This window comes from Salinarimonas sp., assembly GCF_046292825.1.
Classification (GTDB): domain Bacteria; phylum Pseudomonadota; class Alphaproteobacteria; order Rhizobiales; family Beijerinckiaceae; genus Salinarimonas.
This window is the reverse complement of record NZ_JBKBQG010000020.1, coordinates 1-57,671: the sequence shown is the minus strand read 5'-3', so window position 1 is coordinate 57,671 and position 57,671 is coordinate 1. Positions and strand designations below refer to the sequence as shown.

Below are 57,671 nucleotides of genomic sequence, written 5' to 3'. Positions count from 1 at the left end.
GCGGGGGCGCGAAGCGGGGCCCGTGGATCTCCGCGAGGCGCTCCGCCTTCTCGACGAAGGTCTTGGCCCCCATCATGTCGATATAGGAGAGGGCGCCGCCCGTGAACGGCGCGAAGCCGAAGCCGAGGATCGAGCCGACATCGGCCTCGCGCGGATCGGTGATCACCCCTTCCTCGACCGTGCGCGCCGCCTCGAGCGCCTGGGCGATCAGGAGGCGCTCCTGCAGCTCCTCGAAATCGATCGTCTCGCCGAGCCGCGGCGCCTTCACGAGGTCCGAGAGCCCCGGCCAGAGCCGCTTCTTGCCGCCCTCCGGATAATCGTAGAAGCCCTTGCGGTTCTTGCGGCCGAGCCGGCCTTCCGTCTCGACCATGGCGACGAGGAGCGCTTCCTGCGCCGGGTCGACCGCGCCCTCGCCGAGCTGCGCCTTCGTCGCCTTGACGATCTTGAGCGCGAGATCGAGCGCCACCTCGTCGTTGAGCGAGAGCGGCCCGACCGGCATGCCCGCCGCCTTGCCCGCGTTCTCGATCATGGCGGGCGGCACGCCCTCGGTGAGCATCTTGTGCCCTTCGAGGATGTAGGCGCCCACGCAGCGATTGGCGAAGAAGCCGCGCGCGTCGTTGACGACGATCGGCGTCTTCTTGATCGCCCGCACGAAATCGAGCGCGGTCGCGAGCGCCTCCTCGCCCGTCTTCTCGCCCATGATGATCTCGACGAGCATCATCTTCTCGACCGGCGAGAAGAAATGGATGCCGATGAAGCGCTCAGGGCGGGCGGAGGCCTTGGCGAGCCCCGAGATCGGAAGGGTCGAGGTGTTCGAGCCGAAGATCGCGCGCTCGCCCACGGCCGCCTCGACCTCGGCGATGACCTGCGCCTTGACCTTCGGATCCTCGAACACGGCCTCGATCACGAGGTCGCAGCCCGAGAGATCGGCATAGGAGGCGCTCGGGGTGATGAGGGCGAGGAGCGCGTCGCGGTCGGCGCCCTTGGCGCGGCCCTTCATCACCTGATCGGACATCAGCTTCTGCGAATAGGCCTTGCCCTTCTCCGCCGCCTCCATGTCGCGGTCGACGAGGACGACCTCGAAGCCCGCCGCCGCGGAGACGTAGGCGACGCCCGCGCCCATGAAGCCCGCGCCGACGACGCCGATCTTCTTGAGGTTCGTCTTCGGCGCGGAAGCCGGGCGGCGCGCGCCCTTGTTGAGCTCGCCCATCGAGACGAAGAGCGTGCGGATCATCGCCGCCGCCTCCGGCGAGCGCAGGATCTTCGCGAAATAGCGGGACTCGACGCGAAGCGCGAGGTCCATCGGCAGCTGCAGGCCCTCGTAGACCGATTGCAGGATGGCCTTGGCGGCGGGGTAGTTGTCGTTCGTCTCGCGGCGATAGATCGCGTTCGCGGCCGGCCAGATCTGCATGCCGGCGGCCGAATAGACCTTGTTGGAGGGCAGCTTGAAGCCCTTCTCGTCCCAGGGCGCGACCGCCTTGCCGCCCTGGCGGATGTAGTCCTTGGCGGTCTCGATGAGCTTGTCGTGGGGCACGACCTCGTGGACGAGGCCCATGTTGCGGGCCATCAATCCCTTGATCTGCTGGCCCTTGAACAGCATCTGCAGGGCGTCGCCCGTCTGCATCAGGCGCGCCACGCGCTGCGTGCCGCCGGCGCCGGGGAAGAGGCCGACCTTGATCTCGGGAAGCCCCACCTTGGTGCGGTCGTGGTCGCAGAGCACACGGCGATGGCAGGCGAGGGCGAGCTCGAAGGCGCCGCCGAGGCAGATTCCGTGCACCGCCGCGACGAAGGGCTTGCCCGCCGTCTCGATGCGCCGGTAGAGGAGCGAGAGACGCCGCGATTCCTCGAAGAAGACGCGCATCGCCTCCTCCTCGCCGCGCTCTCCCGAGAGCTTCACGAAGAGATCGCGCAGGCCCTGGAGCATCGTGAGATCGGCGCCGCCCGAAAAATCGTTCTTGGCGGAGGCGATCACGCAGCCCTTGATGCCCTCGTCGGAGACGACGCGCTGGAGGATCGCGTCGAGCTCGTCCATCACCGCGACGGTGATGACGTTCATCGAGCGGTCGGGCATGTCCCAGGTGGCGGTGGCGATGCCGTCGGCATCGATTTCGAAGCGGAAATTCGTGAGATCCATCTCGTGTCCTCCCGTCACACGCGCTCGATGATCGCGGCGGTGCCCATGCCTGCGGCGACGCAGAGCGTGACGAGCGCGACCGACTTGTCCGTGCGCTCGAGCTCGTCGAGCGCGGTGCCGAGCACCATGGCGCCGGTGGCGCCGAGCGGGTGGCCCATGGCGATCGCGCCGCCGCAGGGGTTCACACGCTCCGGATCGAGATCGAGCGCCTGCATGTAGCGCAGGACCACCGCCGAGAAGGCCTCGTTGATCTCGAACAGATCGACGTCGGAGACCTCCATGCCCGCCTTCTTGAGCACCAAGGCGGTGACGTCGATGGGGCCCGTCAGCATCAGCGCGAGGTCCGAGCCGATCGAGGCGAAGGCGCGCAGCCGCGCGCGCGGCTTGATGCCGGCCATCTCGCCCGCCGCCTTGGTGCCGATCAGCACGGCCGAGGCGCCGTCGACGATGCCGGACGAATTGCCGGCATGGTGGACGTGGGTGACGAACTCGACGTCCGGATGCGCCGCGATCGCGACCGCGTCGAAGCCCGCCATGTCGCCCATCTGCTCGAAGGCGGCCTTGAGCTGGCCGAGCGACTGCATGTCCGTCTGCGGACGCAGGTGCTCGTCGCGATCGAGGATCACGAGCCCGTTCACGTCGCGCACCGGAACCACCGATTTCGAAAAGCGCCCCTCGTCCCAGGCGCGGGCGGCGCGCTTCTGGCTTTCGACGGCGAAGGCGTCGACGTCGTCGCGCGAGAAGCCGTATTTCGTCGCGATCAGGTCGGCGGCGATGCCTTGCGGCAGGAAATAGGTGTCGATCGCGAGCTTGGGATCGACCGGCCAGGCCCCTCCCGAGGCTGCCATGCCGATGCGGCTCATGGATTCGACGCCGCCGCCGATCGTCATCTCCTTCATGCCGCTCATCACCTGGGCGGCCGCGAGGTTGACGGCGTCGAGGCCCGACGCGCAGAAGCGGTTGATCTGGACGCCCGGCACCTCCTTGCCGAAGCCGGCCTTGAGGGCGGCCGCGCGGGCGATGTCGCCGCCCGCCTCGCCGACGGGGTCGACGCAGCCGAGCACCACGTCCTCGATCATCACCGGATTGAGGTGGTTTCGATCCTGGATCGCCTTCAGCGTCGTCACCGAGAGATCGACGGCCGGCACCTCGTGCAGCGATCCGTCCGCCTTGCCGCGACCGCGCGGGGTGCGGACGTGATCGTAGATGTAGGCCTCGGGCATGAATGTCTCCCTGTCAGGGTTCTTCTGTTGCGATCCTGCCTGGTCTCTTCGGCGAGACGACGACCCGCCGACCGGCGACGCGACATCGCAGGCCGGCGGCCGTCCGGGGCGGACGGCATTCGGCGCATCTCCGACGAGCGCAGGCCGACCCGATGCGATCGGGTCGCGCGCCTTCCGCGAATATGGTCATGGATCGGCGTCACGTCCACCGAGAGAACGCACGAAAGGCCAGCATCGCGCCAGCCGTGCCGACGGCGACGGGGATCCTCGCGGCTTCCGCCGCGGCGTCGCGACGAGCCGCCTGGTCGGCGGCATCAGGAGCGTGCTTGCGCACGCGTCTTTCTGCGCTGGGTCCCCTTCCCCTGCGCACGCTTTGCGTGCTCCGGCCGGGGATGACACCTGGCGACGGCCCACCGGTGTCATCCCCGGCCGGAGCGCCGAAGGCGCGCAGGGGAAGGGGACCCAGCATGAGAATCGCTTGCGAAGCAAGCGCTTGTGGCGGCGTCAAGCCGCTTGGTCGCCGGGATCGCGAGCGCGCGAGCGCTCACTCCTGGAGCATGCGCTTGAGGAGTTCGACCTCCTCGTTCAGCGTGCCGTCCTCGCCGATCGCCTTCTCGATCTTGCGCACGGCGTGCAGCACCGTCGTGTGGTCGCGTCCGCCGAAGCGGCGGCCGATCTCGGGCAGCGAGCGCAGCGTCAGCGTCTTCGACAGATACATCGCGATCTGGCGCGGGCGCACCACGGCGGCCGTGCGGCGCTCGGAGAGGATGTCGGAGCGCGAGACGTTGTAGCGGGTCGCGACGAGCTTCTGGATGTCCTCGATCTTGACGCGCTTGGGCTCGCGGTTGCGCACGAGATCGCGGATCGCGGTCTCGGCCGTCTCGAGCGTGATCGGCGCGCCGGTCAGCGTGGCGTGGGCGAGGAGGCGGTTGACGGCGCCCTCGAGGTCGCGGCCGTTCGTCGTCACCTGACGGGCGACGTAGGCGATCACCTCGGCATCGACCGCGAAGCTCGGGTGCTGGGCGCGGACGGCGGCGACCCGGGTCGTGAGGATCGCCTGGCGCAGCCCGTCGTCGAGCGCCCCGACCTCGACCACGAGGCCGCCGGCGAGGCGCGAACGGGCGCGCTCGTCGAGGCTCTCGAGATCGGCGGGCGGACGGTCGGCGGCGATCACGACCTGACGGCCGGAATCGATCAGCGCGTTGAGCGTGTGGCCGAATTCCTGCTGGATGGTGCGGCCCTGGATGAACTGCACGTCGTCGATGATCAGGAGGTCGATGCCGCGCAGGCGCTCCTTGAAGGCGAGCGAGGTCTGCGCCTTGAGCGCCGCGACGAAGCCGTACATGAAGCGATCGGCGGTCAGGTAGATCACCCGCTTGCCCTGGGCGCGCGCCGCCTGGCCGATGGCATGCAGGAGGTGCGTCTTGCCGAGGCCGACGCCCGCATGGACGTAGAGCGGGTTGTAGAGCGCCGGGCCGTCGTTGCGGGCGACGCGATCCCCGGCGGCGTGGGCGAGCGCATTCGAGCGCCCCACAATGAAGCTGTCGAAGGTCAGGCGCGGATCGAGCGGGGCGCCGGCGATGTCGCTCTCGGGAACGGCGGGGGAGGGGGCGGGTGCCTGCGCGGCCGGGGCGACGAGGGCGGGACGGCGGGCCGTCTCGATTGCCGCGGCGCTCGCCGGCTCGACCCGGCGGGCGCCGTCGCGCACGCCGGTGCCGCGGACGCCGAGCGTCAGCCGCTCCACGCCCGGCTCCTCGTCGCGATAGATGGCGAGGACGCGGTCGAGGTAATGCGCCTCGATCCAGCTCTTCAGGAACCGCGTGGGGACGGTCAGGCGCGCGGCGCCGTCGGCGACATGGTCGAGTTCCAGGCGCGCGAACCAGCTCGTGAACAGCTCCTCGCCGAGCTCGGCCCGCAGACGTCGGCGAACCCGTGCCCAGGTCTCGGCCCCCGCCTCGCGAGCCGACGCGCCGCACGCGTCGCCGCCGGCCTCGATGCCGAAGAGCCCCGGTTTGGCTCGCTCCTCACCGCCGTGAAACATCATGCCCTCCTTCCCTGACGATGAGGGAGCCCGCCGCAGAGCCCCCATCGCCCATGCCCCGTTCGGCGCGCGAACCGCGCGCTGACGATCGCGCCGCCCCCGCGAAAGCGGAGGCACCGGACCGGATCTTCTCGTTGGTGTAATAGACGATGCAGGTCTAAGACGTGCCGTCGATACGGTCGAGGCAAGCCGTCATCGGGTCGATATTGTTTGTTCTGCCGACGAAAGACACCTGCGCGTCCCCCAATCCTCAGGCCTGCTCGACCGATTATCGCTTGGTTACTTCGGCCAGCCGGCGAAGTCCCCTGACCTTACACAGCGCCCCCACCCGGCGCAACAGCGGAGAATCCACCGTGGCTCCGAAAGCACTCGCGCGGGCTGCGAGGATTCCGTGGAGAGCGGAGTAAGTGGCTGTGGATCTTATCGTTTCATTTACGTTCAGCCCCGTCCGCGGGCGATTCGGGCCCCCGCGCGGAGCGGGGTCGGCGGTGTCCGCAGGTCGGGCGATTCCGGCGCCATAGATGCTTTGCCCCCTAAGGCCTTGGAATTTAAAGTCTTTATTTGCGCGGCTCGGAAACGGCCAAGCCGCGTTTCGGCGCCGGACGCCCCGCCTGGAGTCAAGTAGAACGAAAGTAAAACTTTCGTCGTGTTCAGTCTTTTTGCTCGCAGCGTTGCGCAAATCCCGCAGAGCGGCTCCGCGTCGTCGGCATGCTGAATGTCAGGTAAAGAGCTGCCGAAGAGCCGATCCGGCTGCACGAATAGTAGGCGCCAACGAAAAAAGCCCGGCGAGCCGGGCTTTTTGCATCGTTATTCCGATATACACGCGGGGAATACCTCGCCGCGCGATCGACCGTTCGCCTCAGGCGCGCACCTCGAGAGCGCGGACGCGGCGGCTCAGGCGCGACACCTTCCGCGAGGCGGTGTTCTTGTGGGTGACGCCCTTCTGGGCCGAGCGCATGATGATCGGCTCGGCCGCGACGAGGGCGGCGCGGGCGGCGCCCGCATCCCCGCCGGCGATCGCCAGCTCGACCTTGCGGATGAAGGTGCGCATGCGCGAGCGGCGCATGCGGTTGATCGCCGTGCGCTTGGCGATCTTGCGCGTCATCTTCTTGGCCGAGGGCGTATTGGCCATGCTGCGGAACCCCGTTCTCGAATGCGCCGACCGGCGAGACCGTTGACGGCTCGCGCTCGGGGATCGGCTGTTGCGTGCTGAACCCGTGGATGCGCCCGCGCTCGCCGCGCGGCGCATCCGTGAGAGCGGGCTTATAGTCGCGTGCGGCGCGCTCGTCAACGCCTTCCTCGCGAGAACCCGCGCGACGTCGCTCTCAGGCGCTCGGCGCCTCGCCGAGGAGCGCGCAGAAGCGGGCGAGATCGACATTGCCGCCCGACACGATCACCCCCACCCTGAGGCCCGCGATGTCGGTCGCGGCGAGGGCGGCGGCGGCGGCGAGGCAGCCCGTCGGCTCGACGACGACCTTCATGCGCTGCGCGAAGAAGCGCATCGTCTCGACGAGCGCTGCGTCGGACGCGGTGACGATGCCGGCCGCGTGCACTTCGAGAATCGCAAAGGTGAGGGCGCCGAGCGCCGTCGTCTGGGCGCCGTCGGCGATCGTCTTGGGCACCTCGATCGTGACGATGCGTCCCGCCTCGAGCGAGCGGCGCGCGTCGTCGCCCGCCTCCGGCTCGACGCCCCAGACCGCGCAATCGGGCGCGAGCGCGGACGCCGCGAGGCAGGCGCCGGAGGTGAGCCCGCCGCCGCCCAGGCACACGTAGAGCCGATCGAGCGGCCCGACCTCGTCGATCAGCTCCTTCGTCGCCGTGCCCTGGCCGGCGATGACGTCGCGATGGTCGAAGGGCGGGATGAGCGTATAGCCGTGCGCCTCGGCGAGCCGCCGCCCGATCGCCTCGCGATCCTCGCGGAAGCGGTCGTAGACCACGACCTCGGCGCCGTAACCCTTCGTCGCGGCGACCTTGATCGCCGGCGCGTCGTGCGGCATCACGATCGTCACCTTCGCTCCCAGCAGCGCCCCCGCATGCGCCATCGCCTGGGCGTGATTGCCCGAGGAGAAGGCGACGACGCCGCGCGCGCGCGCCGCCTCGTCGAGCGCCGCGATCGCGTTATAGGCGCCGCGGAACTTGAAGGAGCCGGTGCGCTGGAAGCTCTCCATCTTGAAGAAGAGCTCGGCGCCCGTCATCGCGTTCGCGGTGCGGGACGTCATCACCGGCGTCCTGCGGGCGACGCCCTCGAGCCGCCGGGCCGCTTCGAGCACGCATTCGTAGGTGGGCAGCACAGGCGTCTCCTCACTCGTGACCGAAATTCGGCGCGCGCTTCTCGACGAAGGCCTTCATGCCCTCCTTCTGATCGGCGGTCGCGAACATCGCGTGGAAGACGCGGCGCTCGAAGCGGATGCCCTCCGCGAGCGTCGTCTCGTAGGCGCGGTTGACGCTCTCCTTCGTCATCATCGCGATGGGCAGCGACATCGCGGCGATCTTCTCGGCCGCCGCCATCGCCTCCTCGACGAGCTTGTCGGCGGGCACGACGCGCGAGACGAGGCCCGCGCGCTCGGCTTCGGCCGCGTCCATCATGCGGCCCGTGAGGCACATCTCCATCGCCTTCGCCTTGCCGACATAGCGGGTGAGGCGCTGCGTGCCGCCGGCCCCCGGCATCACGCCGAGCTTGATCTCGGGCTGGCCGAACTTCGCGGTCTCGGCCGCGATGATGAAGTCGCACATCATGGCGAGCTCGCAGCCCCCGCCGAGCGCGAACCCCGCGACCGCCGCGACGATGGGCTTGCGCCGCGCGCCGACCTTGTCCCAGGCGGTGATGAAATCGTCGAGATAGGTCTGCGGGAAGGAGAGCCCCTGCATCTCCTTGATGTCCGCCCCCGCCGCGAAGGCCTTCTCCGAGCCGGTGATCACCACGCAGCCGATCCCCGGATCGCGATCGTAGCCGTCGAGCGCGTCGTTGAGCTCGGCGACCAGCGTGGAATTGAGCGCATTGAGCGCGTGGGGCCGGTTCAGCGTGACGAGCGCCACGCGCCCGCGGATCTCGGTGAGGATGGTCTCGTAGGACATCGCGCTTCCTCCTGTGGGGATTGCCTCATGGGTATCGAGAGGCGCGCGCGGCGGCAAGGGGGCGGGGCGCGCCCATCCCTCCCCGTAGGGGAGGGTGGACTTTCGTGGCGAACGCCGAGAAAGGCCGGGTGGGGCCCGTGGGTGGAGATTGTCTCAAGAACCTCGGGCCCCACCCGACCTCGTTCGCCTGCGGCTCCGAGGGATGCTCGCGCCCCTCCCTCCCCGTAGGGGAGGGTGGCCCCTGAGCGCAGCGAAGGGGTCGGGTGGGGCCTGACGTTTGGAGAACAATCTCCACCCGGGCCCCACCCGGCCTTTCTCGCTTACGCTCGCAAGTCCACCCTCCCCTACGGGGAGGGATGTCTGCGCTCCCCCTCTTCGTCCTCCTCCGGCGCGTCGTCCTCCTCCATCACCGGGAACGCATAGCCCCCCGTGAGCCAGCGCTGGAGATCCACGTCGGCGCAGCGCTTCGAGCAGAAGGGGCGGTAGCGCGTTTGCGTGGGCTTCCCGCAGATCGGGCACTTGCCGGCGACGGGCGTCTCCTCTTCCATCGCCACCCCCATCAAGCCGCGTTGATCCAGGACAGCCGCACGGGATAGCCCTCGCCCTCGAGGAGCGCCGTCGTCTCGGCGAGCGGCAGGCCGACGACGGCGGGGTAGGAGCCGACGAGGTTGATCACGAAGGCGCCGGCGAGCCCCTGGATCGCGTAGGCGCCGGCCTTCCCGCGCCATTCTCCGGAGGCGAGATAGCTGTCGATCTCGTCCTGCGAGAGCCGCTTGAAGCGCACCCGCGTCTCGACCACGCGCTCGCGGAAGGCGTCCTTGGGCGTCACCACGCACACGCTCGTATGGACGCGGTGCTGGCGCCCGGAGAGGAGGCGCATGCAGGAGGCGGCCTCGTCGACGATCTCGGCCTTGGGCAGGATGCGCCGGCCGACCGAGACCACCGTGTCGGCGGAGATCAGATAGGCGCCCTTCAACGCCTCGTCCTTGCGCGCGGCGAGCAGCGCGCGCTCGGCCTTCATGCGGGCGAGGCGGCGGGCGAGGTCGCGCGGCTTCTCGAGCTTGAGCGGGGTCTCGTCGACGTCGGCGGGCAGGAGCGCGTCGGGCTCGAGCCCGATCTGCTGCAGGAGCGCGAGGCGCCGCGGCGAGGCGGAGGCGAGGACGAGCTTCGGCCGCCATTCCGGCTCCCGCGATCCGAACAGGGACACCACGCCAGACACCTCCTCATCGCCCGCGAACCGGGCTCTCGGGCTCGGGAGATAGACCGAAAGAGCCCCGTTTGTGAACCCGCCCGGTATCGATCAGCGCGGGCTCTCGTCGGGCGGAGCGGAAGCCTGCGCCGCCGCCTCCGCGGCCTGCGCCTCGCGCACCCGCTGCGCATGCGCGATCGCGAGCTTGCGGTAGCGCGCGACGCCCACCGGAATGGTGCCGAGATAGAGGAGCGTGCCGATCGCGAGCATCGGGAAGGTGAAGGAGATGAGGAGCGCGACGAGAGCTACCGTCGCCACGAAGAGCGGCAGCACCCGCTCGCGCGGCACCTTGGCGCCCATCGACTTGCCCGAGAAGGTCGGCACCGTCGAGACCATCAGGAAGGCGATCGCGATCGCGTAGGCGAGCGCGAACGGGCTCGCGACCTCGTCGTCCATCGGCAGGCCGAGGAAGAAGAGATAGACGGGCAGGAGCGCCGCCAGAGCGCCCGCGGGTGCGGGCATGCCGACGAAGAATTCCTTCTTCCATTCCGGCCGATGCGGATCGTCCAGCGCCGCGTTGAAGCGCGCGAGCCGCAGGCACGAGGCGATGGCGAAGACGAGCGCCGCCGCCCAGCCGACGCCGCCGGCATGGTGGAGCGTGAACGAGAACAGGATCAGCGCGGGCGCCACGCCGAAATTGACGAAATCGGCGAGCGAGTCGAGCTCGGCCCCGAAGCGCGAGGTGCCCTTGAGGAGGCGCGCCACCCGCCCGTCGATGCCGTCCAGCACGGCCGCGACGAGGATCGCGTAGATCGCGAGCTCGAGCCGCCCCTCGAAGGCGAGGCGGATCGCGGTCAGCCCGAGGCAGAGCGCGAGCAGCGTGATCAGGTTCGGCACGAGCATGCGGAACGGCACGGGCTTGAAGCGGCGCCGACGCGGCTCGTTGGGATCGGGGGCGAAGGGGGCGAAGAAGTCGCTCATGGCTGGGGAACGCGCGAACCGGGCGAACGGCTCAGCCGGCCTTGAACTGGCGCGGCGGCTCCTGCGCGCGCAGATCCGCGAGCACCGTCTCGCCGGCGATGGCGTTCTGGCCCACCGCGACGAGCGGCTTCGTGCCGATCGGCACGTAGACGTCGAGCCGCGAGCCGAAGCGGATCAGCCCGAAGCGGTCGCCCACCTCGATCGATTGCCCCTCCTTGACGAAGCTGACGATGCGCCGCGCGACGAGCCCGGCGATCTGCACGACGGCGATGCGCGCCTCGCCGCCCTCGATGACGAGCGCGTTGCGCTCGTTGTCCTCGCTCGCCTTGTCGAGCTCGGCATTGAGGAAGACGCCCGGCGTGTAGGCCTGCTGCGCGATCCGGCCCGTCATCGGCGCGCGGTTCACGTGGCAATTGAACACGTTCATGAAGATGGAGATGCGCAGCATCGGCTCGCGCGGCAGATCGAGCTCGGCGGGCGGCACCGCGTTCGTGATCAGGCTCACGCGCCCGTCGGCGGGAGAGACGACGAGGCCCTCGCGCAGGGGCGTGGTGCGCGGGGGATCGCGGAAGAAATAGGTCACCCACAGGGTGATCACGAGCCCGACCCAGAACAGGGGCGTCCACAGGAAGCCGAGCGCGATCGAGACGCCGAAGGCGATCGCGATGAAGGGCCAGCCCTCCTTGTGGATGGGCACGAGGACCTTGCGGGCGGATTCGTAGACGGTCATGGGCGGGCGCTCGCGTCTTCTTTCGGCGTGTCTGTCGGCGTCGCGAGCGGCATGCGCCCCCGCGAGGCGACTGTCAACAGGGCGGCGCATCCCTCCCGCATCCCTCCCCGAAGGGCTACGAGATTCACACATCGTGATCTGCGCATAAGAACCGGACGACGAGGCGCCACCACTCTCCTTCCCCTCAGGGGAAGGTGGCCCGGCGGCGAAGCCGACGGGTCGGATGGGGTTTTTCGCAGCGACAGCGGCAAAGGGGCGTCTTCGTAGAGCGCCTTACGTTAGGAGAAGCCCAACGCCCCTTCGACCCTGCGGGTCGAAAGACCCCATCCGTCTCCGACCCCTGTTCGGGGTCGGAGCCACCTTCCCCTGAGGGGAAGGAGAGCGGCCGTACCGTTTTCGTGGAACGCATGCACACATCGCGGCCTTCGCATGCGATCGACGTCGACGAAGGCCGCTCTTGTCCTTCCCCCTTGGGGGAAGGTGGCTCCGAGCGAAGCTCGGAGACGGATGGGGGTCGTGCAGGAGGCACTCGAACGCCAGTTCCTGCACGACCCCCACCCCCGCCCCTCCCCCAAGGGGGAGGGGAGACCGTCGAGCTCCTCGGAAACGTCGAGGATCTCCAGGAAGTCCAGTCGGAAGAGATGTGTGAATCTCGTAGCCCTCCAAGGAGGCCCGCGCCTCACCCCTCCCGCAACTCCGCCAGCATGCGCTCGACGAAGACCGGCACCGCCTCGCTCGCGGGGCCGTAATCGGCGCCGTCGAAGAGATGGGCGTTGTCGGAGGGCTCGAGGTTGATCTCGTGGGTGGGGATCCCTGCGCGCCGGGCGAGGCCGACATAGCCCGCCGCCGGATAGACCGAACCCGAGGTGCCGATCGCGACGAACAGGTCCGCCTCGAGGAGCGCCGTCTCGATCTCGTCCATGAAGAGCGGGATCTCGCCGAACCACACCACGTGCGGGCGCATGCCGCCCGCGCGCCCGCAGGCGCCGCAGGCCTGCGCGGTCGACAGGTCGACGCGCGTCTCGACGACCTCCTCGCAATGAAGGCAGCGCGCCTTCAACAATTCGCCGTGCATGTGGATCACCCGCCGCGAGCCCGCGCGCTCGTGCAGGTCGTCGATGTTCTGGGTGACGAGGTGGAGGCGCCCGCCGGCCTCCTCCAGCGCCGCCTCGAGCCGCGCCAGCGCCGCATGGGCGGGGTTCGGCGCGGCCGCGAGCAGGTTCTGGCGCCGGGCGTTGTAGAAGGCGTGCACATGCGTCGGGTCGGCCGCGAAGGCTTCCGGCGTGGCGAGCTTCATCGGATCGAATTTGGACCAGATGCCGCCCTTGTCGCGGAACGTGCCGAGGCCGCTCTCGGCGGAGATGCCGGCACCGGTGAGGACGAAGAGGGTGGGGGCGTCGGTCATGGCGGGCGAGGATAGCCGCCTCCGCGCCGGCCGCAAGCGCTCAGACGGTCCCGCGGCCCAGAGGATCGGGCCCGAAGCGGTTCGGCCCCGGCGTGCCCTCGAGGAGGCCGAGATCGATCAGCGCCCAGAAGAAGCCGACGACGGGGATCAGGAGGAGCAGGCACCACCAGCCGGATTTGTCGCGGTCGTGGCAGCGCTTGATGTGCAGCATCAGGCCCGCGAGGGAGAGGAGGATGCCGAGCACCAGGCGGATCAGCCCATCCGTGCCGAACAGGATCGTCATCACGAGCCAGGCGGCGAACAGGATCGCGACGCCGATCCACCAGCGCCCGCGCTCGATGCGCCCCTCCGGCGAGGCGAACATCCAGGTCCAGTCGAGAGTGCGGTCCATGCCTGCCTCCGTAGCGTAGCCATGAGACAATGCGCGGGCGGGCCGGACGGTTCGAAAAGATCCGTCCGGCGCGCGATCGGTGCTCCGACCTGCGCCTCAGCGCAGGTCGTCGTCCTCGTCGTCCTCGGCGCGCTTGAGGCTCTTGAGCTTGGCGAAGACGTTCTCGGCCTCGATCTTCTCCTCGTCCTCGCGGCGGCGCGGCGCCTCGTAGCCGCCATAGACGTCCTCGTCGGCGGTGCCGGTGGTGACGTCGGTCGGCAGGAGCGTCTGGCCGCCGTCGCCGACCGGCACCTGCGGCCGATCCTTGGCGGCGCGGCTCACCTCGAGATCGAGGTCGATCTGCGAGCACAGGCCGAGCGTGACCGGATCGAGCGGCGAGAGCGAGGCCGAGTTCCAGTGCGTGCGGTCCTTGATCTGCTGGATCGTGGCCTTCGTCGTGCCGACGAGGCGCATGATCTGCGCGTCCTTCAGCTCCGGATGGTTGCGCAGGAGCCAGAGGATGGCGTTCGGCCGGTCCTGGCGGCGGGAGACCGGCGTGTAGCGCGGCCCGCGCGCCTTCTTGACCTCCGGCAGGCGCACCTTGGGCGGGGCGAGCTTGAGGCGGTGGCTCGAATCCTTCTGGGCCTTCTCGATCTCCTCGTGGGTGAGCTGGCCCATCGTGATCGGATTGGCGCCCTTGATGCCAGCGCCCACCTCGCCGTCGGCGATGCCCTTCACCTCGAGCGGGTGCAGCTTGCAGAATTCCGCGATCTGCTCGAACGTGAGCGAGGTGTTCTCGACGAGCCAGATGGCGGTCGCCTTCGGCATCAGGGGTCCAGCGGACACGGGGGTACCCTCCTCGAATTCCGACGCGCCGGGGCGGAAACCATCGGCGGCACGCGGCAAATCTCTCCTGTGCTCCGTCCCGGCGGCGGGCCGGAGCGACGTCTCCACGGATTGTGGGGAATGCTCCGAATATAGGCCTCTCGGAGCGAGCGTGCAATCGCGAAGTCCGCCATTCTCTCACCCGCGAAATGCGTTCTCCTCCAGGAACGCGGCCTCCTCAGGCGTGGTGTCTCGCCCCAGGATCGCGTTGCGGTGGGGGAAACGGCCGAAGCGGGCCACGATGTCGCGGTGGTGGCGCGCCCAATGCAGGCCGTCCGCGTCGCCGAGCGCCTCGTTGAGCGCCACCGACTCGTCCTGCGCGGCGAGATCCTCGGCATGGGTGAGGGGGAGCACGAAGAATCGCGTCATCGGCGGCTCGAACGCCCGCAGATGCCCCGCCGCGATCGCGGCGCGGGCGATCGCGAGCGCCTTCGCGTCGGTCGCGTAGACCTGCGGCGTGCCCCGGAACATGTTGCGCGGGAACTGGTCGAGCACGAGGAGGAGCGCGAGCGCGCCGTCGGGCGCCGCCGCCCAATCGTCGAGCGCGCCGGCGGCCGCCGCCTCCCAGGTCGCGCGGAAGCGGCGCGTGATCTGCGCGTCGAAGGCCTCGTCCTTCGCAAACCAGCGCTCGGGGCCGGCCTCCTTCCAGAAGGCGATGATGTCGTGCGGCGTCGCGATCGCGTCCATGGCGGCTCTCCTCTCGGCCCCTGTCTACCACGCGCGGGGGCGATGCGCCGCCCCCGATCACGCTTTGGTCGCACCGGCGCCGCTTTTGTGCGTCGGCGCTCTGGACAGCGCGCGTCTGGCGGGTACAAGCGAGCGCGAACGAGAACGACGTTGCGCCGCGCCCGCCCGCGCGCGCAACACTCTTACCAGCCGGGGGCCGGCGGGGAGCGGCTCTCGAGGACGAATAGCGGGGCGCGCAGGAGCGCCCGTTCGAGAAGGGACAAACGCCATGCGCGTCTATTACGATCGCGACGCCGACATCAACCTGATCAAGGGCAAGAAGATCGCCGTCGTCGGCTACGGCAGCCAGGGCCACGCCCATGCGCTGAACCTGAAGGATTCCGGCGTCGCCGAGGTGGCCGTCGCCCTGCGTCCGGGCTCGCCGTCCGCCAAGAAGGCCGAAGGCGCCGGGCTCGCCGTGATGGCGGTCGCGGACGCGGCGCGCTGGGCCGACGTGATCATGATGCTCACGCCCGACGAGCTGCAGGCGGACATCTATCGCGATCACCTCGCCGAGAACATGAAGGAAGGCGCCGCCCTCCTGTTCGCGCACGGCCTGAACGTGCATTTCAAGCTGATCGAGCCGCGCGCCGATCTCGACGTGCTGATGGTCGCGCCGAAGGGCCCCGGCCACACCGTGCGCTCCGAATATCTGCGCGGCGGCGGCGTGCCCTGCTTGGTGGCGATCGCGCAGGACGCGTCCGGCAACGCGCACGATCTCGGCCTCTCCTATGCGTCCGCCATCGGCGGCGGGCGCGCTGGCATCATCGAGACGAGCTTCAAGGAGGAGTGCGAGACCGACCTCTTCGGCGAGCAGGTCGTGCTCTGCGGCGGCCTCGTCGAGCTGATCAAGGCGGGCTTCGAGACGCTGGTCGAGGCGGGCTACGCCCCCGAGATGGCCTATTTCGAGTGCCTCCACGAGGTGAAGCTCATCGTCGACCTCATCTACGAGGGCGGCATCGCCAACATGAACTACTCGATCTCCAACACGGCCGAGTACGGCGAGTACGTCACCGGCCCGCGCATCATCACGCCCGAGACCAAGGCCGAGATGAAGCGCGTGCTCGAGGACATCCAGACCGGCAAGTTCACCCGCGACTGGATGCTCGAGAACAAGGTCGCGCAGACCTCCTTCAAGGCGATCCGCGCCCGCAACGCCGCCCACCCGATCGAGGAGGTCGGCGCGCGGCTTCGCGACTTGCGGCCCTGGATAAAGGAGACGGCGCTCGTCGACCAGTCTAACAACTGCCGCGGCGAGCCGTCGTCGCGCCGGGCTGTCCCGGCGCGCGCCCCCCGAAAGCCGCAGCGATGCGGCTTTCTTTTTGCGTCGTTCTCAAGCGTAATATATGTTGGCAAGAAAGATAATTAATAGTTATCTAAATTGCATTGAGGTAATTTAAAACTGGTGATAACAATCTCTTCACGCATGAGGCGAACGCCTCCGAACGTGTGGAGCATGACCAATGAGCCTCGAGATCCGCGACGATTCCCGGTCGGTGACGGCCGCCAAGTCACAGACGCAGAACGACTTCAACCTCGCCATGCAGCCGACCGGCGGGACGCCGGTCGCGCGGGCGACGACCGGCACCGAGACGCGCGTCGCCCAGGCGTCCCCGCCCTCGAACGCCACCGTCGTGCGCGAGCATCGCCGCATGCTGGCGGATCTCGATCGGGAGGCCCGCAACCTTCCCTTCAGCCCCACCGACGCGGTCCAGTCGACCATCAATCGGCTCGGCCGCAACACCGGCCTCTTCGAGACGCAGCTCAGCCCGCAGCAGCGCGTCGGTCTTCTGCGCCAGGCCTACGGCGAGGCGATCGAGCGCTTCGCGGCGGGCGATCCGTCGGTGTCGCGCTCGACGCTGACGCAGCTCCATTCCGGGCTGAACAACCTGATCACCGACATCCAGACCGGCAATGCGCGCCGCACGGAGCTCCTCGCGGGCTTCGGCGCCGGCACTGCGGAATTCGTGCGCTCGACCTCGGTCGGCATGACGGCGGGCATCGTGAGCATGATCGGCGGCCCCGGCGCCGGTGCGCTGGCGGGCGGCGCCCAATCGCTCGCGACGCTCGGCGCGATGGCCCTCTCGGCGCGTCGTGAGGGTGTCGCGATCGATCAGCTCGACCTGCCCGGCCGTCTCGTCGGCGACGTCGGCAACATCTTCACGACGCTCGCCGGTCCCGCGCTGCTCTCCTTCATGAACCTGCCGGGCGCGCCGACGGCGAACACGATGCGGGCGGTGGCGGCGCATATGGGCCGCCAGGGCATGATCGACGGCGGTCTCGACGGGCTCTTCACCACCGTGTCCGAGGCCACGATCAACCGCCGCCCGATCCCCGAGGCGCTGCGCGCCGGTGCGGTGCAGGGGGCGATCAGCTTCGTCTCGTCGGGGGCCATCAGCGGCCCGCTCGGGGCGCTGAACGCCCGCCAGCAGACGAACATCGCCAACACGATGCGCCAGATGACCGACGCGGAAGCCTCCGGCCTCCTGGGCAATTTCGACGCCCGCTCCGCGCGCTCCCTGCGCAACGATCAGCCGATCGTCTACCGCGCCATCAACGAGCGGACCGGCGGTGCCCTCGATCGGATCGCCGGGGGCGGCAGCCCGTCGCGTGCGAGCGTGCCCGCCGCCTCCGGCCAGTCGCCGCAGGCGCAGGCCCCGACGCGTCAGGCTCCGACGAACGCGCAGCAGCCCGCCGCCAGGGCCGCTCCCTCCGGCGGCGGGCTCGTCTCGCAGACGCCGGAGGAGGCGTTCCGCCGCGTCACCGACTTCGTCGTGGCGGTCGAGGGCTCGAACGGCCAGCGCGTCGGCGGGCGCTCGCTCGACCTGATCGAGGCCGACCTGCGCCTCGTGGAGAACCGGCTCTCGCCGCAGGACCTGCAGCGCGCGCGCAACGCCCTCGGCACCGCCCGCGGCGTCCAGGCCGCGAACGAGCGTGCGGTCTCGGAGAGCGCCGCGCGCGTGGGCACCTTCGTCACGACGGTGGAGGGCTCGGGCGGCACCCGGATCGGCGAGGTTCCGCTCGCGCGCATCGAGCAGGACTTCGCCCGCGTCCGCGACCGGCTCTCGCCGCAGGACCTCGCTCGCACGCAGAACGCGCTCGCGACCGCGCGGGAGACCCAGGCCGTCGGCGCGAGCGTGGAGCGCCTCGGCGCCTTCGTCACCGCCGTCGAAGGCTCGGGCGGGGCGCGCATCGGCGAGGTGCCGCTCGACCGCATCCAGGGCGACCTCGATCGTGCGCGCTCGCGGCTGCCGGAGGCCGACGTGCGCCGCGTCGAGCAGGCGCTCGGTACCGCCCGCGCCACCGCTTCGGCCAACGAGCGCATCGGCCGGTTGAGCACCTTCGCGGGCATCGTCGAGGGCTCGAACGGCACCCGGATCGGCGAGGTGCCGCTCGATCGCCTGCAGGGCGATCTCGACGCCGTGCGCGACCGGCTGCAGCCGGCGGCGATCGCCCGCTTCGAGCAGGCGCTCGACACCGCGCGCAATCGCGGCACTCCGAACGCGCTCCCGCCGGCCCGCGACGGCGCGCCGGGCGCGCTCGCCAACACGCCGGCGACCGACAATGCCGGCGGCGGCGCGCAGCCCCCGAACACCAATCGGACGGCCGCCGCGGGCGCGAGCCCGGACGAGCCCGGCGGCTTGCTCGGCCCCGTCGACTTCACCGCCGAGAACCGCCAGACGCTCGCGAACATCCTGCGCGCGCCCTATCGCGACGTGGCGAACTTCGTGAACGACGGGGGCACCGACGTGAGCGGCCTGCCCAACGCGATCCGCTCCGCCCTCGACATCCGCGTCAGAGAGGGCCTCGCCGACCCGAACGTCGACGGCGCGACCCGCACCTCCCTCGAGCAGGCGTTGCAGCGGCTCCGCGGCGGCGGCAACGCGGCCGCGCCGTCGCCGGGCGCGATCGCGGGCGGCCCGCCGCCGGCTCTGCCCCCGACCACGCTCGAGGAGGTTCCGAACCTCTCGACCTTCGGACGCGACCAGTCGGCGCCGGGCGGAACGGAGGGCTCGGGCCGTCCGTCGAGCACGCCCCCGAGCTCGGGCGCGACGCCGCAGGGACGCGAGGCGCCGACCGGGCCGGAGACGCTCTTCGCCGAGCCGCCGCCCCGGCTCGGCCTCGACATCCAGCCTCCGCCGCCGCCCACCGGCCCGTTCCAGACGATCCCGCCGTCTGCGCCCGATCCGAGCACGGTGTTCCCCAACCCCTTCTTCGACACGAACCCGGCGCCGCAGCCGGGGATCGGGTTCGATTTCGGCACGGGCAACGTGCCGGGTGCCGGCGCGCCGCGCCCGGCGCAGCCGACGGGCCCGGTGCCGCGCTCGCAGGATTTCGGCCTCGACCCGAACCTGCGTTACGTCGGTCAGGACCCGATCGAGAGCACGCCGATCTTCCAGCGTTCGAACGGGGAACTCGTCGGGCCGCGCAACGACTCGATCCTGATCGAGAATCCGGGCACGGTCGCCGCGCAGGGCCACGGGCTCTACAACGCGCTCACGCCGGAGATCATCGGCCGGACCCGTGCCACCTTCAACCTGGCCGGGTTGGGATCGATCACGATGTGGTACCAGGCCGGCGACACGGCGACCGATCTGATGACGGCGTCCCAGGCCGCCTTGCGCGATCGGGCCTTCCAGCAGCGCCTCGGGCCGAACCCCGATCTCCAGGATTATGCGCGGGCCGCCCGCGAGAGCCTGATCGCTTGGGCGCGCCAGGAGCGGATCGACCTGAACGATCCCTCGAATCTCGTGCGCATCTCGCAGCGTCTCGACGCGATGCTGCCCCCGAGCATCGGCTTCGTGACCGGCCCCTCGCTGCGCACGCCGGCGACCGGCATGTTCAACCGCCTGCCGGGCGCGCCGAATTTCGGCGAGTATCTCGAGCTCAAGCGTGATCAGCTCGTGAATGCGGGTGCCGTGCTCTACGATCCGAACGCCAACCGAGGCGGTCGCTACTCCCTGAATGCCGAGATCATCGAAGGCGGCAATTTCAGGCTGCGGCAGCCCATGGCGCTGACGCTCGGGAGCCGCGAGGCCGGCGGCGTGAACATCGATCCGATGGGCGTCTCGCTCGGCGCGATCGGCGTCTCTCGGGCCGACGAGCAATCGCTCACGCTGCCCGCCGGAACGGTCATCGATCGCGAGCTCGGCAACGCCATCAACGCGAGCCTGAACAATCCGCTCGACATCACCGTCTGGCGCCATGCCGGCCAGGCCCCGGCGACCGAGGCGAGCGCGAACCTCAACACGGTCGTGCAGACGAACTTCGCGCCGGCCGGCTTCCCGCGGGTCAACGAAAACGTCATCAGCTTCTACTCGAACTACGACCTGCCGCGCGGCTGGAACAACCTGCGCGACAGGCTCTCTCTCGCCGTGCCGATCGAGCTGCGCCGCGACACCACGCCGCCGCCGATCGACTCGATCCATACCACGAGCTACATCACGGCCGGCGCATCCATTCTCGGCAACGGCGTGAGCCATCAGGCGGTCATCCGGCCGCTCGATCTCGACGGCATGCTCAACCCCTCCGGCAGCGTGCGGCAAGCGTTCGACTGGAGCAATGTGGGGCCGCTCTACACCTTCAGCCGCGGCCAGGACGATGGGCTCCGGATCGCTCGCGACGCGGCCTATGACGGCTTCATGTCGCGTCCCGCCTTCACCCCGCCGTCGCCGTCGCAGAACGTCTGGGTGGAGACCCCGACCGGCCGGTTCGCCCAGCTGCCCTACGGGGTGGTGCGTGCGCTCAACGGCGAGACCCTGTCGGGAGCCGACGTGACCGCGATCAACCTCTACGTCCGCGAGCGTGCCCGAGCGACGAGCAACGATACCGGCGCCGTTTCCGCCGGCGCGGAGGTCGTGCGCCGGATCAGCGCAGCGTCGGAGGACGGCAAGGTCCTCGGCGCGGGCGGCCGCGAGGCGCTCACGGGGGTCGTCGAGCAGCACCTGCGCGATCAGGCCTGGACGCAGATCATGAGGCAGGACGGCACCCGGCCGGGCGGGTTCCCGCCCGCTCCCGGCAACTGACCCTCGCCCCGGCGCGGATCGCCCCGTGAGATCCGCGCCGGGGTTCGTCTCGACGAGCCGGTATCCATCGAGCCCCGCGATCCTCTATGATCGCCCCGTGTGGCCGGGCACGTCCCCGGCCGTGCGGAGCGCGCGATGAACATCCTCTCGATCCAGTCTCACGTGGCCTTCGGCCATGTCGGCAATTCCTCCGCCGTGTTCCCGATGCAGCGGCTCGGCTGCGAGGTCTGGCCGATCCACACGGTGCAATTCTCCAACCATACCGGCTACGGCGCCTGGAAGGGCCGCGTCTTCGACGGGCCGATGGTCGAGGAGATCCTCGACGGCATCGCCGAGCGCGGCGTGCTGCCGACCTGCGACGGCGTGCTCTCCGGCTATATGGGCTCGCCCGACATCGGGGCGGCGATCCTCTCGGCGGTGGCGCGGGTGCGCGCTGCGAACGCGGACGCGCTCTATTGCTGCGACCCGGTGATCGGCGACGTCGGCCGCGGCATCTTCGTACGCCCCGGCATCCCCGAATTGATGCGCGACAAGGTCGTGCCCGCCGCGGACATCATCACCCCCAACCAGTTCGAGCTCGAATATCTGTCGGGCCGCGCGATCCGCACCCTCGACGACGCCAAGCACGCGGTCGCCGCCGTGCAGGAGACCGGGCCCCGCGTCGTCCTCGTCACCTCGCTGCACACGAGCGACACGCCCGCCGACGCGATCGACATGCTGGCGGGGGAGGGGGGACGCTTCTTCCGCATGCGCACGCCGAAGCTCTCCGTCAACGTCAACGGGGCTGGCGACGCGGTCGCGGCCTTGTTCTTCGTCCATTACGCCCGCACGCGCTCGGCCGAGACGGCGCTCGCGGAGGCCGGGGCGGCGATCTTCGGGCTGTTGAAGCGCACCCAGGACGCGGGCTCGCGCGAGATCCTCACCGTCGCCGCCCAGGACGAATTCGTGGCGCCCACCCGCCGTTTTCCCGTCGAGCGCGTTTAAGTCATCCCTCCCCGTAGGGGTGGGTGGCCTCCGAGCCGAAGGCGACGGAGGTCGGGTGGGGCCCGTGGGATGGAGGACGATCTCCACCCGGGCCCCACCCGACCCCTTCGCTGCGCTCAGGGGCCACCCTCCCCTCCGGGGAGGGATATCTTCGGGAGAGTGTCACAATGCGTCTGCGGATCGCGACCTTCAACGTCGAGAACCTCGTCTCGCGCAACGTCTACGGCCCCAAGGAGAGGCCGCAGATCCAGGCGCCGCTCTCGCTGTTCGACTTCGCCGATCCCGAGTTTCGCGCGGCCGTGCAGGCGGCGACCGCCGTCGCGCTCGAGGACGACGAGCGCCAAGCCACCGCGCTCGCGATCGCGGAGACCCGCGCGGACATCCTCTGCCTGCAGGAGGTCGACAGCCTCGGCGTGCTCGCGCCCTTCCTCAAGCACTATGTCCACGCGGCGGGCGACCTGCGCTACGGCCATATGCGGCTCGTGCCGGGCAACGATCCGCGCGGCATCGACGTCGCCTTCTGCGCCCGCCGCGGGCTCGTCGAGAACGAGGATGCGATCACGGCGCGCTCCTGGAGCGCCGCCACCTACGAGGAGCTCGACGTGCATTCTCCGGAGATCGCCGAGCTCGGCATCGCGCCCGATCAGCGCGTGTTCAATCGCGATTGTCTCGAGGTCGACGTCGATCTCGGCGACCGGGGCTTGACCCTCTTCATCTGCCACCTGAAATCGACCGGCTACGGCCCGCGCTCCTCGTCGCCCGCTCTGCGCGCGGCGGAGGCGCGGGCGGTGCGGGCCATCGTCGAGCGGCGTTTCGGTGCGGGCTGGCGCGAGGCGCTCTGGATCGTCGCGGGCGATTTCAACGACGGCCCGTTGCGCATCCGCGCCGACGGCGGCCTCGTCGAGAACGAGGCTTGGGGCGGAGCGGCGCTCACCGAGGATTTCGCGATCGATCCCGTCCGCGGGCTCGTCGAGACGCAGCGCTGGACCTACCATTTCCGCGACGTCGGCGAGGAGGGGGTCGTCGCCGACGAGCACGTGCAGCTCGACCACGTCCTCCTCTCGCCCGCGCTCGCCGCCGCGAACCCCGCCCCGTCGGTCGAGATCATCCGCCGCGGCCTGCCCTATCGCGTGCCCCTCGACCCCGCGCACCCGGACCGCTCGATCGGCTATCTCTCCACCCGGAACGATCGCTACCCCCGCATCGGCTGGGACCGCCCCCGCGCGAGCGACCATTGCCCGCTGGTGGTGGAGATCGACGTGCCGAAGATTCCGCTATCGCCGGTGCCGAAAGAGGGTTCGTGAGGACATTCCCTTAGGCCGTCATTCCGGGGCGCGAAGCGAACCCGGAACCCAGAACCTCGACGATCGCCCGAGCAGCCTATAGGCTGCGTCCCTCGACGTATGAGTTGCCTGTATTCGCGTAGCGAGCGCGCATGCGCGCTCGATCGAACGTCGGGAGTCTGGATTCCGGGCTCGCTACGCGCCCCGGAATGACGGATTGGTGGAGATCTAGACAAGAAGAACCGACGCGGGAGGACGCGCATGCAGGAGGAATTCCCCGGCTTCGAAGGCTTTCGCCTCGAAGACATGGAGGTGCCCGATCGCGGTTTCGGCGCCGCGCGCATCCGCTACCGGATCGGCGGTGCGGGCCCGCCGCTGCTGCTGCTCCACGGCAACCCCATGTCGCACGTGAGCTGGCACAAGATCGCCGCCCGCCTCGCCGAGCGCTTCTCGGTCGTCGCGTCGGACCTGCGCGGCTACGGCGACAGCATCGGGCCGGAGGAGGGGGGCGAGCGCTCGATCAATTATTCCTTCCGCGCCATGGCGCAGGACCAGGTCGATCTGATGGAGGCGCTCGGTTTTGCCCGCTTCCAGGTCGTGGGCCACGATCGCGGCGCGCGCACGACGCATCGCATGGCGCTCGATCATCCCGCGCGGGTGGTTCGCGCCGGCCTCGTCGACATCCTGCCGAACCGCCACATCTGGCACAATGCCAGCAAGGACTGGGCGATGAAGTCCTGGCACTGGCTCTTCATGGCCCAACCCTACGACATGCCCGAGCGGATGATGGCCGGCGTGCCGGCGCGATACTACATGGAGCGCAAGCTCTCCAAGCCGGGCCTCGGCCTGTCCTTCTTCCACCCGCGCGCCTTCGACGAATACGTCCGCTGCTTCACCTGGAAGACGATCCGCGGCTCCTGCGAGGATTACCGCGCCTGCCCCACCTCGGATCTCGCCATGGACGATGCCGATTTCGAAGCCGGCCGCCGCGTCGCCTGCCCGCTCCTCGTGATCTGGGGCGCGCGCAGCCATACCGGCACGGTCCACGGCGACGTGCTCGCCTGCTGGCGGCCCTATGCCGGCGGGGAGGTGACCGGCGGGCCGATCCCGTGCGGGCATTACGTTCAGGAGGAGGCGCCGGAGGAGACCTTCGCGGCGCTGGACGGGTTCTTGGATCCGCTTGCGCCGACGTCTTGAAACTCTACGTTAACTATAAACGAGACCTTCAAGCCTATGAAAATCCTCGTCCTTCCCGGCGACGGCATCGGCCCCGAGATCACCGACGCGACCCTGCGCGTGCTCGAGGCGGCCGACGCCCGCTTCCGACTGGGGCTCGCCTTCGAGACCTGCGAGATCGGCTTCTCCACGCTGCGGACGCACGGCACGACCATGCCCGCCGACATTCTCGACCGGGCGCGCGCGTCGGACGGGGTGCTCCTCGGGCCGATCTCGCATCTCGACTACCCGCCGCCGGAGGAGGGCGGCGTCAACGTCTCGGCCGCCTTCCGCACGAAGCTCGACCTCTTCGCCAATATCCGCCCCGCCCGCACCCGGCCGGGCGTGCCCCATCGCGGCACCGACATGGACCTCGTCATCATGCGCGAGGCGACCGAGGGCATGTATCCGGACCGCAACATGGTCGCGGGGTGCGGCGAGATGATGCCGACCCCCGATCTCGCGCTCTCGATGCGCAAGATCACCCGCGGGGCGTGCGAGCGCATCGCGCGGGCCGCCTTCGACCTCGCCCGCACCCGTCGGCGCCGGGTCGCCGCGATCCACAAGGCGAACGCGTTCCGCCTCACCGACGGGTTGTTCCTGGAGGCGGTGCGCAGCGTCGCGGCCGATTATCCGGACGTCGCGCTCGAGGAGATCCTCGTCGACGCCATGGCGGCCCATCTCGTGCGCGACGCGTCGCGTTTCGACGTCGTCTGCGCGACGAATTTCTACGCCGACATCCTCTCCGACCTCGCCTCCGAGCTCTCGGGCGGGCTGGGCCTCGCGGGCTCGCTCAATGCCGGCGAGACGCTCGCCGCCGCCCAGGCCCAGCACGGCTCGGCGCCCGACATCGCGGGGCAGGACCTCGCCAATCCGACCTCGCTGATCCTGTCGGCCGCGATGCTGCTCGCGTGGTCCGCGGCGCGGACGGGGATCGCCGCGCGCAAATCGGCGGCGGACGCGATCGAGGCGGCGATCGACGCGCTCCTCGCCACCCCCGCCACCCGCACCCGCGACCTCGGCGGCGACCTCGGCACGCGCGCCTTCGCGGAGGCGGTGGCGGAGCGGGTGAGAGATGGGCGGGGAGATCCCTCCCCGGAGGGGAGGGTGGCCCCTGGAGCGTAGCGACAGGGGTCGGGTGGGGCCCGTATGGAGCCCATTCCCACCCGTCGAGCCCCACCTGCCGGGCACCACCCGACCTCCGCCGGCGTCGTCTGGGAGGCCACCCGCCCCTCCCGGGAGGGATCAATTGCTTTCCCTCCGTCGATCGCTATAGTCCGCGCCACTTTCGACGGAGCGTGCGCGCAGCGGGGGCCCTGAGCGGCCGTCGGCGTGCGCGCTCGAGCCCGAACGGAGCGTTACGTGATCATCACTCCTGCTTATGCACAGGCGGCCGGCGGCGGCGGCGGGGACATCTTCCTCCAGCTCCTGCCCTTCATCCTCATCTTCGTCATCATGTGGTTCCTGATCATCCGCCCGCAGCAGAAGCGGGTGAAGGCGCATCAGGAAATGGTCAAGGCGCTGCGCCGCGGCGACCAGATCGTCACCTCCGGCGGCCTCGTCGGCAAGATCTCGAAGGTGATCGACGATGCGGAGATCGAGGTCGAGGTCGCGGACGGCGTGCGCGTGCGGGTGATCCGCGGCATGGTCGCCGAGGTGCGCACCAAGGGCGAGCCGGCCAAGGCCTGATTCGCCGCAGGGCCGATTCGGCTCCCACACTTGCGCGGGCGGCGCGGCTTCGTATCTGTGAGCCACGCCGCGCGCGTCGCGGCTTTTGTACTCCAAGGTGTCTGCGGGAATGCTGCGCTTCTCGACCACGTCCACGGTCGCCATCGTCGCGATCGTCATCCTCGGCCTCTGGCTCGCCGTGCCGAACCTGCTGCGGCAGGATCAGCGCGACGCGATCGCGAGAGCGACGCCGGACTGGGTCCCCGGCCTTCTCGTGCCCACCCAGGCGGTCGTGCTCGGGCTCGATTTGCAGGGCGGCTCGCACATCCTGCTCGAGGTCGACACGGGCGAGCTCGTGCGCCGCGAGGCGTCGAACCTGCGCGACCGGGTGCGCGAGGCGCTGCGCGCGACCCGCACCCCGCTCGAAGGCGGCATCCAGCTCACCAATCGCGGCGTCCAGTTGCGGGTTCCCGACCCTGACGCCCGCGCGCGCCTGATGCCGCAGCTGCGCGCGCTCGAGCAGCCGGTCCAGGACGCGGTGTTCGGCCAGTCGAGCGAGGCGGTCTCCGTCTTCGAGGGGCCGGACGGGCTCATCCAGATCACCTACACGGAAGCGGCGATCGAGGAGCGCGTCACCCGCGCCGTCACGCAGACGATCGAGGTCCTGCGCCGGCGCGTCGACGCGCTCGGCACGACCGAGCCGAACATCCAGCGCCAGGGCGCCGACCGCATCCTCGTCCAGGTGCCCGGCCTGCAGGATCCCGAGCGGCTCAAGGCGCTGCTCGGCGAGACCGCGCAGCTCGAGTTCCGCTTCCTCGCCAATCCGGGCGACACCGACATCGAAATGCTGCCCTCGCGCGATGCGGGCGGCGAGCCGGTCGCGGTCGAGCGGCGCACCATCGTCGGCGGCGAGGATCTCATCGACGCCCAGCCCTCCTTCGACCAGCAGACGAACGAGCCCGTGGTCACCTTCCGCTTCAACGTCTCGGGCGCGCAGCGCTTCGGCGAGGCGACGACGCGAAACGTCGGCCGTCAGCTCGCGATCGTGCTCGACAACGAGGTGATCTCGGCCCCGCGCGTCCAGACGCCGATCACCGGCGGCTCCGGCCAGATCTCCGGGCGCTTCTCCGTCCAGGCGGCGAACGACCTCGCGGTGCTCCTGCGCGCGGGCGCGCTGCCGGCGAGCCTGACCATCGTCGAGGAGCGCACCGTCGGCCCCGGCCTCGGCGCGGACTCGATCCGCGCGGGCGCGGTCGCGGCCGTCGTCGGCGCGCTCGCCGTGGTCGTGTTCATGGTCGCGGCCTACGGCTTCTTCGGCGTGCTCGCGACGATCGCGCTCGCGGTGAATGTCGGCCTCATCTTCGGGCTCCTCTCCGCCATCGGCGCGACGCTGACGCTCCCCGGCATCGCCGGCATCGTGCTGACGCTCGGCATGGCGGTCGATTCGAACGTGCTCATCTACGAGCGCATTCGCGAGGAGGAGCGGCTCGGCCGCTCGGTCGTCTCGGCGATCGACGCGGGCTTCTCGCGCGCCCTGGGCACGATTCTCGACGCCAACATCACCACCCTGATCGCGGCGGCCGTGCTGTTCTTCCTCGGAACCGGGCCGGTGCGCGGCTTCGCCGTGACGCTCTCGCTCGGCATCATCTGCACCGTCTTCACGGCCTACACCCTCAGCCGCCTGATGGTCGCGACCTGGTTCCGCGTGAAGCGGCCCAAGAAGCTCGCGATCTGAGGGAGGAGCAAAGCCATGGCGCTCGTCCGCTACATCCCCGTCGACACCAAGTACCAGTTCATGCGCCACCGGCGCTGGAGCTTCCCGCTTTCGGCGCTCCTGTCGATCCTCGCGGTCGCGGCCTTCTTCGGGCTCGGCATGAATTTCGGCATCGATTTCCGCGGCGGCACGCTCGTCGAGATGCAGTCGCGCGCCGGCCCGGCCGACATCGCCCAGATCCGGCAGGACGCCGCCGCGCTGGGCTTCGGCCAGGTCGAGGTCCAGCAATTCGGCACCGACCGCGACGTCGCCGTGCGCGTCCAGCTCCAGGACGGCGGCGAGGAGGTGCAGCAGCTCGTCGTGCAGCAGCTGCGCGCGGCCTTCGAGGCGGATTACGAATTCCGCCGCGTCGAGGTGGTCGGCCCGCGCGTCTCGGGCGAGCTCGTCCAATCGGGCACGCTCGGCGTCGTCGCCGCGATCCTCGCGGTGCTCGTCTATCTTTGGTTCCGCTTCGAATGGCATTTCGCGGTCGGCGCCGTCATCGCGACCCTGCACGATCTCGTGCTGACGATCGGCTTCTTCGCGGTGACGCAGCTCGAGTTCAACATGACCTCGATCGCGGCCATCTTGACCATCCTCGGCTATTCGTTGAACGACACGGTGGTGGTCTACGACCGCATCCGCGAGATGCTGCGCAAGTACAAGCGCGTGGGCGTCAACGAGGTGCTCGACATCGCCATCAACGCGACGCTCTCGCGCACCTTCCTGACCAGCGTCACTACGCTGCTGGCGCTCCTCGCGCTCGCGGCTCTGGGCGGCGAGGTGATCAAGGGCTTCGCCTACGCGATGATCTTCGGCCTCGTGATCGGCACCTATTCGTCGATCTTCATCGCCGCGCCGGTGCTGATCTATCTCGGCGTGCGCCAATCGGGCGAGTTCGCGGTCACCGACGCGCAGACGCAGCCCGCGGAGTGAGCCGATGGCGGGGCGCCTCTACGACGGCTTCGTGCCGGGCCGCCACGCCATCGACGCCTACGGCAACGGCGGATTCCGCTTCGCGGACATGTCGCACAAGGGGTCGATCCTCGCGCTGCCCTCGGGCATCAAGGCGCTCGACGCGCGCGAGCCGGCGGACCTGACCCGTGAGGCGCTCGCGCCCGCGCTCGCCGAGGCGGACGCGATCGAGCTCCTCCTCGTCGGCACCGGCCGCGATCTCGCGCGTCTCGACGAGGCCGTGCTCTGGGCCCTGCGGGAGGCCGGCCTGCGCGTCGAGACGATGCAGACCGGGGCGGCCGCGCGCACCTACACGATCCTCCTCGGCGAGGGCCGTCGCGTCGCCGCCGCCCTCCTCGCCGTGCCATGAGCGCGGCCATGGAGGCCCCGAGCGCGCTCCCCGCCGACGCCTCTGCCGATGCCCGCCATTGCGAGCGCCTCGTGCGCGAGGGCGATCGCGACCGCTGGCTCGCCACCCTCTTCGCCCCCGCCGAGGCGCGCGCCGCCCTCTTCGCGCTCTACGCCTTCAGCCTCGAGATCGCCTCCGTGCGCGAGCGCGCGCGCGAGCCGCTCACCGGCGAGATCCGCCTGCAATGGTGGCGCGACGCGCTCGACGGGTCGGCGCAAGGCGAAGCCCGCGGCAACCCGGTCTTCGCGGCGCTCGAGGACGCGATCGGCACCTACCGCCTGCCCCGCGCGCCGTTTCTCGCGCTGATCGACGCGCGGGTGGGCGATCTCTACGAGGACCCGATCGAGACCGTGAACGACCTCGAAGGCTATTGCGGCGAGACCTCCTCGGTCCTGATGCGCCTCGCGAGCCTCGTTCTGGCGAAGGGCGAGGATCCCGGGCTTGCCGACGCCGCGGGCCATTGCGGCGTCGCCTACGCGCTCGCCGGATTGATGCGCGCCTTTCCCTGGCACGTCGCGCAGGGGCGGCTTCTCGTGCCCCCGATCGAGACGCTCGCGCGGCACGGGCTCACCCGCGAGCGCGTGGTCTCGGGGGAGGGGGGGCTGCCGCTGCGGGCCGCTCTCCAGGACATGCGCGCCCTCGCCCGCGACCACCTGAGACGTGGCCGCGCCGCCCTCGCCGACGCCCCCCGCGCGATCCGCCCGGCCTTCCTGCCGCTCGCCCTTGTCCCGGCTCTCCTGGCGGCGATGGAGCGCCGCGACTACGACCCCTACCGCACGATCGTCGAGGTGCCGCAATGGCGCCGACAGATCGCGCTGTGGTGGGCGGCGCGGTAAGGCGCCCAGCGGCCAGGCTCGAGAAAATCCGGATTTGATCCGCTCCTATCGCCCGCGCGCAAGAGGCGTCCGCACCCGGTGACATCCGCGCGCTCGTCGCCTACATGACCCCTGCACGAACCGGGGAGGCCGTCTTGCTCGAGCGAATCGCACGGATCTGGGAGCGGCGGCCCGATGGGGAGGCGGTGCGTCAGTCGGGCGCGATCCCCTATGCGGTCGTCGATGGCCAGGTGACCTTCCTCCTCGTCACGTCGCGGCGGACGGGCAAGTGGATCTTTCCGAAGGGCACGCCGATCCCGGGCCTCGACGCGCGCGGGGTGGCGGCGCGCGAGGCGTTCGAGGAGGCCGGCGTCGAGGGAGAGCTCGCGTCCGAACCGATCGGCTCCTATGCCGGCGTGAAGGTCAAGGGCATGCGCCGCACGCCGATCCTCGTCGACATGTACCCGCTGCGCGTCACGATCCAGCACGAGGACTGGCCCGAGAAGGGCCAGCGCCACCGCCATTGGGTCGTCCTCCAGGAGGCCCGTCGCCTCCTCTCGGAGCCGCAGCTCGTCGCGCTCGCCGAGCGTCTGCGCCGCGAGGTGCTCGCGCATGCGGACGGCATCGCGGGCTGAGAGCCGGCGCCGCGCCCTCAAAATTTCAAAATCTTTCGTTGCAATGTCATCCCGGACGCTTAAGGCGATCCGGGACCCATATCCACGACGTCTCAGTCGCAGCCTGTAGGCTGCGTTTCTCTGACGAAAGCTGCCCAAATGTAGCGGAACGAGCGCGGCATGCGCGCTCGGAGAGTCGTCGAGGTTATGGGTCCCGGGTCCGCTTCGCGGCCCGGGATGACAACCTTCGAAAGATTCACAAGCCCTCAGCCCGTGCGCCGCCGCGTGCGGGTCGGCGGGGCGACGGAGGAGCGAAAGACGAGGTCGACCGGCCAGATCTCGGAGAGCCGCTCGGGCGGCGTGCCGGAGATCCGCGCGAGGAGCATCTCGCCCAGCCGATAACCCGCCTTGCGGATCGGCGAATGGGTCGTCGCGAGCGGCGGGTCGAGCGTGTCCGCCTTCAGGAAGGGCAGCGCGTCGTCGTGGGCGAGGATCGAGACGTCGCGCCCGATCGCAAGCCCGAGATCGCGCGCCGCTCGGTAGGCGCCGAGCGCAATGAGAACGCTCGACGCGACGAGGGCGGTCGGCCGCCGCGCATCCTCGAACAAGGCGCGCGCCGCGCGATAGCCGTTCTCCTCGCTCATCGGCGCGTTGACGATGCGCCCGCTCTCCGGCGCGAGCCCGCGTGCGGCGAGCGCGCTGCGAAAGCCCCGCTCCCGATCGCGCGCGAAGGTGAGGCCGGCGCGGCCGTTGACGAGCGCGATCTCGCGATGGCCGAGATCGAGGAGGAGCGTCGTCGCCCGCGCGAAGGCACCCTCGTTGTCGATGTCGAGATGGGCATAGGGCGCGGCGACCTCCGTGCGCCCGTGCACGATGAAGGGGGTCGGCAGCCCCACGAGCGCCTCCACCCGCGGATCGACGATCTTGGGCGAGGAGAGCACGAAGCCGTCGACCCGCCCGCTGCGGGCATAGCGACGATAGGTCTCGATCTCGTCCGCGACCGGCGTCGCCCGCAGCGACAGCTCCATCTCGGTCGTGGCGATCATCTCCGCGAGGCCGGCGAGGAGTTCGAAGAAATGCGGATCGACGAGGAGGTTCTGCTCGACGGGGAACAGGATCGCCACCACGCCCGCACGTCCCGTCGCGAGGCGGCGCGCCGCAGGGTTTGGACGGTAATCGAAGCGGCGGGCGGCCTCCGTCACACGCCGCCGCGTGTCCTCGGAGACGTCCGCGTAGCCGTTGAGGGCACGCGAGACAGTCGTCTGCGATAATCCCAAATGTTCGGAGAGTTCCTTCAGGTTCATGCTCGCCGCCCCAAGCGCTTTGGATGCCGATCTTGCCGGCCTGCGACGGAAAGAGCAAGTGAAACAGGGTTGACGCTGGGGAATAGGTGCGGTGCACCATGGCGATTGTGCGCCGCTTCCTTGACAAGATGCGCATGTGCCGTTTAGCTCTTTGCCAAAGCGCTTTGGAAAAGCCGCGAACGCCAGCGACAACCAGGAGGAACCCTCGATGAAACCCGCGCTCAACCTCGCCCTCGGAGCTTCGCTCGCCGCCCTCGCCGCCGCGGGGCTCGCGTCGCCGGCCGCCGCCCAGGGCGTGACCGTGTCGATCTCGTGCGGCGCCGTCGGGCAGGAACTCGAGATCTGCCGCCAGGGCGCCCAGGCCTGGGCGGAGGAGACCGGCAACACCGTGAACGTGGTCTCGACGCCCAATTCCTCGACCGAGCGGCTCGCGCTCTACCAGCAGCTGCTCGCGGCGGGTGCGGGGGACATCGACGTCTTCCAGATCGACGTCATCTGGCCCGGCATCCTCGCGCAGCATTTCATCGATCTGTCCGAGCACATGGACGGGGCCGAGGCCGATCATTTCGAGGCGATCGTCGAGAACAACACCGTCGACGGGCGCCTCGTCGCCATGCCCTGGTTCACCGATGCCGGCCTCCTCTACTACCGCCGCGACCTGCTCGAGCGCCACGGCGCCTCCGTCCCGGAGACCTGGGAGGAGCTCACCGAGACGGCGCGCATGATCCAGGAGGCCGAGCGGGCGGACGGCAACGGCCAGATGTGGGGCTTCGTGTTCCAGGGGCGCGCCTACGAGGGTCTGACCTGCAACGCGCTCGAATGGGTCGACGCCTTCGGCGGCGGCACCATCGTCGATGGGGACGGCAACGTCACGATCAACAACCCGCAGGCGCTCGCCGCCTTCGAGCTCGCCGCGACCTGGGTCGGCTACATCGCGCCGGAAGGCGTCCTCAACTACGCCGAGGAGGAGGCGCGCGGCGTCTTCCAGTCGGGCAACGCGGTGTTCATGCGCAATTGGCCCTATGCCTGGGCGCTCGCCGAGGCGGAGGACAGCACGATTCGCGGCAATGTCGGCGTCGCCGCCCTGCCGCGCGGCGGCGAGGACGGTTCGAACACGGGCACGCTCGGCGGCTGGCAGCTCGCGGTGTCGCGCTATTCGGCCCATCCGGAGGTCGCGGCCGATCTCGTGCGCTTCCTCACGAGCCGCGAGGAGCAGAAGCGCCGCGCCATCGAGGGCGCCTACAACCCGACGATCGCCGCGCTCTACGAGGACGAGGACGTGCTCGCCGCGAACCCGTTCTTCGGCGATCTCTACGACACCTTCGTCAACGCCGTCGCGCGGCCCTCGCGCCAGACGGGCGAATCCTACAACCGCGTCTCGAACGAGTTCTGGAACGCGGCCCACGACGTCCTCGCCCGCCGCGCCGAGCCCGCCGCCGCCCTCCAGCGCCTCGAAGCGGACCTCAACCGCATGAGCCGCCGCGGCTGGTGATGGTTCATCCCTCCCCGGAGGGGAGGGTGGACGTTCGAGCGCAAGCGAGAACGGCCGGGTGGGGCCCGAGGTTCGCAGGACAAGCTCCACGCGACGGGCCCCACCCGACCTCGGTCGCTCCGCTCCCGAGGCCACCCTCCCCTCCGGGGAGGGATTTCGACCGCAAGAGGAGGTGCCGCTCATGGCGAGACCGGTTTCGAGCGAGCTGACGCGGGCGCGGGTGCGCTCGGCGTGGATCTTCCTCGCGCCGATGCTCCTCGTCCTCGCGCTGGTCGCCGGCTGGCCGCTCCTGCGGACGATCTATTTCAGCTTCACCGACGCCACGCTGACGAACCTCCAGAGCTATCGCTTCATCGGGTTCGACAACTTCCTCGAATATTACGACGGCGAGTGGTTCGGCCTGATGGCCGATCCGAACTGGTGGCGGGCGGTCTACAACACGATCTGGTTCACGGTCGTGTCGGTCTCGATCGAGCTCGTGCTCGGGATGATCATCGCGCTGACGCTGAACGCCGCCTTCCCCGGGCGCGGCATGTTGCGCGCCGCGATCCTGATCCCGTGGGCGATCCCCACCATCGTCTCGGCCAAGATGTGGGGCTGGATGCTGCACGACCAGTTCGGCGTCCTCAATTCCATCCTGATGGGCATCGGCATCATCTCGGCCCCCGTCGCCTGGACCGCCTCGCCCGAGACCGCGCTCTGGGCGGTCGTGATGGTGGACGTGTGGAAGACGACGCCGTTCATGGCGCTCCTCATCCTCGCCGCGCTGCAGATGCTCCCCTCCGATTGCTACGAGGCGGCGAAGGTCGACGGCATCCACCCGGTGAAGGTCTTCTTCAAGGTGACGCTGCCCCTGATCAAGCCCGCGCTGATGGTGGCGATCATCTTCCGCGCGCTCGACGCCTTGCGCATCTTCGATCTGATCTTCGTGCTCACCTCGAACGCGCGCGACACGATGTCGATGTCGGTCTATGCCCGCCAGCAGCTCGTCGATTTCCAGGACGTCGGCATGGGCTCGGCCGCCTCGACGCTGCTGTTCATGATCATCGCCTTCCTCGTCGTGATCACGATCATGGTCGGCCGCCTGCGATTGGGGGAGGACGCCCGATGAAAGCCTCGCTTCCGGCCAGGATCGGCTTCTGGCTGCTGATCGTCGCGATCGCGATCTTCGCGATCTTCCCCTTCTACTACGCGATCCTGTCCTCCTTCCGCTCGGGGCCGGCTCTGTTCTCGACGGCGATCTGGCCGGACGCGTTCGACCTGCGCAACTACGTCTCGGTCTTCCGCGACCAGCCCTTCGAGCGCAACATCCTCAACTCGGTCGTGGTCTCGGTCTCGGTCGTCGCTTTGTCCTTGTTCCTCGGCACGACGGCGGCCTATGCGCTCGGGCGCGTCGCCTTCCGGGGGAGGGGGCTTCTCCTCCTCACGATCCTGTCGGTCTCGATGTTCCCGCAGGTGGCGGTCCTGTCGGGCATGTTCGAGCTCGTGCGCGCGCTCGGCATCTACAATTCGCTCTGGGCGCTGATCCTCTCGAACATGATCCTCACCCTGCCCTTCACGGTCTGGGTGCTGACCACCTTCATGCGCGAATTGCCGCGCGAATTGGAGGAGGCGGCCTATGTCGACGGCGCGACGCCCTGGATCGTCGTGCGCCGCATCTTCCTGCCGCTGATGTGGCCGGCCATGGTGACGACGGGCCTCCTCGCCTTCATCGCGGCCTGGAACGAGTTCCTGTTCGCGCTCACCTTCACCTTGTCGCTCGAGCAGCGCACCGTGCCGGTGGCGATCGCGCTCCTGTCGGGCGCGACGCAATTCGAGCTGCCCTGGGGGAACATCATGGCGGCTTCCGTCATCGTCACGTTGCCGGTCGTCGTCCTGGTGCTGATCTTCCAGCGCCGGATCGTCTCCGGCCTCACCGCAGGCGCCGTCAAGGGATGAGCATGAGCGAAGCGAAACAGGCGATCGACACGGATTGGTGGCGCGGAGCGGTGATCTACCAGATCTACCCGCGCTCCTTCGCGGACATGAACGGGGACGGCATCGGCGATCTTGCCGGCATCACGGCGCATCTCGACCACGTCGCCGGGCTCGGCGCGGACGCGATCTGGATATCGCCTTTCTTCGTCTCGCCGATGGACGATTTCGGCTACGACGTCGCCGATTATCGCGACGTCGACCCGATCTTCGGGACGCTCGCCGATTTCGACGCGCTGCTCGCCCGCGCGCACGCGCTCGGCCTGAAGGTGATCATCGACCTCGTCCTCTCCCATTCCTCCGACCGCCATCCCTGGTTCGTCGAGAGCGGCTCCTCGCGTGACAATGCGAAGGCGGATTGGTACGTCTGGGCGGACCCGAAGCCCGACGGCACGCCGCCGAACAATTGGCTGTCGATCTTCGGCGGCGTCGCCTGGGAATGGGACACGCGCCGGCGGCAATATTACCTGCACAATTTCCTCGCCTCGCAGCCGGATCTCAACTTCCACAATCCGCAAGTCCAGGACGCGGTGCTCGACGTCGCCCGCTTCTGGCTCGACCGCGGGGTGGACGGCTTCCGGCTCGACACCGTGAACTTCTACTTCCACGACGCGCAATTGCGCGACAACCCTCCCCAGCCGCCCGAGCGCGACGTCGCCGGCATCACCCGCGTCAACCCCTTCGCCTTCCAGGACCACGTCTATTCGAAGACGCGGCCGGAGAACCTCGCCTTCCTCGAGCGCCTGCGCGCGCTCACCGACGCCTATCCCGGCGCGGTCCTCATGGGCGAGATCGGGCCCGATCGCGACGTCGACGGCACGACGGCTTCCTACACGCTCGGCGGCAAGCGGCTGCACATGGCCTATTCCTTCGAGCTCCTCGGCTACCATTTTTCGAGCGCGCATCTGCGCGCGGTGATCGAGCGGGTGGAGGGGACGATCGGCACCGGCTGGGCGGCCTTCGCCTTCGCCAATCACGACGTCGTGCGCCCGGTCACGCGCTGGGGCTTCGAGGATCGACCGGACGCGGCCGCCGCGCTCCTCGCGGCGCTCGTCACGACCTTGCGCGGCACGGCCTGCCTCTATCAGGGCGAGGAATTGGGGCTGAGCGAGGCGACGATCGCCTTCGAGGACCTGCAGGATCCCTATGGCCGCCGCTTCTGGCCCGATTATCGCGGCCGCGACGGTTGCCGCACGCCGATGCCCTGGCGCGCCGGCGCGGGCGAGGCGGGCTTCACGACAGGCCGCCCCTGGCTGCCGATCCCGCCCGAGCACCGCGCCCGCGCGCTGGACGTGCAGGAGAGCGTCCGCGGCTCGGCGCTCGAGCGCGTACGCGGCTTCCTCGCCTGGCGCCGGGGCGTGTCGGCATTCCGGGCCGGCGCGATCCGCTTCCTCGACGCCCCGGAGCCGCTCGTCGCCTTCGAGCGGGCGGAGGGGGCCGAGCGGGTTCTGTGCGTGTTCAATCTCGGGCGCGAGGAGAGGCGGATGTCGGCGCCCGAGGGGGCGGCGATGCTGGAGGGGCATGGTTTCGGCGGCAGGATCGAGGGGGGCGAGGTCGTGGTGCCGGGGGTGGACGCCGCCTTCCTGCGCCTTCCCTCCCCGTAGGGGAGGGGGGACACGGGAGCGTCAGCGAGCGTGGCCGGGTGGGGCCCGGGCGGAGATATCGCGGCAAGCGACGGGCCCCCCCCGACCCGTTCGCGGCGCTCCGGGGCCACCCTCCCCTCCGGGGAGGGATGATGGCGCAGAATCCCTCCCCGTAGGGGAGGGTGGACACGGGAGCGGTAGCGAGCGTGGCCGGGTGGGGCCCGGGTGGAGATCATCCTCCGCGCGTCGGGCCCCACCCGACCCCTTCGCTCCGCTCAGGGGCCACCCTCCCCTGCGGGGAGGGAGAACAACGGGAGGAGACCAATGGCGAGCGTCAGGCTCGAGGGGGTGCGCAAGCGCTTCGGATCGGTGGAGATCGTGCACGGCGTCGATCTCGACATCGCCGACGGGGAGTTCGTCGTCTTCGTCGGGCCGTCGGGCTGCGGGAAATCGACGCTCCTGCGCCTGATCGCCGGGCTCGAAGACATCTCGGCCGGCGATCTCCTCATCGGCGAGAAGCGCGTCAACGCGCTGCCGCCCAAGGAGCGCGGCATCGCGATGGTGTTCCAGTCCTACGCGCTCTACCCGCATATGAGCGTCTACGAGAACATGGCCTTCGGTCTCGAGCTCGCGCGCTCCTCGAAGGCCGAGATCGACGCGGCGGTGCGGCGCGCGGCCGACATCCTCGAACTCACCCCGCTCCTCGATCGCCTGCCCAAGCAGCTCTCCGGCGGGCAGCGCCAGCGCGTGGCGATCGGGCGCGCGATCGTGCGCGAGCCGAAGGTCTTCCTCTTCGACGAGCCGCTCTCCAATCTCGACGCCGCCTTGCGCGTGCAGATGCGCATCGAGATCGCCAAGCTCCACGAGAGCATGGGCGTGACGATGATCTACGTCACCCACGACCAGGTCGAGGCGATGACGCTCGCCGACAAGATCGTGGTGCTCAATGCCGGGCGCATCGAGCAGGTCGGCGCGCCGCTCGCGCTCTACCACCACCCCGAGAACCTGTTCGTGGCGGGCTTCATCGGGTCGCCGAAGATGAACGTCGTCGAGACGCGGGTCGCGGAGGTGTCGCCCGAGGGGGTCGCCGTCGATCTGCCGGGCGGCGGGCGGGTGGTGGCGCGGGTCGACCCGACGCGCGCGGCGGCGGGCGCCCCGGCGAGCCTCGGGATCAGGCCCGAGCATCTCACGCTCGGACCCGGCGAGGCGACCCTGACGGGGCGCGTCGAGGTCGTCGAGCAGCTCGGCGAGGCCTATCTCCTGCACGTGCGCCTGCCGGACCGCACCTTGATCACGGCGAAGCTGCCGGGCGATTCGCATCTGCGGGCGGGCGCGGAGGTCGCGCTCGGCGTCGACGGCGCGCTCTGTCACCTCTTCGACGCGGACGGCAAGGCCCTGCGGCGGCAGGCGAGCGCCGGCGCGAACGCGGCGGCCGCGCCGACGCTCACAGCGAGCTGACCTCGCCGATCGGAGGAAGGTCGAGTTCGGGAAGAAGCGGCTCCGCATCGCCGCCGGGGGCGGGCGCCGCTTCGGGACCGGGGCCGACGCCGACCTCCGGATTGAGGTCGCGCATCACGGCGAGGAAGTCGGCGAGCGTGTCGACGACCGCGAGCTCGCGCGCCACCTGCCGGAACTCGGCGCTCGCCACCGCGCCCGCGTCCGAGAGCACGGCGAAGGCGAAGGCGTCCTCGCTGCGGCTCATCTTCTCGGCGAACTTGGCGCGCAGGCGGTCGAGGGCGAGCGCGTCCTCGTCGAGCGCGTAGGAGAGGGCGGCGCGCAGGACGTCGCGGCGCTCGCGCGGGGAAAGGTCGCGGTCCTCGCGCCAGCTCGTGCCGGCGAGCGCCTCGTGCGCCTCGCCCGCCTCGCGCCAGCGCCGCCCCGTCCAGAGGATGTCCGCGCGCAGCCGATCGACCTCCGGGCCGCTCTCCTCGGCGATCACCTCGAGCGCGAGATCGGTGCGCGAGAGGTCGGAGAGAGCGCGCGCCTCGATGAGCCCGCGGGCGCGCCGCACGGCGTTCGGCAATTCGGCGAGGCGCGTCGCGGTGAGCAGCTCGAGCGCCGCCATGGGCTTTGCGTCCAGCAGGTAGATCGTCGCGAGGCGGGCCGCGACCGCCGCGCGGCCGGCCCCGTCGAGGCGGTTCTCGACCTGGTGGCGCAACAGCTCGGAGGCCTTGTCGAGGAGGCCGAGCGAGACGAGGCGATCGGACAGACGGCGCACGATCTCGTCGCCGCGCCGGCCGATCGGCAGGAATTCCTTGAAGTCGAAGAACAGAGCCACCGCCTCGACCTCGCCGAGATCGGCGGCGCGATCGGCGAGGAAGAGGTCGTCGAAGACGCGCGCCGTCTCCTCGTGCAGGCCGAGCGTCACGGGATGATCGGGGAAGATCAGGTTCGCGGTGTGGGCGGCGAAGAAGGCCTCGCGCCAACGCCCGTCGGCGGCGTAGAGGCGGCCCAGCATGCCGAGCCCCTCGACCTCGATGTCGTCGCCGCGCCAGCTGACGGTGAGCTGCTCGAGCGCGCGAACGGCCTCTCCCGCGTCCATCGTGCCGTGCTCGAGCGAGAGCCGCACGCGGGCGAGTTCCGCTTCGGCGGCGACCGGGCGTGAGGCCTCGAGCGCGAGACGCGAGAGCGCCTGCAAGGCCTCCTCGGTGCGGCCGGCCCGCGCATCGGCGAGGGCATGCAGGAGCGCCGCCTCGTCGGCCGCGTACGAGCCGGGATGCAGGAGCCTGAGCGCGGCGAGCTGCGTCTGCGCGTAGGCCAGGTCGTTCATGGCGATGCCCGCGCGCACGGCCGCGAGCCGCAGCTTGCCCTGGAGGGTGTCGGCATAGGCGTCGAGCACCGCCTCGGCGCGGCGGAAGCCCGCGAGCGCGGGGGCGTGGCGCTTGCGCTGGAGATCCACGAAGGCCCGCCACAGCGCCGCCTCCGGGTCCTCCGCCAGCGTCGCGGCGCCGAAATGGGCCTCCGCCTCGGCGAATCGGTGCCGCTGCGTCGCGACGACGCCTTGCAGGAACGCGATTCGCGGATCCTCGCCGAGCGCGGGGTCCTCCTGCACGGCGAAGCCGAGCACGCCGGCCGCCTCGACGGCGAGGCCGTTGGCGAGGAGCGAGACCCCGAGATCGAGCCGCGCTCGGCTGCGCGCGTCGCGGGGCGCCTCGGTGATCGCGAGGATCGCCTCCCGATAGGCGGCGAGCGGCGAGCCGCGCTGCGCTGCCTCCCACGCGTCGCGCGCGAGGACGAGACGCTCGGGCGCGATCTGCGCGCCCGCCGCATCGCGTCCGGGCACGCCGATCGCGAGCCCGCTGCCGCGGCCGATCACGACGCCGTCGAGATCGACGCGCACCACGACGTCGTCGGCGAGCGCGGCGACGACGAGGCCGTGCGCGGTCGGCGGAAGAGCGAATTCGGCGAAGCGGCGGCTCGTCGCCATGGTGCGGGCGGGCGCCGTCGCCGTGACGACCGCCAGCCGCTCGCCGCCCGCGACCGGGTTGATCCAGTGCACGCCGGACGCGCCCTCGAGCGGCACCTTGAGCGCGGTGCGGCCGTTCTCGTCGACGATCGGGTGCGCCTCGAGCGGCTCCGGCGCGCCGGGCGAGACCTCGCCGATCGTGAGCGTCCAGCCGGCTTCGGCCGGGGCGAGCCGCACGACGCGCGGCTGCGGGAGCGCGAAGCGATAGGTGACGAAGGGGCCCTCGCGGGTGGTGCCGACGGGCCGCGCGACCTCGCGCGCGTCCTCGTCGAAGCGGGGCAGCTCGGGCGCCTCGTCACTCTGGAAGATCGCGAACAGCGTGTCGCCGCGCAGAAAGGCGGCCGCGGGGGGCTGGCGGGGGAAGGAGAGGGTGAGGCTCAGGCCCTCCTCGGCGAGGACGAGCGGCGAGATTTCGGCAGGGGCGGGGGTTGGCGCGGGGGCCGCGACGGCCGCCTGCGCGGCGGCGCGCCGAGGTTCCGGCGTGGGCCGATCCGGCGCGGGCCGATCCGGCGCGGGCCGATCTTGGGCGGGCTCGGGTGCGGTCGCGACGGCCTCGGTCGGCGGCTCGGGCTCCTCGGTCTCTTCGGGCTCCTCGGGGGCCGCGGTCGCGCCGGCGAGCCCGGCGCCGCCCATCAGAGGCGGGAAGGGGAAGAGATCGAGCGCCGCGCGGATCGGGTCCCGCGGCGACGCCTGCGCCTCGGCCTCCGCCTCCTCGGCACCCTCGGGCGCGGGGGTCTCGATGTCGACGACGAGGGTACCCTCCTCGCGGAAGCGGCGGGCGCTGTGGCCCTCGGCGAGGGTCAGGCGCAGGAACAGCGCGTCGGCGGCGGCGTCCGTCTCGACGCGCGCGATGCCGGGCACGGTGGCGAGCGGGCGCTCGGATTGCAGGCGCAGCCGGCCCGCGAAGCGCAGCGACAGCGCGCCGTCGTCCTCCTCGCGGGTCTCGATCGCGGCGCCCTCCGGCGGCTCGAAGATCAGCCGCGCGAGCCCCGGCAATTCGGCGACGCTCACCCGCAGAGGCGCCGTCGTCTCCGCGCGGGCGGCGCGCTCGGCCTCGAACCGCGCCTCGGCCTCGCGGGCGCGCCGCGCGAGCGCGGCGACGACGTCGGTCGGAAGGCTCGGGGGCAGGCCGACCCAGCGCTCCGGCAGGAGGTCGACGAAGGAGGTCTCGCCCGCCTGCAGCACGCTCGGGCGGAAATTCTGGGTGAGCGCGAAGCGCAGGCCCGTGCCGTCCGGATCGCGGCGTACCACGGAGACGTAGCCGGGCAATTGTTCGGCGATCCGCTCCTCGCGGATGCGCACCGGCCGATCGAAGCGGATCACGAGGACCCCGTTCGACGCCTGAGCGGCGACGGTGACGTCCGCGTCGAACTCGAAGCGCAGCCGCCCGAAACCCGCTTCCGCGCTCGCGCGGACGACGACCTCGGCCGGCCGCGCCGCCTCCTGCGCGAGGGCTGCGCGCGGCGCGAGAGCGGGAAGCGCGAGCGGGACCGCGAGCGCGAGCGCGAGCCGCGCCGCAATCGCGCGCGCCGCCGCCTTCCCGCCTCTCGCCCCCCGATCCCGAACCGACACGCCACCGACCCGCGAGCATCCGCCGTCCGCCCCGACGACCACCCCTTCATAGGGCGCCCGCGGTTAACGGGCGCTTTTTGCGGGCACGCGAAACGTCCGATCGCCGCGCGCGGGGTCGGACGTCGTGAAGTTTCCTCCCACCCGTCGTTCAGGGCTCGCTTCGCGCCCCGGAATGGCGGCGTCGAGGTACGACCGAGAGGAGCGCCAACGAACCCTCAGCGGCGGGGGGCGGCGGCGGCGATGGCGAGGAAATCGTCGGCGACGAGGCTCGCGCCTCCGACGAGAGCGCCGTCGACATTCGGCAGGGCGAGGATCTCGGCGGCGTTGCCGGGCTTGACCGAGCCGCCGTAGAGGATGCGGATGCCCGCCGCGTCCTCCGCGCTCCCGGCGCGCGCGGCGAGCGTCTCGCGCACGAGCGCGTGCACCTCGACGATATCCGCCGTCGTGGGCACGAGGCCGGTGCCGATCGCCCAGACCGGCTCGTAGGCGATCACGGTGTCGTGCGCGCGCGCGCCCGCCGGCAGCGAGCCGAGGAGCTGGCCGCGCACGACCTCGAGCGCGCGCCCGGCGTCGCGTTCGGCGCGGGTCTCGCCGACGCACACGATCGCGGTGAGCCCCGCCCGGCGCGCGGCCTCGACCTTCGCCGCGACGATCGCGTCGCTCTCACCGTGATCGGCGCGCCGCTCGGAATGGCCGAGGATGACGTGGTCGGCGCCGGCATCGGCGAGCATCTCCGCGGAGACGTCTCCCGTATGCGCGCCCGAGCCCTTCGCGTGGCAATCCTGGCCGCCGATGCGCACGCTCGTGTCGGCGAGCGCCTGCGCCATCGCGGCCACGAGGGTCGCGGGCGGGCAGATCACGATGTCGAGCCGGTCCGCCATACCCTCGGCCCCCGCCGCGATCGCCTCGGCGACGGGAAGCGAGGAATGCAGGCCGTTCATCTTCCAATTGCCGGCGACGAGGGGGCGCGGAGCGGGCATCGGCTTCTCCTGACGATGGCTGATCGAGGATGCAGGGTCTAGCAGAGGCGGGCGCCCCGCGGCAAATCGCGGCCTGCGTGACCGAGTGCGCGCTTGCCGTGCGGCGCGCGTGTCGTTAAGTGCGAGACGATATCCGCGCCTTTCGCCCGAGACGAACGGAAGCCCATGCTCCAGAACCTGAGAAACACCGGCAAGACCTGGGTCGGCAAGGTCCTCGCGGCCGTGCTGTTCACGCTGCTCATCCTCTCCTTCGCGGTCTGGGGGATCGGCGACATCTTCCGGGGCGGCGCGTCGCAGACGGTGGCGCAGGTCGGCGAGACGCGCATCGACGCGGGCCAGGCGCGCGACGCCTATACCCGCGAGCTGCGCCAGCTCTCGGCCCAGTTCGGGACGGTGATCACGCCCGAGCAGGCGCGGATGTTCGGCCTCGACCGGCAGGTGCTCGGGCGCCTCGTGACGGAGGCCGTGCTCGACGAGCGCGCCCGTCAGCTCGGGCTGCGCGTGGGCGAGACGCTCGTCGCCCGCTCGATCGTCGAGGACCCCTCCTTCCAGGCGAACGGCTCCTTCGACCGCAACGCCTTCCAGCGCTACCTCTCCTTCGTCGGCCTGTCCGAGCAGGGCTTCGTCGCCCAACAGCGCGCCCAGCTCGCCCGCTCGCAGGTGGTCGACGCCGTGATCGCCGAGATCGACGCGCCGATCGCGGCGCAGGAGGCGGTCCACCGCTACGGCGCCGAGCGCCGGACCGCGCGCTACCTCCTCCTGCCCGAGACGCTCGCGGGCGAGGTCGCGCCGCCCGAGGAGGCCGCGCTCGAGGCTTTCTTCGCCGAGCGCCGCAGCCAGTGGCGCGCGCCGGAATACCGCGCCTTCGAGATGATCGCGCTCACCCCCGAGGCGATCGCCGACCCCGCCGCGATCGCCGACGCCGCCGCTCGCCAGCGCTACCAGCAGGTGGCGGAGACGCGCTTCGGCTCGCCCGAGCGTCGGCGCGTGCAGCGCATCCCCTTCGCGAACGCTGCCGACGCCGCCGCGGCCCAGGCGCGCCTCGCGAGCCAGGAGACCTCGTTCGAGGCGCTCGCCGTCGAGCGCGGCGTCACCGACGACGTCCTCGATCTCGGCCTCCTGTCGCGCGGCGAGATCGTCGATCCCGCGATCGCCGAGGCCGCCTTCGCGCTCGACATCGGCCCGGTCGCCGGCCCGGTCGAGGGCCGGTTCGGCTCGGCGCTCGTGCGGGTGACGGAGATCCAGCCCGCCGTGGTGCGCCCGTTCGAGGAGGTCGAGGCCGAGATCCGCGCCGAGATCGCCCGCGAGGAGGCGCAGGCGCGCATCCGCACGCTCTACGACGCGATCGAGGACCAGCGCGCCGGCGCGCGTCCGCTGACCGAGATCGCTTCCGAATTCGGCGTGCCCTTCGCGCGCATCGAGGGCGTCGACCGCCAGGGCCGCGGCCTCGCCGGCCAGCCGCTCGACCTGCCGGGCGGCAACGATCTCCTCGGCGCCGTCTTCGAGAGCGATATCGGCGTCGACGATCGCGCCGTGCGCACCGAGGAGGGCGGCTACGTCTGGTTCGCGCTCACCGACATCGCGCCCGCCCGCGAGCGCAGCCTCGACGAGGTGCGCGAGGAGGTCGTCGCCGCCTGGCGCGCCGATCAGGTCGCGCAGCGCCTCGACGAGATCGCCCGCGGCTTCGTCCAGCGCATCGAGGCGGGCGAGAGCCTCGAGGCGATCGGCGCCGAGACCGGCCTCCAGGTCGCCGCGGCCCAGGGGCTCGCCCGCGGCCAGGCGGCGGCGCCCCTGCCCGAGACCGCCGTCGCGCGCGTCTTCGCCGCCCCGATCGGCTCGGCCGCGACGGCGCCCGTCGACGCGACCCGCCGCGTCGTCTTCGTCGTCGACGGCGCCAGCGCCCCGCCCTTCCTGACCACGACCCCGCAGGCCGAGATGATCGGCGCGCGCGTCGCGGCCGAGCTCGCGCAGGACATCATCGAGCAATATCTCGCCGCGCTGCAGGCCGAGATGGGCGTGCGCATCGACGAGGAGGCCTTCCGCGCCGCGGTGGGAGGCGCCTTCTGATGGACGCGCGCGCCGAGGACGCCGAGCGCGAGCGCGTGCTCGCGGCCTACGGGGCGGGACGACCGTCGCTCGTGCGCGCGCGCCTCGTCGCCGACCTGGAGACGCCGGTCGCGGCCTTCCTGAAGCTGCGCGAGGGGCGGGCGGGCGCCGCCTTCCTGCTCGAATCGGTGGAGGGCGGCGCGACCCGCGGCCGCTATTCCATGATCGGGCTCGAGCCCGATCTCGTCTGGCGCTGCCTGGACGGGCGCGCCGCGATCGACCGGGCGGCGCTCGACGGCGTCGGCGCCTTCGAGGAGGAGGCCGCGCCGCCCCTGGAGAGCCTGCGGGCGCTCGTCGCCGAGAGCCGCATCCCCCTCGACGAGGAGGAAGCGCGCGACCTGCCGCCGATGGCGGCGGGGCTGTTCGGCTATCTCGGCTACGACATGGTCCGCGAAATGGAGCGGCTGCCGAACGTCAATCCGGACGTGCTGGGCGTGCCGGACGCGATCCTCGTGCGCCCCACGGTCATGGTGGTCTTCGACGCCGTGCGCGACGAGATCCAGCTCGTCGCCCCCGTGCGCCCGCGACCCGGCGTTTCGGCCCTCGCCGCCTACGAGACGGCGCGCGCGCGCATCGAGAGCGTGATCGACGCGCTGGAGCGCCCGCTGCCGGCCGAAGCGCGCCTCGACGCGACCGCCGCCCCGATCGCGATCGAGCCCGTCTCGAACACGCCCGCGGACGAATACGAGGCGATGGTGGAGCGGGCGAAGGAGCACATCCGCGCGGGCGACGCCTTCCAGATCGTGCTCTCGCAGCGCTTCGACGCCGATTTCCCGCTGCCGGCCATCGCGCTCTACCGGGCTCTGCGGCGCGTCAACCCGGCGCCGTTCCTGTGCTATCTCGATTTCGAGCGCTTCCAGATCGTCTGTTCGAGCCCCGAGATCCTGGTGCGGGTGCGCGGCGGCGAGGTGACGGTGCGTCCGATCGCCGGCACCCGCCCGCGCGGCGCGACCCCGCAGGAGGATCGCCGCCACGCCGAGGAGCTCCTCGCCGACCCGAAGGAGCGCGCCGAGCATCTGATGCTCGTCGATCTCGGGCGCAACGACGTCGGGCGCGTGGCGGAATACGGCTCGGTGCGGGTGACGGACAGCTTCTTCCTGGAATATTACAGCCAGGTGATGCACATCGTCTCGAACGTGACGGGCCGCCTCTCGGCCCGCCACGACGCGCTCGACGCCCTCGTCGCGGGCTTTCCGGCGGGCACGGTGTCGGGCGCGCCGAAGGTGCGGGCGATGGAGATCATCGACGATCTCGAGCGGCACAAGCGCGGGCCCTATGCCGGCTGCATCGGCTATTTCGGCATCGACGGCGAGATGGACACCTGCATCGTGCTGCGCACGGCGCTCGTGAAGGACGGCCGCATGCACGTCCAGGCCGGCGCCGGCATCGTCTACGATTCGGTGCCCGCCTCCGAGCGGATGGAATGCGTGAACAAGGCCAAGGCGCTCTTCCGCGCCGCCGAGGAGGCCGTCCGCTTCGCGAGCCGCGCCCGCCGCGGCCAATGAAGCGCCCCCGTCCCTTCCCGTAGGGGAGGGTGGCCCCTGGAGCGTCAGCGACAGGGGTCGGGTGGGGCACGACGCTCGCAGGCTAGCCACCACCCGGGCCCCACCCGACCTCTCCTGTCGGGCCAAGAAGTGCACGCGTCGTCCTCGCTGCACGCACAGGGCGTCGATGCCCCAGCCCCTCGCCTTTCTGTTGGCAAAACGGCTGAGCTTCGGCATGATGCCTCGCAGGCGCAAGCGTTGCGAGGCATCTGTGTCCGTGGATCTCTCGAAAAAATCTTCGAAGTGGCATCGCGCGGCCGTTCGCAGCCAGGGCGTGCGCAGACTTCCGCATGCCGGACCGGGCGGTCTCGACGTCAACTTCTGCAAGAACCCGCGGTGTCACCAGTTCGCAGCGGCGCCGGCCCCGTTCATTCACGTCGGTCGAAAAAAGCGTCCCGGACCGCAGCACACGGTCCAGAACACGCCGCCGACGCTCATATGCGGGGCGTGCAGGAAGAGCAGCGTCATCAAAAACAATATCGCGATCGAGGAGGAGCTGCAACGCCTACTCGATCGACATATTAGAACACAACACGAACATTCTTGCCGGAATCGGTCATGCGAGAACTTCGCCAGGCCAGCATCGCTGCATCCCGGTGAGTATCAAGGCTACGGTCGGACGAGCACGGTCGTCCCCCGCTTCATGTGCAAGCGATGCCGCAAAACCTTCTCTGTCGGCTCGCCCATTCGCCGTCAGCTGCGGTCGCACGAGAACGCGACTGTGTTCAGCCTGCTGATGAACAAGAGCCCACTCTCGCGGATCGCCGAGATCACGGGCCTGTCGTTCCAAACCATCTACGACAAGATCGACTTCATTCATCGACGGGTGATGCAGCTTCAGAGCGAGCGGGACCGCGAACTCGAGCAGCTGAGCCGTTCGCGCTGGATGGTCTGCACGGACAGACAGGACCTGACGATCAATTGGCCGAGCCGCACGCGACGCGCGACGATCCAGCTGGCGCAGGTCGCGACCGTGGAGCGAAGCAGCGGCTTCATCCTCGCGCTGCACAGCCAGTTCGACGCTCAAACCGACGCGGCGGCCTACGAGGCGCTCATGCAGGCCGCGGGCGATCTCGACGAGCCGCGGCGAGCATTCCGCACACATGGTCGGGTCTGGACCGAGGAGGACTACCGCTCCGTCCTGGCGCCTCAGGACGTGCGACGGCACGCGGCAGAGCAGCTGATCCGAGACGCTGTCGCGGCAGCCGAGGCAAGGCTGAACGCAAGCGGTGAAGGCACCGAGGACGAGACGGACATCGAGGCCGGCAAGGACGAGAACATCGGTCCGCACGAAGAGGACATGTTCGACGAGTGCCCGGCCACAGCGGGAGAGGCGGCCATCGACGCGCTGATCGACGACTTCTATCGATCTCCGGACGAGGAGTTCCCGTTCGACCCGGATCGGACGATCGACGGCGATACGATCTTCGCTGACGAGCCGCCACGGCCATGGCGCACGCCCTCCTTCCCGCAACAATCGGACGCCGGTGCCAAGGCCGCTCCCAACGCCGGTAGTGCGATCGCCGACCCGGAGGAAGCCGCCGACGCGATGGACGCCGATCGGCAGCTGCCCGCCCGAGGCTCGATGGTGCACATCGACATCCTCCAGTATGCCCATTTCCTCTACGTGCGGCGGCTCCTTGGGCCATCCATCGACAAGATAACCTTCTGCGTTGATAACGATGCGGGCCTGATCGCCGCCTGCGTCGCCGCTTCGGCAGACCTGTTCTCCAGCCGCGCGGCCGAGTGCGCGGTCGTCACGTTCCGGAAGGAGGCGACAATCGACGAGAAGCGGGCGGAGGTCGCCGAAGGCAAGGCCCTTCTCGATGTGCACTGCGCGGCCATGCCTCTGTTCCCACGCCTGATGGTCGCCGACCTCGTCTTCGGGAACGATCTGCGCCGCGGCATCGCCGCGACGGGCGCTGTCCAGGAGGGTTATCTGGGCGAGACCGACGTGCCGTATCCCTTCGTGAGCATGGCCGAGCCGGGGAAGAAGATTCGGCTGGTCGCCGGCGGGCTGACGATGGATTGGCCGCGGATCGCCAAGACCTACAGAAGGGCGTCGCTCCATCCGGTCGACCGCGTGTTCATGCTGTGCCGGCGTCGCATCAGCGGCTTCGAGCGCGGCTTCGCCAGCCCGAGACGTGGCAGGCGCATCTGGAACCAATACGCCTACTACGATCCGACACAGATCGAGAAGCTGGGCCAGATCTTCCGATTCTACTACAACTTCATGCTGCGCGGCGAGGACAAGAAGACCCCTGCAATGCGATTGGGGCTCGCGCGCGGTCAGGTCTACATGCGCGACGTGTTCGGCAATCGGTGATAGAGCGCGTCGGTTATCCGACGCGCCACTCTTAGCCGATGTCGTCGAGATCGAGAGCAGATCCCGACTTCAAGATATCGTAGATCAGGTTGTTCAGGATGCTCATCGCCTGCTTGTCCTTCTTGAGCAAGACCGCCGCGAGGGCGTTGTGAGATGTCATGGCGCGAACGACCGCGTTCTGGACCGCGCCGGGAAGGTTGCCCTTTATCGCCGTGTCCTTCGTGTTCTTCTGCACCTGCGCCATGACCACGCCGTTTTCGCCCGCGATCGCGGCTATCTGGTTCACGAAATGCGCCTGGTCGCGCAGCGGCGCAGCCTCTCCGAAGAGGCTATTGAGCTTCTCGATCAGCTCCTTGAGATAGACCGGAGTTCCACCCGGCTTCTTGGCGCCACCGCCGCTGACAGGGCGTAGCGACAAGTCTTCCGGTTCATCCTCGTCCGGCTGATCGGGCTGCTTCGGCGCCTCGGCCTTGATCGCGAAGCCCTTGAGGGCGAGCCCGGCGAGATCGACCTGCTCAGGCGCTACTCGGTCGAGGCGCTTGCCCAGCAGCCTGGCGAACACGGCGAAGTTCTCTAGCTCTGGGTCGCCGAGGTCGATCAGCTGCGCAATGTAGGCGTAGGTGCGCACGAAGGCGGCGAGCGAAGACTTGAATTCTGTCAGGACGCCGATCTGACCGGTGACCTGTTTCAGCTCATGATCGGCCGCCTTCATGGTGGCCTCGTCGCCGATCTGGCGCGCCTGTTCGTAGGTGTTCTCGATCTGGGCCGCGTGGGCTCGCAGAGCCTTCAGACGCTCGTTGTAGAGGTCCGTCGGCTCCTGGGTCGCGGCGAACATGCGGCGGTGCTGGGCGTCGCCGCCTGACAGGATGTCGCGCGCTGTGCCGAAGCGGGCCTTCTTGAACGCTTCCAGATGATCAGGCGCGTAGATGCCGGTGTTGTCCAGCCGCTCCTTGATCTCGTAAACCACGTTCAGGTCCTGCGCCTGCTCGACTACCGCGCCGGCGTCATAGCGTGCGAAGGCGGCCTGCACCGTCTTGGGGTCGTTCACGAAGTCGATGACGAAGGTCTGATCCTTGCCTGGCGCTGTGCGGTTCAGGCGCGAGAGGGTCTGAACGATCTCGACCTCGTTGGCGATCTTCTTGTCGATATACATCGCCACCAGCTTTGGCTGGTCGAAGCCGGTCTGGAACTTGTTCGCGACCAGCATCACCCGATACTCGGGCCGATCGAAGACGAAGCGCAGGTCGGTCCCGCCGGCGCCGCGGTTCATGTTCGCCTCGGTGAATTCCGCGTCCTCGTCCGTTACGAAGACATCGCCGGCAAGCTGCGGGTCGTCGGCGTGCATCACCTCGCGGCCGCTCAGCGAGCCTGAGAAGGCCACCAGCGCCCGGATGTCGCGGTATTGGGGGTTCGCCTCGACGAAGGCGTCGAAGGCCTTCTTGTAGCGCACGGCGGCGGCGCGCGAGCTGGTGACCACCATCGCCTTCGCCTTGCCGTCCAGCAGGTGCGCGACGTTGGCGGTGAAGTGCTCCATGATGAACTGCACCTTCTGGGTGACGTTCGTCGGATGCAGCGCCATCCACTTCGCCAGCGCCCGCTTGGCCGCGCGGCCATCGACACGCTTCTTGTCGACCAGGTCCTTCCCGAGGTTGAAGGCCGTCTTGTAGGGGACATAGCCCTTCAGAACGTCGAGGATGAAGCCCTCCTCGATCGCCTGGCGCATGGGATACTTGTGGAAGGATTGGGGCACGTTGTCGTCGCCCGCGGGCCGCGACGGGTCGGGCGCGCGGCCGAACAGCATCATGGTCGAATGCTTCGGCGTCGCGGTGAAGGCGAAGTGCGAGATGTTCTTCGGCCGGACGCGCGAGCGCTGGATCTCGGCCAGCAGCTCCTCGATCGTCATGCCCTCCATCGCGGTCTTCGACTTCATGGCCAGCGTCGCCTGAAGCTTCGAGGCGGCGGCGCCGGTCTGCGAAGCGTGCGCCTCGTCGATGATGACAGCGAAATTCTTGTCCTTCAGCGACGTCTCGGTGAGGATCGCCTCCATGGCGTAGGGGAAGGTCTGGATCGTCACGACGATGATTGACACGCCCTTCAACAGCGCCTCGGCGAGCTGCTCGCTCTTGGACTTCGCCGTCTTGTCGTTCCGGATCGCCGCGATCAGGCCGGGCCGATGGTCGAGCTGCTGCACCGCATCGCGCAGCTGACCGTCCAGGACGGTGCGGTCTGTCACGATGATCGCGGCGTTGAAGACGGGCGTGCCGTCGTCATGGCGAAGCTTAATCAGGTCGTGCGCCGTCCACGCGATGGTCGAGGTCTTGCCCGATCCCGCGCTGTGCTCGCACAGGTAGACCTGGCCGGGGCCGTTCGCCTTGGCGTCGGCGATCATTGCGTTCACGGCGTCCCATTGGTGGAAGCGCGGGAAGATCAGCGTCTCGCGCGTTGTCCAGTTGCCCTTCAGGTCCACTACGTCCTTCTTCTCGACATAGACGAAGCTGTGGAACACGCGCAGCCAGGCGTCGGGCTGGCAGACCTCCTCCCAGAAGTAAGCGACGGGGTATTCGCCGTCGGTGCGGGCCGGGTTTCCGGCGCGTCCGTCGCGGCCCTTGTTGAAGGGCAGGAAAAAGGTGTTCTCACCCGCCAGCTTCGTCGTCATCCAGATTTCGCTGTCGGACATGGCGAAATGAACGACGGCGCCGCGCTTAAAGGTCAGCAGCGGCTCCTTGCGGCGGGTGACGGGATCGACCGGCAGCCGATCGTTCATGTATTGCTCGCGCGCCGCGGCGGCTGACTGGGTGAAGTCGGTCTTGATCTCGACCGTGGCCACGGGCAGTCCGTTCAAGAACAGGCCCAGGTCGATCGCCAGCTCGCGCGTCGGATGGTATTTCAGCTGAGATACGACTCTTAGCCGATTTGCGGCGTAGCGCTTGATTACCGTCTTGTTGCGCTTGTCTTCGGGCGCGCCCTCGCTAATATCGATCTGGCCGCAGCCGGCAAGCTCGACGCCCTTGCGCAGGACATGGATGGTCCCGTGCTTCTCCAGCGCGGACTCCAGTCGGTCCATCAGTGCCACAGTGGCTTTGGCGCCGTGCAGGGCGACCAAACGCTCCCACTTCTCGGGTTGGGTGTCCTTCACCCAGCAGACCAGATCCTCGGGGTAGAGGGCGTGGTCGCGGTCGTAGCCCTCGGCGTCGCCCAGCAGCCAACCGCGCTCGACCAACCGCGCGACGACATAGTCCTCAAGATGCTTCTCGTGGTGCGCCTCGATCATGCTGCCGCCCTCACGTCGATCTTGCCGGTGACGGCGGCGGTGATCAGGGCAGCGCGCTTCTCCTTCAGAAGGGCGATGCTGCGCTCGGTGCGGGCGATGAGATTCGTCAAACGCTCGCCTTCTCGCTCAAGCCGCGCCACGATCTGTCGCTGTTCGAGAAGCGAGGGCAGGAACACCTTCGAAACGCGCAGATGCGGCCACTTGATCTGTCGTTGAATATCCCCCACGCTCATCGAAGCCAACATGAATTTGTCAACATACGGCCGAGACCGGAACATGAAGTTGGCAAACGTGGGATCGAGAAGATTGCGATCAAGCGCGAATACGAGATAAGCGGGACTGACGATCCCTCGGTGCAGTGAAACGCCGAGAGACCCACGCCACGCCTGCTGGTTATTCATCACGAGATCGCCAGGCTCGACGAGCTGGTACTTGTCGAGGCTTTCGGCCGGCTTGTGAACCAAGCCTCCGCCTTCAGAGTATGGGATCACGCCGCGGTCGAGGTAGACCGACAGCAGGCCCACATCAGGCATCCCCGAAATCGATTTCGCTGTGGCGACCCTCCAGAATGGATACGAGCGCCAAGAGGAACGCGGCTCGACTGAGCGGATGATATCGGCGTTGAGCTTGTCGCGAAGCAGCGCGATGAACCGCTCCTTCTTCTCGATCAGGGCGTCGATGCGCGCGGTCTCCCGGTCGAGGAAGCGGGCGATGGCGGTCTGTTCGTTGAGCGGGGGGACCGGAAGCGCCTGTTCGGCGAATTCGCGCCAGCGGAAGTCGGTCGAGCGCTCCCGGATGCCTTTTGAGAGACTCTCGATGAAACCCGACACGGCCATGGACCGAACCATCCGGGCGTAGAAGTCGGCGGAGATTCCGTCCCTCGGCGTGCAGCAGGAATAGACGGGGGTGCACTTCCCGTCGGAGTCGCTGACCCCGACGGCGCCGGCGAACGCATCCATGGCGTGGATCACCAGATCGCCACGGCGGACCCCCTGATAGCCGATCTCCTTGAGCGCGTTCGTGAAGCCGTCGGTTCGACGGTTCGCTCGCAGCGTGACCTTGCCGTCCCGGAAGGCCGTGACGATATCGTCCTCAGGCCGAACAGGACGCTTTTGAAGGTCGAACAGGAACTTGGCCCGGCGCACTTCCCAATGGGCGGGGATTTCCGGCGCCCATGGCAGCTCGGTTGTCTTCCGGCGCATTGGCGCATGGTGGATGTTCATTCCGTCACCTCCGCCAGAATGGCGGCGATCTCCGCCTCCACGGCCTTCAGCTCGGCGTCGATGTCATGCAGGTCGCGCGGCGGCTGGTATTCGTAGAAGTAGCGGTTGAAATTGATCTCGTAGCCCAAGACGCCGACCTGCTTGTCGGCCTCGTCCCGGAAGTCGGGGTCCACCCAGGCGTCGGATGCGTGCGGCAGCACTTCGCGGGCCATGTAGGCCTCGATGCTCTCGGTCAGGGGCACATTCTCGAAATCGGTTAGGTCGTCGTCGGCCACGATCATGCCGTCGTCGTCGCGCACCGGCTCAGCTTGCGGGTCGCGCACGCCGAAGGCTGCCGCCATGGCCTTGATTAGCGGCTTGCCCACCCGGCCCAGCCGGGCGTCGGCCTTGGCCGCGGCGCGCGCGAAGGCCTCGATCCACGGCGCCGGGTGCGTCTCGCCCATGCGTTCGGCGAAAAGTGCTCGCCACAGGCCCTGCTGCGTTGGCGTCAGCTTGGCCCAGGCCTTGTCGGCCTCCAGCGCCGCCAGCCCCGCCGGCGTGATCTCGATCCGCATGCGCAGCGGGCGCAGGACGCGGATGCGCCGATAGCCGAATTCGCGGTGGTCGAGGATCAGGCTCTGCTTCGTCGGCTCGAAGGCCGAATACTGGCTCACGATCTCGCGGATCTGGTCGGGGCTGATCTCGCGGCGCTTGTTGCCCTCGGCCTTGCGCATCGGCGTGAACATCGCCGTCGCGTCGATCAGCTGCACCTTGCCCTTGCGCGCCGCGGACTTGCGGTTCGAGACGACCCATATGTAGGTGCCGATGCCGGTGCGGAAGAATATCTCGGTCGGCAGGGCGATGATCGCCTCGACGAAGTCGCCCTCCAGCAGGTAGCGCCGGATCTCGGACTCGCCTTGGCCGGCGTTGCCGTTGAAGAGCGGCGAGCCCGAAAGGACGATCGCGCCGCGCCCGCCGCCCTTCTCAGGGCTCTCGAGCTTGGCGACAAGGTTCAGCAGAAACAGCATCGACCCGTCGCTGACGCGCGGCAGCTTTGGTCCGAAGCGCCCTTCGAACCGACGGCTCTCGTGCTCGCGCAGGACCGCCTCCTGGTCCTTGTTCCACGGCTTGCCGAACGGCGGGTTCGAGACGCAGTAGTGGAACCGCTCACCCGGGAACTGGTCGTTTGAGAGGGTGCTGCCGAGCTTGATGTTCTGCGACAGGTCGCGGCCGGGATCGGACTCGAGGGTCTTGAGCAGCATGCCGGCAAGACAGACGGCATGGGTCTCGGGCTCCAGCTCCTGCCCGTAGGGCACGATCACCGGCGCAATGGTATAGCGGTCGCGCAGGTTGTTCACGTGCTCCATGCCATCGGACAGGAAGCCGCCCGTCCCGCAGGTCTGGTCGTAGAGCGTCCGGATCAGGCCGGGCGTGCCGATAAACATGTCGTCGTCGGGGTCGAGCAGCAGCTCGATGGCCAGATGGACCACGTCGCGCGGCGTCATGAAGTCCTCGGCCGCCTCATTCACCTCGGCGCCGAAGCGGCGGATCAGGTGCTCGTAGACGTTACTCATGACCCGCTCGGGCACCGCCTCGGGGTGGAGGTCGATGGCCGCGAAGTTCTGGCAGATTCGATAAAGCACGCCCTGCTTGTCCATCTTCGCGATAGTGTTCGTGAAATCGAATTGCTCGAAGATCCGGCGCGCATTGTCGCTGAACCGGGCGATGTAGTCCTCTAGGTTCGCGCGGGTCTTGGTGCCGCCGAGGGTAGAAAGCGTATAGGTCGAGGTGTTGTAGAACGGATGGCCCGAGACCTGCCGCAGCACGATGTCCATGTCGATGCCCTGATCGGCCATTGCGGCGTTGGTCTGGTTCACCTGATCGCGCGTCGGCTCGAGCACGCACTCAAGGCGCCGCAGCAGGGTGAAGGGCAGGATGATCTTGCCGAAGTCCACATGCTTGAAGTCGCCCCAGAGGTCGTCGGCGTTCTTCCAGATGAAATCCGCGAGCGTGGTGTTCTTAGGGGATAAATCGTTCATGCAAGCCTCGGGTTGGCGATCGTTCCAAATGGCCTTGCCATCCTGATACATACGACCAGGGCGCGGGTCGACAGGGAATCGACCCGCGAGGCCTTTCACAAGATATTAGTCTGCCAGACCGCCGAGAGAAACGCCTGACGCGCGAAACCCGGACTCGTCTCCGTTCAGGCGCAACGCTTCGACTTGCGCTCCGTCGGCCTCCTGCCCCTTGGCACATGCGTGCTTCTCTTCCTGAGCCCCGAGACGCATGGTCGGCCTGCACTCGACCGGCATGCACGACCCGCGCTTCTGCCGACTTGATGGCCGGCAGACTCAGTAGTTATGCCCTGACCGGGGGAATGTGCAGAGTCTGGACGGGCGTCCTTGATTCGGTCGTCAGCCGTCCAGACCATCGGCAGTGGGTTTCACGGCGCCTGCATCTCAGGCTCAGTCTTCAATCGCCAACAGAAAGGCGAGGGGCTGGCGTCGATGCCGCGCCCTCTTTCCTTCCTTAGCTGATCGTTCGAATACCTTTTCCCACCCGTCATTCCGGGGCGCGAAGCGAGCCCGGAACCCAGATCCACCACGCTCGTTCGAGCGCGCATGCGCGCTCGCACCGCAATTCACGCAAATGAATAGGTCGAGGGACGCAGCCTACAGGCTGCTCATCCGATGTCGGGAGTCTGGGTTCCGGGCTCGCTTCGCGCCCCGGAATGACGGCTTTGGGGTACTCGGCGAAAGATCCACAAGCGCTGAGCCCGAGGGGACGGACAGCGGCGGCGTCTCGTGGAACAGAGTCGATCCGAGGGTCACGATGCGTGTCGTAGCCCTACAGGGAGGGAAGGGGCTTCCTATATCCCCTGCGTCATGCCGCTCTCCGCCACCGACATCCTGACGCTCACGCCCGAGGGCCTCTATTGCCCGCTCGGCGATTTCCACGTCGACCCGCTGCGCCCCGTGCCGCGCGCGCTCGTGACGCACGGCCATTCGGACCATGCCCGCGCGGGCCATCGCGCCGTGCTCGCGACGCCGGAGACGCTCGCGATCATGGCCGCGCGCTACGGCGAGGACTTCGCGGAGACCGCTCAGCAGGCGCGGCTCGGCGAGGCGATGCGGATCGGCGGCGTGGACGTGCGCTTCGTGCCCGCCGGCCACGTGCTCGGCTCGGCTCAGATCGTCATCGAGGCGGGCGGAACGCGGCTCGTCGTGTCGGGCGACTACAAGCGCGCGCGCGATCCGACCTGCGCGCCCTTCGAGCTCGTGCCCTGCGACGTCTTCATCACGGAGGCAACCTTCGGCCTGCCCGTCTTCCGCCATCCCGACGCCGCGGGCGAGGTCGACAAGCTCCTCGCCTCGCTGCGCACCTTCCCCGATCGCGCGCATCTCGTGGGCGCCTATTCGCTGGGGAAGGCGCAACGGGTGATGAAGCTCGTTCGCGAGGCGGGCTACGACGCGCCGATCTGGCTGCACGGCGCCATGGAGAAGCTCGTGGCGCTCTACGAGGATCTGGGGGTTCGTCTCGGCGAGGTCCGCAAGGTCGCTGCCGCCGATCGGCCCGGGCTCGCTGGCGCGATCGTGCTCTGCCCGCCCTCCGCCATCCAGGAGGTGTGGGCGCGCAAGTTCCCCGACCCCGTCGCCGCCTTCGCGTCGGGCTGGATGCGGGTGCGCGCCCGCGCCCGGCAGAAGGGCGTCGAACTGCCGATGGTGATCTCCGACCACGTCGACTGGCCCGACCTCACCCGCACCGTCGTCGAGACCGGCGCCGGCGAGGTCTGGGTGACGCACGGGGAGGCGGACGCGCTCGTGCATTGGTGCACGACGCGGGGGATTTCGGCACGGCCGCTGCATCTGTTGGGGTACGGGGACGAGGGGGAGGCGGCATGAAGCGCTTTTCTGCCCTCCTCGACCGCCTCGTCTACGAGCCGCGCCGCAACGCCAAGATCCGCCTCATCGCCGATTATCTGCGCACCACGCCCGATCCCGAGCGCGGATGGGCGCTCGCGGCGCTCACGGGGGGGCTCACCTTCCGCGAGGCGAAGGCGGGGCTCGTGCGGGGGCTGATCCAGGAGCGGACGGACCCGGTCCTGTTCGAGATGTCCTATTCCTATGTGGGGGATCTGGCGGAGACCGTCGCGCTGTTGTGGCCGCAAACATCCCTCCCCGGAGGGGAGGGTGGCCCCTGGAGCGCAGCGACAGGGGTCGGGTGGGGCCCGGGTGGTGACCCTTCTGCAAACCTCGGGCCCCACCCGACCTCCGTCGCTGACGCTCCGGAGGCCACCCGCCCCGCCGGGGGGGGGGTTGGGCGCGCCACCCACCCCGTGGGGGAGGGGGCACGTTCGGGGCGTGGGCGGGG

40 protein-coding genes and 2 pseudogenes (1 of these 42 running past the window's edge) are annotated in these 57,671 nt (G+C 69.6%); 22 read left to right on the top strand and 20 right to left on the bottom strand.

Features of this window, described 5'->3' with window-relative positions; all coding sequences use genetic code 11:
• From ACK4UM_RS11545 to ACK4UM_RS11480, 14 genes are all read right to left on the bottom strand, one after another.
• Window positions 1-2,134: the 5' portion of a 3-hydroxyacyl-CoA dehydrogenase NAD-binding domain-containing protein gene (locus ACK4UM_RS11545; protein ID WP_409798909.1), read on the bottom strand. 68 nt of this gene lie to the left of the window's left edge; the window shows 2,134 of its 2,202 coding nt (coding positions 1-2,134); it begins with the start codon at window positions 2,132-2,134; its stop codon lies off the left edge, out of view.
• A 14-nt stretch (window positions 2,135-2,148) separates the two neighbouring features.
• On the bottom strand, window positions 2,149-3,357 hold the full coding sequence (locus ACK4UM_RS11540; RefSeq protein ID WP_409798907.1) for an acetyl-CoA C-acetyltransferase: 1,209 nt from the start codon (window positions 3,355-3,357) through the stop codon (window positions 2,149-2,151).
• A gap of 544 nt (window positions 3,358-3,901) precedes the next feature.
• Window positions 3,902-5,398, bottom strand: a complete 1,497-nt coding sequence (dnaA, locus tag ACK4UM_RS11535; protein WP_409798948.1) for a chromosomal replication initiator protein DnaA — start codon at window positions 5,396-5,398, stop codon at window positions 3,902-3,904.
• 859 nt (window positions 5,399-6,257) lie between these two features.
• The gene (rpsT, locus tag ACK4UM_RS11530) at window positions 6,258-6,530 is read right to left on the bottom strand and encodes a 30S ribosomal protein S20 (protein WP_409798905.1); all 273 of its coding nucleotides are present in this window, start codon (window positions 6,528-6,530) and stop codon (window positions 6,258-6,260) included.
• Between the two features lie 193 nt (window positions 6,531-6,723).
• Window positions 6,724-7,689, bottom strand: coding sequence for a threo-3-hydroxy-L-aspartate ammonia-lyase (locus ACK4UM_RS11525; RefSeq protein WP_409798904.1), 966 nt, complete (start codon window positions 7,687-7,689; stop codon window positions 6,724-6,726).
• A gap of 10 nt (window positions 7,690-7,699) precedes the next feature.
• Window positions 7,700-8,473 carry an enoyl-CoA hydratase gene (locus ACK4UM_RS11520; protein ID WP_409798902.1) on the bottom strand — a complete coding sequence of 258 codons (774 nt, stop codon included), beginning with the start codon at window positions 8,471-8,473 and terminating at the stop codon, window positions 7,700-7,702.
• 344 nt (window positions 8,474-8,817) lie between these two features.
• Window positions 8,818-9,021, bottom strand: coding sequence for a DNA gyrase inhibitor YacG (locus ACK4UM_RS11515; RefSeq protein ID WP_409798900.1), 204 nt, complete (start codon window positions 9,019-9,021; stop codon window positions 8,818-8,820).
• 11 nt (window positions 9,022-9,032) lie between these two features.
• Window positions 9,033-9,674: a Maf-like protein gene (locus ACK4UM_RS11510; RefSeq protein WP_409798946.1), complete on the bottom strand. Its 642-nt coding sequence runs from the start codon at window positions 9,672-9,674 to the stop codon at window positions 9,033-9,035.
• 99 nt (window positions 9,675-9,773) lie between these two features.
• A complete protein-coding gene (gene pssA, locus ACK4UM_RS11505) occupies window positions 9,774-10,643 on the bottom strand; it encodes a CDP-diacylglycerol--serine O-phosphatidyltransferase (RefSeq protein WP_409798898.1) in 870 nt (289 codons plus the stop codon).
• 31 nt (window positions 10,644-10,674) lie between these two features.
• The gene (locus ACK4UM_RS11500) at window positions 10,675-11,463 is read right to left on the bottom strand and encodes a phosphatidylserine decarboxylase (protein ID WP_409798896.1); all 789 of its coding nucleotides are present in this window, start codon (window positions 11,461-11,463) and stop codon (window positions 10,675-10,677) included.
• Window positions 11,464-12,052: 589 nt separating this feature from the next.
• The gene (locus ACK4UM_RS11495) at window positions 12,053-12,778 is read right to left on the bottom strand and encodes an NAD-dependent deacylase (protein ID WP_409798894.1); all 726 of its coding nucleotides are present in this window, start codon (window positions 12,776-12,778) and stop codon (window positions 12,053-12,055) included.
• Between the two features lie 40 nt (window positions 12,779-12,818).
• Window positions 12,819-13,169, bottom strand: a complete 351-nt coding sequence (locus tag ACK4UM_RS11490; RefSeq protein ID WP_409798892.1) for a DUF805 domain-containing protein — start codon at window positions 13,167-13,169, stop codon at window positions 12,819-12,821.
• Between the two features lie 96 nt (window positions 13,170-13,265).
• Entirely contained in the window at window positions 13,266-13,994 is a 729-nt protein-coding gene (locus ACK4UM_RS11485; protein WP_409798890.1) for a DUF1013 domain-containing protein, read from the bottom strand.
• Between the two features lie 177 nt (window positions 13,995-14,171).
• Window positions 14,172-14,720 carry a DUF924 family protein gene (locus ACK4UM_RS11480; RefSeq protein ID WP_409798888.1) on the bottom strand — a complete coding sequence of 183 codons (549 nt, stop codon included), beginning with the start codon at window positions 14,718-14,720 and terminating at the stop codon, window positions 14,172-14,174.
• 268 nt (window positions 14,721-14,988) lie between these two features.
• Here ACK4UM_RS11480 and ilvC point away from each other — a divergent pair.
• The 12 genes and pseudogenes from ilvC to ACK4UM_RS11420 all read left to right on the top strand — a co-directional run.
• Window positions 14,989-16,005 (top strand): annotated as a pseudogene (gene ilvC / locus ACK4UM_RS11475) (ketol-acid reductoisomerase); the annotation flags it as partial.
• A gap of 217 nt (window positions 16,006-16,222) precedes the next feature.
• Window positions 16,223-20,785 (top strand): hypothetical protein, encoded by a 4,563-nt coding sequence (locus tag ACK4UM_RS11470; protein ID WP_409798886.1) that lies wholly within the window; start codon window positions 16,223-16,225, stop codon window positions 20,783-20,785.
• 135 nt (window positions 20,786-20,920) lie between these two features.
• Window positions 20,921-21,769 (top strand): pyridoxal kinase PdxY, encoded by an 849-nt coding sequence (gene pdxY, locus ACK4UM_RS11465; RefSeq protein ID WP_409798884.1) that lies wholly within the window; start codon window positions 20,921-20,923, stop codon window positions 21,767-21,769.
• 167 nt (window positions 21,770-21,936) lie between these two features.
• On the top strand, window positions 21,937-23,073 hold the full coding sequence (locus ACK4UM_RS11460; RefSeq protein WP_409798882.1) for an endonuclease/exonuclease/phosphatase family protein: 1,137 nt from the start codon (window positions 21,937-21,939) through the stop codon (window positions 23,071-23,073).
• A 240-nt stretch (window positions 23,074-23,313) separates the two neighbouring features.
• Complete coding sequence (locus tag ACK4UM_RS11455) at window positions 23,314-24,249, top strand: alpha/beta fold hydrolase (RefSeq protein ID WP_409798881.1); 936 nt, start codon at window positions 23,314-23,316, stop codon at window positions 24,247-24,249.
• A gap of 36 nt (window positions 24,250-24,285) precedes the next feature.
• Window positions 24,286-25,392, top strand: a complete 1,107-nt coding sequence (locus ACK4UM_RS11450) for an isocitrate/isopropylmalate dehydrogenase family protein (protein ID WP_409798879.1) — start codon at window positions 24,286-24,288, stop codon at window positions 25,390-25,392.
• A gap of 237 nt (window positions 25,393-25,629) precedes the next feature.
• Complete coding sequence (gene yajC, locus ACK4UM_RS11445; RefSeq protein ID WP_409798877.1) at window positions 25,630-25,956, top strand: preprotein translocase subunit YajC; 327 nt, start codon at window positions 25,630-25,632, stop codon at window positions 25,954-25,956.
• 109 nt (window positions 25,957-26,065) lie between these two features.
• Window positions 26,066-27,670 (top strand): protein translocase subunit SecD, encoded by a 1,605-nt coding sequence (secD, locus tag ACK4UM_RS11440; protein WP_409798875.1) that lies wholly within the window; start codon window positions 26,066-26,068, stop codon window positions 27,668-27,670.
• Between the two features lie 15 nt (window positions 27,671-27,685).
• Entirely contained in the window at window positions 27,686-28,624 is a 939-nt protein-coding gene (gene secF / locus ACK4UM_RS11435; protein ID WP_409798873.1) for a protein translocase subunit SecF, read from the top strand.
• A 4-nt stretch (window positions 28,625-28,628) separates the two neighbouring features.
• Entirely contained in the window at window positions 28,629-29,012 is a 384-nt protein-coding gene (locus ACK4UM_RS11430) for an Mth938-like domain-containing protein (RefSeq protein ID WP_409798872.1), read from the top strand.
• An 8-nt stretch (window positions 29,013-29,020) separates the two neighbouring features.
• Entirely contained in the window at window positions 29,021-29,887 is an 867-nt protein-coding gene (locus ACK4UM_RS11425) for a phytoene/squalene synthase family protein (protein ID WP_409798870.1), read from the top strand.
• Between the two features lie 134 nt (window positions 29,888-30,021).
• The gene (locus tag ACK4UM_RS11420) at window positions 30,022-30,501 is read left to right on the top strand and encodes an NUDIX hydrolase (RefSeq protein ID WP_409798868.1); all 480 of its coding nucleotides are present in this window, start codon (window positions 30,022-30,024) and stop codon (window positions 30,499-30,501) included.
• Window positions 30,502-30,746: 245 nt separating this feature from the next.
• Here ACK4UM_RS11420 and ACK4UM_RS11415 read toward each other — a convergent pair whose 3' ends face one another.
• Entirely contained in the window at window positions 30,747-31,784 is a 1,038-nt protein-coding gene (locus ACK4UM_RS11415; protein ID WP_409798866.1) for a substrate-binding domain-containing protein, read from the bottom strand.
• Window positions 31,785-31,992: 208 nt separating this feature from the next.
• Here ACK4UM_RS11415 and ACK4UM_RS11410 point away from each other — a divergent pair, with 208 nt between their 5' ends.
• The 5 genes from ACK4UM_RS11410 to ACK4UM_RS11390 all read left to right on the top strand — a co-directional run bounded on the left by ACK4UM_RS11410 (window position 31,993) and on the right by ACK4UM_RS11390 (window position 38,291).
• A complete protein-coding gene (locus tag ACK4UM_RS11410) occupies window positions 31,993-33,276 on the top strand; it encodes an ABC transporter substrate-binding protein (protein WP_409798864.1) in 1,284 nt (427 codons plus the stop codon).
• Between the two features lie 181 nt (window positions 33,277-33,457).
• Complete coding sequence (locus ACK4UM_RS11405; RefSeq protein WP_409798862.1) at window positions 33,458-34,387, top strand: carbohydrate ABC transporter permease; 930 nt, start codon at window positions 33,458-33,460, stop codon at window positions 34,385-34,387.
• Complete coding sequence (locus ACK4UM_RS11400; RefSeq protein ID WP_409798860.1) at window positions 34,384-35,214, top strand: carbohydrate ABC transporter permease; 831 nt, start codon at window positions 34,384-34,386, stop codon at window positions 35,212-35,214. Before ACK4UM_RS11405 ends, ACK4UM_RS11400 begins: the two co-directional genes overlap by 4 nt.
• Before the next feature lie 2 nt (window positions 35,215-35,216).
• Window positions 35,217-36,854: an alpha-glucosidase gene (locus tag ACK4UM_RS11395; protein ID WP_409798859.1), complete on the top strand. Its 1,638-nt coding sequence runs from the start codon at window positions 35,217-35,219 to the stop codon at window positions 36,852-36,854.
• 303 nt (window positions 36,855-37,157) lie between these two features.
• Window positions 37,158-38,291: an ABC transporter ATP-binding protein gene (locus ACK4UM_RS11390; RefSeq protein WP_409798857.1), complete on the top strand. Its 1,134-nt coding sequence runs from the start codon at window positions 37,158-37,160 to the stop codon at window positions 38,289-38,291.
• Here the strand turns inward: ACK4UM_RS11390 and ACK4UM_RS11385 are convergent.
• Together ACK4UM_RS11385 and tpiA are read right to left on the bottom strand one after the other, a co-directional pair.
• Window positions 38,278-41,871, bottom strand: a complete 3,594-nt coding sequence (locus ACK4UM_RS11385; protein WP_409798855.1) for a hypothetical protein — start codon at window positions 41,869-41,871, stop codon at window positions 38,278-38,280. The two genes, ACK4UM_RS11390 and ACK4UM_RS11385, sit on opposite strands and share 14 nt — an antisense overlap.
• A gap of 215 nt (window positions 41,872-42,086) precedes the next feature.
• Entirely contained in the window at window positions 42,087-42,851 is a 765-nt protein-coding gene (gene tpiA / locus ACK4UM_RS11380; RefSeq protein WP_409798853.1) for a triose-phosphate isomerase, read from the bottom strand.
• A 165-nt stretch (window positions 42,852-43,016) separates the two neighbouring features.
• On the opposite strand from tpiA, the gene ACK4UM_RS11375 reads away from it, so the two are divergent.
• From ACK4UM_RS11375 to ACK4UM_RS11365, 3 genes are all read left to right on the top strand, one after another.
• On the top strand, window positions 43,017-44,918 hold the full coding sequence (locus ACK4UM_RS11375; RefSeq protein WP_409798851.1) for a SurA N-terminal domain-containing protein: 1,902 nt from the start codon (window positions 43,017-43,019) through the stop codon (window positions 44,916-44,918).
• On the top strand, window positions 44,918-46,462 hold the full coding sequence (gene trpE, locus ACK4UM_RS11370; RefSeq protein WP_409798849.1) for an anthranilate synthase component I: 1,545 nt from the start codon (window positions 44,918-44,920) through the stop codon (window positions 46,460-46,462). The genes ACK4UM_RS11375 and trpE overlap by 1 nt, the downstream gene beginning before the upstream one ends.
• A 760-nt stretch (window positions 46,463-47,222) precedes the next feature.
• Entirely contained in the window at window positions 47,223-48,827 is a 1,605-nt protein-coding gene (locus ACK4UM_RS11365; RefSeq protein ID WP_409798847.1) for a hypothetical protein, read from the top strand.
• A 31-nt stretch (window positions 48,828-48,858) separates the two neighbouring features.
• Here the strand turns inward: ACK4UM_RS11365 and ACK4UM_RS11360 are convergent, their stop codons facing one another.
• The 3 genes from ACK4UM_RS11360 to ACK4UM_RS11350 are packed head-to-tail and all read right to left on the bottom strand — an operon-like array spanning window position 48,859 to window position 55,339.
• The gene (locus ACK4UM_RS11360) at window positions 48,859-52,098 is read right to left on the bottom strand and encodes a type I restriction endonuclease subunit R (protein WP_409798845.1); all 3,240 of its coding nucleotides are present in this window, start codon (window positions 52,096-52,098) and stop codon (window positions 48,859-48,861) included.
• Window positions 52,095-53,321 (bottom strand): restriction endonuclease subunit S, encoded by a 1,227-nt coding sequence (locus ACK4UM_RS11355; protein ID WP_409798843.1) that lies wholly within the window; start codon window positions 53,319-53,321, stop codon window positions 52,095-52,097. The genes ACK4UM_RS11360 and ACK4UM_RS11355 overlap by 4 nt, the downstream gene beginning before the upstream one ends.
• On the bottom strand, window positions 53,318-55,339 hold the full coding sequence (locus ACK4UM_RS11350; RefSeq protein WP_409798841.1) for an N-6 DNA methylase: 2,022 nt from the start codon (window positions 55,337-55,339) through the stop codon (window positions 53,318-53,320). The genes ACK4UM_RS11355 and ACK4UM_RS11350 overlap by 4 nt, the downstream gene beginning before the upstream one ends.
• Before the next feature lie 846 nt (window positions 55,340-56,185).
• Here ACK4UM_RS11350 and ACK4UM_RS11345 point away from each other — a divergent pair.
• Together ACK4UM_RS11345 and ACK4UM_RS11340 are read left to right on the top strand one after the other, a co-directional pair.
• Window positions 56,186-57,202, top strand: coding sequence for a ligase-associated DNA damage response exonuclease (locus ACK4UM_RS11345; RefSeq protein ID WP_409798839.1), 1,017 nt, complete (start codon window positions 56,186-56,188; stop codon window positions 57,200-57,202).
• Window positions 57,199-57,671 (top strand): annotated as a pseudogene (locus ACK4UM_RS11340) (ATP-dependent DNA ligase); the annotation flags it as partial. The gene ACK4UM_RS11345 and the pseudogene ACK4UM_RS11340, both read left to right, overlap by 4 nt.

Coding starts and splice junctions, on each gene's coding strand:
- ACK4UM_RS11520 (WP_409798902.1), bottom strand. CDS start 8,473: ATGTCCTACGAGACCATCCTCACCGAGATCCGCGGGCGCGTGGCGCTC.
- ACK4UM_RS11405 (WP_409798862.1), top strand. CDS start 33,458: ATGGCGAGACCGGTTTCGAGCGAGCTGACGCGGGCGCGGGTGCGCTCG.
- ACK4UM_RS11375 (WP_409798851.1), top strand. CDS start 43,017: ATGCTCCAGAACCTGAGAAACACCGGCAAGACCTGGGTCGGCAAGGTC.
- ACK4UM_RS11425 (WP_409798870.1), top strand. CDS start 29,021: ATGGAGGCCCCGAGCGCGCTCCCCGCCGACGCCTCTGCCGATGCCCGC.
- ACK4UM_RS11390 (WP_409798857.1), top strand. CDS start 37,158: ATGGCGAGCGTCAGGCTCGAGGGGGTGCGCAAGCGCTTCGGATCGGTG.
- trpE (WP_409798849.1), top strand. CDS start 44,918: ATGGACGCGCGCGCCGAGGACGCCGAGCGCGAGCGCGTGCTCGCGGCC.
- ACK4UM_RS11455 (WP_409798881.1), top strand. CDS start 23,314: ATGCAGGAGGAATTCCCCGGCTTCGAAGGCTTTCGCCTCGAAGACATG.
- ACK4UM_RS11470 (WP_409798886.1), top strand. CDS start 16,223: ATGAGCCTCGAGATCCGCGACGATTCCCGGTCGGTGACGGCCGCCAAG.
- ACK4UM_RS11355 (WP_409798843.1), bottom strand. CDS start 53,321: ATGAACATCCACCATGCGCCAATGCGCCGGAAGACAACCGAGCTGCCA.
- ACK4UM_RS11430 (WP_409798872.1), top strand. CDS start 28,629: ATGGCGGGGCGCCTCTACGACGGCTTCGTGCCGGGCCGCCACGCCATC.
- ACK4UM_RS11395 (WP_409798859.1), top strand. CDS start 35,217: ATGAGCGAAGCGAAACAGGCGATCGACACGGATTGGTGGCGCGGAGCG.
- pdxY (WP_409798884.1), top strand. CDS start 20,921: ATGAACATCCTCTCGATCCAGTCTCACGTGGCCTTCGGCCATGTCGGC.
- ACK4UM_RS11460 (WP_409798882.1), top strand. CDS start 21,937: ATGCGTCTGCGGATCGCGACCTTCAACGTCGAGAACCTCGTCTCGCGC.
- secD (WP_409798875.1), top strand. CDS start 26,066: ATGCTGCGCTTCTCGACCACGTCCACGGTCGCCATCGTCGCGATCGTC.
- ACK4UM_RS11450 (WP_409798879.1), top strand. CDS start 24,286: ATGAAAATCCTCGTCCTTCCCGGCGACGGCATCGGCCCCGAGATCACC.
- dnaA (WP_409798948.1), bottom strand. CDS start 5,398: ATGTTTCACGGCGGTGAGGAGCGAGCCAAACCGGGGCTCTTCGGCATC.
- rpsT (WP_409798905.1), bottom strand. CDS start 6,530: ATGGCCAATACGCCCTCGGCCAAGAAGATGACGCGCAAGATCGCCAAG.
- tpiA (WP_409798853.1), bottom strand. CDS start 42,851: ATGCCCGCTCCGCGCCCCCTCGTCGCCGGCAATTGGAAGATGAACGGC.
- ACK4UM_RS11515 (WP_409798900.1), bottom strand. CDS start 9,021: ATGGAAGAGGAGACGCCCGTCGCCGGCAAGTGCCCGATCTGCGGGAAG.
- ACK4UM_RS11410 (WP_409798864.1), top strand. CDS start 31,993: ATGAAACCCGCGCTCAACCTCGCCCTCGGAGCTTCGCTCGCCGCCCTC.
- ACK4UM_RS11500 (WP_409798896.1), bottom strand. CDS start 11,463: ATGCGCCGCCCTGTTGACAGTCGCCTCGCGGGGGCGCATGCCGCTCGC.
- ACK4UM_RS11345 (WP_409798839.1), top strand. CDS start 56,186: ATGCCGCTCTCCGCCACCGACATCCTGACGCTCACGCCCGAGGGCCTC.
- ACK4UM_RS11540 (WP_409798907.1), bottom strand. CDS start 3,357: ATGCCCGAGGCCTACATCTACGATCACGTCCGCACCCCGCGCGGTCGC.
- secF (WP_409798873.1), top strand. CDS start 27,686: ATGGCGCTCGTCCGCTACATCCCCGTCGACACCAAGTACCAGTTCATG.
- ACK4UM_RS11415 (WP_409798866.1), bottom strand. CDS start 31,784: ATGAACCTGAAGGAACTCTCCGAACATTTGGGATTATCGCAGACGACT.
- ACK4UM_RS11495 (WP_409798894.1), bottom strand. CDS start 12,778: ATGACCGACGCCCCCACCCTCTTCGTCCTCACCGGTGCCGGCATCTCC.
- ACK4UM_RS11350 (WP_409798841.1), bottom strand. CDS start 55,339: ATGAACGATTTATCCCCTAAGAACACCACGCTCGCGGATTTCATCTGG.
- ACK4UM_RS11360 (WP_409798845.1), bottom strand. CDS start 52,098: ATGATCGAGGCGCACCACGAGAAGCATCTTGAGGACTATGTCGTCGCG.
- ACK4UM_RS11480 (WP_409798888.1), bottom strand. CDS start 14,720: ATGGACGCGATCGCGACGCCGCACGACATCATCGCCTTCTGGAAGGAG.
- ACK4UM_RS11400 (WP_409798860.1), top strand. CDS start 34,384: ATGAAAGCCTCGCTTCCGGCCAGGATCGGCTTCTGGCTGCTGATCGTC.
- ACK4UM_RS11490 (WP_409798892.1), bottom strand. CDS start 13,169: ATGGACCGCACTCTCGACTGGACCTGGATGTTCGCCTCGCCGGAGGGG.
- pssA (WP_409798898.1), bottom strand. CDS start 10,643: ATGAGCGACTTCTTCGCCCCCTTCGCCCCCGATCCCAACGAGCCGCGT.